44 protein-coding genes and 1 riboswitch are annotated in these 48,018 nt (G+C 73.9%); of the genes, 25 read left to right on the top strand and 19 right to left on the bottom strand.

Annotated elements, in window-relative coordinates; genetic code table 11:
• Positions 1-188: 188 nt before the first annotated feature.
• Entirely contained in the window at positions 189-1,136 is a 948-nt protein-coding gene (locus ABZ457_RS25755; RefSeq protein WP_359161655.1) for a DUF3027 domain-containing protein, read from the bottom strand.
• Positions 1,137-1,598: 462 nt separating this feature from the next.
• Between ABZ457_RS25755 and ABZ457_RS25760 the strand changes: the two genes are divergently transcribed.
• The 4 genes from ABZ457_RS25760 (at position 1,599) to ABZ457_RS25775 (ending at position 5,167) form a co-directional block, all read left to right on the top strand.
• Complete coding sequence (locus tag ABZ457_RS25760; RefSeq protein WP_359161658.1) at positions 1,599-2,954, top strand: MFS transporter; 1,356 nt, start codon at positions 1,599-1,601, stop codon at positions 2,952-2,954.
• 139 nt (positions 2,955-3,093) lie between these two features.
• On the top strand, positions 3,094-3,576 hold the full coding sequence (locus tag ABZ457_RS25765; protein ID WP_359161665.1) for a DUF2771 domain-containing protein: 483 nt from the start codon (positions 3,094-3,096) through the stop codon (positions 3,574-3,576).
• Positions 3,577-3,617: 41 nt separating this feature from the next.
• Positions 3,618-4,331, top strand: a complete 714-nt coding sequence (locus ABZ457_RS25770; protein WP_359161668.1) for a futalosine hydrolase — start codon at positions 3,618-3,620, stop codon at positions 4,329-4,331.
• The gene (locus tag ABZ457_RS25775) at positions 4,328-5,167 is read left to right on the top strand and encodes a 1,4-dihydroxy-6-naphthoate synthase (RefSeq protein WP_359161671.1); all 840 of its coding nucleotides are present in this window, start codon (positions 4,328-4,330) and stop codon (positions 5,165-5,167) included. The genes ABZ457_RS25770 and ABZ457_RS25775 overlap by 4 nt, the downstream gene beginning before the upstream one ends.
• 84 nt (positions 5,168-5,251) lie before the next feature.
• On the opposite strand, the gene ABZ457_RS25780 is transcribed toward ABZ457_RS25775, so the two are convergent.
• Positions 5,252-5,635: a cold-shock protein gene (locus ABZ457_RS25780; protein WP_018847073.1), complete on the bottom strand. Its 384-nt coding sequence runs from the start codon at positions 5,633-5,635 to the stop codon at positions 5,252-5,254.
• Positions 5,636-5,817: 182 nt separating this feature from the next.
• Here ABZ457_RS25780 and ABZ457_RS25785 point away from each other — a divergent pair, with 182 nt between their 5' ends.
• Positions 5,818-6,078: a hypothetical protein gene (locus ABZ457_RS25785; RefSeq protein WP_018847074.1), complete on the top strand. Its 261-nt coding sequence runs from the start codon at positions 5,818-5,820 to the stop codon at positions 6,076-6,078.
• A gap of 133 nt (positions 6,079-6,211) precedes the next feature.
• Here the strand turns inward: ABZ457_RS25785 and ABZ457_RS25790 are convergent, their stop codons facing one another.
• Entirely contained in the window at positions 6,212-6,859 is a 648-nt protein-coding gene (locus ABZ457_RS25790) for an HAD family hydrolase (protein WP_359161676.1), read from the bottom strand.
• Positions 6,860-6,960: 101 nt separating this feature from the next.
• Positions 6,961-8,217, bottom strand: a complete 1,257-nt coding sequence (locus ABZ457_RS25795; RefSeq protein WP_359161678.1) for a hypothetical protein — start codon at positions 8,215-8,217, stop codon at positions 6,961-6,963.
• 155 nt (positions 8,218-8,372) lie between these two features.
• On the opposite strand from ABZ457_RS25795, the gene ABZ457_RS25800 reads away from it, so the two are divergent.
• On the top strand, positions 8,373-10,955 hold the full coding sequence (locus ABZ457_RS25800) for a helicase-associated domain-containing protein (protein ID WP_359161768.1): 2,583 nt from the start codon (positions 8,373-8,375) through the stop codon (positions 10,953-10,955).
• A gap of 78 nt (positions 10,956-11,033) precedes the next feature.
• Here ABZ457_RS25800 and ABZ457_RS25805 read toward each other — a convergent pair whose 3' ends face one another.
• Positions 11,034-11,435: a helix-turn-helix domain-containing protein gene (locus ABZ457_RS25805; RefSeq protein WP_359161681.1), complete on the bottom strand. Its 402-nt coding sequence runs from the start codon at positions 11,433-11,435 to the stop codon at positions 11,034-11,036.
• Between the two features lie 163 nt (positions 11,436-11,598).
• On the opposite strand from ABZ457_RS25805, the gene ABZ457_RS25810 reads away from it, so the two are divergent.
• Positions 11,599-12,483, top strand: coding sequence for an NAD(P)-binding domain-containing protein (locus ABZ457_RS25810; protein WP_359161684.1), 885 nt, complete (start codon positions 11,599-11,601; stop codon positions 12,481-12,483).
• Between the two features lie 67 nt (positions 12,484-12,550).
• On the opposite strand, the gene ABZ457_RS25815 is transcribed toward ABZ457_RS25810, so the two are convergent.
• Complete coding sequence (locus ABZ457_RS25815) at positions 12,551-13,210, bottom strand: RloB family protein (RefSeq protein ID WP_359161687.1); 660 nt, start codon at positions 13,208-13,210, stop codon at positions 12,551-12,553.
• A complete protein-coding gene (locus tag ABZ457_RS25820; RefSeq protein WP_359161689.1) occupies positions 13,131-14,465 on the bottom strand; it encodes an ATP-binding protein in 1,335 nt (444 codons plus the stop codon). Before ABZ457_RS25820 ends, ABZ457_RS25815 begins: the two co-directional genes overlap by 80 nt.
• A gap of 282 nt (positions 14,466-14,747) precedes the next feature.
• On the opposite strand from ABZ457_RS25820, the gene ABZ457_RS25825 reads away from it, so the two are divergent.
• Complete coding sequence (locus ABZ457_RS25825; protein ID WP_359161692.1) at positions 14,748-16,415, top strand: DNA repair helicase XPB; 1,668 nt, start codon at positions 14,748-14,750, stop codon at positions 16,413-16,415.
• Positions 16,416-16,485: 70 nt separating this feature from the next.
• On the opposite strand, the gene ABZ457_RS25830 is transcribed toward ABZ457_RS25825, so the two are convergent.
• Together ABZ457_RS25830 and ABZ457_RS25835 are read right to left on the bottom strand one after the other, a co-directional pair.
• On the bottom strand, positions 16,486-16,809 hold the full coding sequence (locus ABZ457_RS25830) for a hypothetical protein (protein ID WP_359161695.1): 324 nt from the start codon (positions 16,807-16,809) through the stop codon (positions 16,486-16,488).
• 120 nt (positions 16,810-16,929) lie between these two features.
• Positions 16,930-17,133, bottom strand: a complete 204-nt coding sequence (locus tag ABZ457_RS25835) for a hypothetical protein (RefSeq protein WP_359161698.1) — start codon at positions 17,131-17,133, stop codon at positions 16,930-16,932.
• 363 nt (positions 17,134-17,496) lie between these two features.
• Here ABZ457_RS25835 and ABZ457_RS25840 point away from each other — a divergent pair, with 363 nt between their 5' ends.
• From ABZ457_RS25840 to ABZ457_RS25860, 5 genes are all read left to right on the top strand, one after another.
• A complete protein-coding gene (locus ABZ457_RS25840) occupies positions 17,497-19,659 on the top strand; it encodes a UvrD-helicase domain-containing protein (protein ID WP_359161701.1) in 2,163 nt (720 codons plus the stop codon).
• Positions 19,660-19,822: 163 nt separating this feature from the next.
• Positions 19,823-20,395, top strand: coding sequence for a SigE family RNA polymerase sigma factor (locus ABZ457_RS25845; protein WP_359161703.1), 573 nt, complete (start codon positions 19,823-19,825; stop codon positions 20,393-20,395).
• Positions 20,396-20,399: 4 nt separating this feature from the next.
• Entirely contained in the window at positions 20,400-20,906 is a 507-nt protein-coding gene (locus tag ABZ457_RS25850; RefSeq protein ID WP_359161706.1) for a hypothetical protein, read from the top strand.
• Between the two features lie 149 nt (positions 20,907-21,055).
• Entirely contained in the window at positions 21,056-21,451 is a 396-nt protein-coding gene (locus tag ABZ457_RS25855; RefSeq protein ID WP_359161708.1) for a hypothetical protein, read from the top strand.
• Between the two features lie 404 nt (positions 21,452-21,855).
• The gene (locus ABZ457_RS25860) at positions 21,856-22,935 is read left to right on the top strand and encodes a glycosyltransferase 87 family protein (RefSeq protein ID WP_359161711.1); all 1,080 of its coding nucleotides are present in this window, start codon (positions 21,856-21,858) and stop codon (positions 22,933-22,935) included.
• A 375-nt stretch (positions 22,936-23,310) separates the two neighbouring features.
• On the opposite strand, the gene ABZ457_RS25865 is transcribed toward ABZ457_RS25860, so the two are convergent.
• Positions 23,311-24,009, bottom strand: coding sequence for a copper homeostasis protein CutC (locus ABZ457_RS25865; protein ID WP_359161714.1), 699 nt, complete (start codon positions 24,007-24,009; stop codon positions 23,311-23,313).
• Positions 24,010-24,280: 271 nt separating this feature from the next.
• On the opposite strand from ABZ457_RS25865, the gene ABZ457_RS25870 reads away from it, so the two are divergent.
• From ABZ457_RS25870 to ABZ457_RS25885, 4 genes are all read left to right on the top strand, one after another.
• A complete protein-coding gene (locus ABZ457_RS25870) occupies positions 24,281-26,572 on the top strand; it encodes a heavy metal translocating P-type ATPase (RefSeq protein WP_359161717.1) in 2,292 nt (763 codons plus the stop codon).
• Positions 26,573-26,640: 68 nt separating this feature from the next.
• Positions 26,641-27,315, top strand: coding sequence for a hypothetical protein (locus tag ABZ457_RS25875; RefSeq protein WP_359161720.1), 675 nt, complete (start codon positions 26,641-26,643; stop codon positions 27,313-27,315).
• Between the two features lie 208 nt (positions 27,316-27,523).
• Positions 27,524-28,723 (top strand): Cmx/CmrA family chloramphenicol efflux MFS transporter, encoded by a 1,200-nt coding sequence (locus ABZ457_RS25880; RefSeq protein ID WP_359161771.1) that lies wholly within the window; start codon positions 27,524-27,526, stop codon positions 28,721-28,723.
• 74 nt (positions 28,724-28,797) lie between these two features.
• Positions 28,798-29,412: a Uma2 family endonuclease gene (locus ABZ457_RS25885; RefSeq protein ID WP_359161722.1), complete on the top strand. Its 615-nt coding sequence runs from the start codon at positions 28,798-28,800 to the stop codon at positions 29,410-29,412.
• A 39-nt stretch (positions 29,413-29,451) separates the two neighbouring features.
• Here the strand turns inward: ABZ457_RS25885 and ABZ457_RS25890 are convergent, their stop codons facing one another.
• Positions 29,452-29,721 (bottom strand): DUF4031 domain-containing protein, encoded by a 270-nt coding sequence (locus ABZ457_RS25890; RefSeq protein WP_359161724.1) that lies wholly within the window; start codon positions 29,719-29,721, stop codon positions 29,452-29,454.
• Positions 29,718-30,095, bottom strand: a complete 378-nt coding sequence (locus ABZ457_RS25895; protein ID WP_359161726.1) for a hypothetical protein — start codon at positions 30,093-30,095, stop codon at positions 29,718-29,720. Before ABZ457_RS25895 ends, ABZ457_RS25890 begins: the two co-directional genes overlap by 4 nt.
• A 66-nt stretch (positions 30,096-30,161) precedes the next feature.
• Between ABZ457_RS25895 and ABZ457_RS25900 the strand changes: the two genes are divergently transcribed.
• Entirely contained in the window at positions 30,162-31,082 is a 921-nt protein-coding gene (locus tag ABZ457_RS25900) for a MurR/RpiR family transcriptional regulator (RefSeq protein ID WP_026277538.1), read from the top strand.
• A 72-nt stretch (positions 31,083-31,154) separates the two neighbouring features.
• Complete coding sequence (gene murQ, locus ABZ457_RS25905) at positions 31,155-32,093, top strand: N-acetylmuramic acid 6-phosphate etherase (protein ID WP_359161730.1); 939 nt, start codon at positions 31,155-31,157, stop codon at positions 32,091-32,093.
• Positions 32,094-32,390: 297 nt separating this feature from the next.
• On the opposite strand, the gene ABZ457_RS25910 is transcribed toward murQ, so the two are convergent.
• Positions 32,391-33,071 (bottom strand): ABC transporter ATP-binding protein, encoded by a 681-nt coding sequence (locus ABZ457_RS25910; protein WP_359161733.1) that lies wholly within the window; start codon positions 33,069-33,071, stop codon positions 32,391-32,393.
• Positions 33,072-33,138: 67 nt separating this feature from the next.
• The gene (locus ABZ457_RS25915; protein WP_359161736.1) at positions 33,139-34,614 is read right to left on the bottom strand and encodes an ABC transporter permease; all 1,476 of its coding nucleotides are present in this window, start codon (positions 34,612-34,614) and stop codon (positions 33,139-33,141) included.
• 160 nt (positions 34,615-34,774) lie between these two features.
• Here ABZ457_RS25915 and ABZ457_RS25920 point away from each other — a divergent pair, with 160 nt between their 5' ends.
• Positions 34,775-35,452: a helix-turn-helix domain-containing protein gene (locus ABZ457_RS25920; RefSeq protein ID WP_359161739.1), complete on the top strand. Its 678-nt coding sequence runs from the start codon at positions 34,775-34,777 to the stop codon at positions 35,450-35,452.
• A complete protein-coding gene (locus tag ABZ457_RS25925; RefSeq protein ID WP_359161741.1) occupies positions 35,449-36,810 on the top strand; it encodes an MFS transporter in 1,362 nt (453 codons plus the stop codon). The genes ABZ457_RS25920 and ABZ457_RS25925 overlap by 4 nt, the downstream gene beginning before the upstream one ends.
• A gap of 321 nt (positions 36,811-37,131) precedes the next feature.
• Here ABZ457_RS25925 and ABZ457_RS25930 read toward each other — a convergent pair whose 3' ends face one another.
• Entirely contained in the window at positions 37,132-38,004 is an 873-nt protein-coding gene (locus ABZ457_RS25930) for a hypothetical protein (RefSeq protein ID WP_359161744.1), read from the bottom strand.
• 550 nt (positions 38,005-38,554) lie between these two features.
• Here ABZ457_RS25930 and ABZ457_RS25935 point away from each other — a divergent pair.
• The 3 genes from ABZ457_RS25935 to ABZ457_RS25945 all read left to right on the top strand — a co-directional run bounded on the left by ABZ457_RS25935 (position 38,555) and on the right by ABZ457_RS25945 (position 42,300).
• Positions 38,555-40,528, top strand: coding sequence for a protein kinase (locus ABZ457_RS25935; RefSeq protein WP_359161747.1), 1,974 nt, complete (start codon positions 38,555-38,557; stop codon positions 40,526-40,528).
• 270 nt (positions 40,529-40,798) lie between these two features.
• On the top strand, positions 40,799-41,665 hold the full coding sequence (locus ABZ457_RS25940; protein WP_359161750.1) for a hypothetical protein: 867 nt from the start codon (positions 40,799-40,801) through the stop codon (positions 41,663-41,665).
• Positions 41,666-41,721: 56 nt separating this feature from the next.
• Positions 41,722-42,300 carry a Uma2 family endonuclease gene (locus tag ABZ457_RS25945; RefSeq protein WP_359161753.1) on the top strand — a complete coding sequence of 193 codons (579 nt, stop codon included), beginning with the start codon at positions 41,722-41,724 and terminating at the stop codon, positions 42,298-42,300.
• A gap of 150 nt (positions 42,301-42,450) precedes the next feature.
• Here ABZ457_RS25945 and groL read toward each other — a convergent pair whose 3' ends face one another.
• The 4 genes from groL to thrC form a co-directional block, all read right to left on the bottom strand.
• Positions 42,451-44,073, bottom strand: coding sequence for a chaperonin GroEL (groL, locus tag ABZ457_RS25950; RefSeq protein ID WP_359161756.1), 1,623 nt, complete (start codon positions 44,071-44,073; stop codon positions 42,451-42,453).
• A 346-nt stretch (positions 44,074-44,419) separates the two neighbouring features.
• Positions 44,420-44,623 (bottom strand): cold-shock protein, encoded by a 204-nt coding sequence (locus tag ABZ457_RS25955; protein WP_005315736.1) that lies wholly within the window; start codon positions 44,621-44,623, stop codon positions 44,420-44,422.
• Between the two features lie 466 nt (positions 44,624-45,089).
• Positions 45,090-45,365 carry a MoaD/ThiS family protein gene (locus tag ABZ457_RS25960; RefSeq protein ID WP_018847107.1) on the bottom strand — a complete coding sequence of 92 codons (276 nt, stop codon included), beginning with the start codon at positions 45,363-45,365 and terminating at the stop codon, positions 45,090-45,092.
• Entirely contained in the window at positions 45,362-46,714 is a 1,353-nt protein-coding gene (thrC, locus tag ABZ457_RS25965) for a threonine synthase (protein WP_359161762.1), read from the bottom strand. The genes ABZ457_RS25960 and thrC overlap by 4 nt, the downstream gene beginning before the upstream one ends.
• Positions 46,708-46,852: riboswitch (SAM riboswitch) on the bottom strand. (Overlaps the previous gene by 7 nt.)
• A 119-nt stretch (positions 46,853-46,971) precedes the next feature.
• Here thrC and ABZ457_RS25970 point away from each other — a divergent pair.
• Positions 46,972-47,931, top strand: a complete 960-nt coding sequence (locus ABZ457_RS25970) for a glucosyl-3-phosphoglycerate synthase (protein WP_359161765.1) — start codon at positions 46,972-46,974, stop codon at positions 47,929-47,931.
• The last annotated feature ends 87 nt before the right edge of the window (positions 47,932-48,018 follow it).

Raw genomic sequence — 48,018 nt, forward strand, 5'->3', positions numbered from 1 at the left:
CCGCCCCCCTCCCGCCCCCCTTTTTTTTCCGCGGGCGCCCCCCCAGCCCTCCCCTCCCCGACCCACCCCCCTACCCACCCCGCCGCCCCCCCGCCCCCCCCCCCCCGGACCGGACAGGCTGAAAGCACGCGCCCGACCGCAGCCCGCAGGGAACCCGCGGCCCGGTCGGGAGGGGGCGCGCCCCCGGGCTAGGAGTGGCCCAGGTCTGCCGAGGCCTCGTCCGTGTCCGGGGACACGGAACCCCCGTCCCGCGCCGGCCGCAACGGAAACGCGTCCGCCGTCACCGAGTCCAGCACCGGCGCCGACGGCACCGGCGGCTTCGGCATGATCGCCGCCTCGGAGTGGCCGCCGCACCCGTACGCGAGGGAGACCACACGCCCGTCCGCCGGGGAGAACTCGTTCGCGCAGACACCGAACGCCTGTCCCAGCGAGCCCCCCACCGGCATCAGGAACGCGCAGGTCACACAGGACGCCGGGGCCGCCTGGGCCATCGGCGTCTTCGCGCCGAACGCCTCCTCCCAGCGGTCCGCCGCCGCGTGCAGGCCGTACCGGGACAGGACCCGGGGGCGGGCCATGCCCATTTCCTCCGCGAGCGCCGCGATCTGGCCGCGCCCGGTGCTGTCGGCCCCCGCCGACACCGCCTCCGCCCGGTCCGTCAGCTCCGCGTCCTCCGCGTCGACGCGCTCCGCCAGGTCGTGGGAGGGCGCCCCGGCCGCCAGGGCCGAGTTCGGCGGGACCTCGTCCTCGCCCGTGTAGCCCGGCTCCAGCCGCAGGTCGTCCGCCTCGGTGGGCAGCAGGTCCCCCGGGCCCATGTCCCCGGGCCGCAGCCGCTCGCTCCACGGCACCCACTCCGGCGCGAGGAGCGCGTCGGGGCCGGGCAGCAGGACGGTCTCGTCGAGGGTGACGATCTTGGCGCGGGAGGCGCGGGCGACCGTGACGGCCCAGCGCCAGCCCCGGTAGCCCGGTTCCTTGCACTCGAAGAGATGCGTGACGACCCGGTCCCCCTCGGAGACGAGGCCCACATGCTCGCCGACCACCCCGGGCGCCGCGGTCTCCTCCGCCGCCTCCCGGGCGAGGTCTACCGCCTCGGCGCACAGACGGTCGGGGGTACGGCTTCGCGTCGTCGCAGCACTCACAGGTCTCGCTTCTCTCCTACGCCGTCTCACGGGTGCGCGCGCCGGAACGGGAGGTACGGGGCGGTGGGCGGAGCGGACCTGGGGGCCGCATCGACGTCCACGCGCCCGGACCGATCAGTTTCCGGGCACACCTGACGTCATCCATTCTGCGGGATGCCGAAGAGGCGCGCGGCCGAGAACAACCGCCGGTGGCGCGCTGTGCACGCTACCCCCTTCACCGCTCCCCGCCCACATGCCCGTCCCAACACGAGCCGAACCGGTGCCCCGCGCACGGCTTCCCGCACCCGCCCCGGACCCGGAGGCGCACCGGGTCGCACCCCGGACGCACACCCGCCGGGCGGCGGACAGACGGCGAACACACGGCGGACCCGCGGCACACACGCCACGAACCCGTCGCGAACACGCCGGGCCAGGGAACACGATCACGGTTCGCGGCGGCGGTCGTTGGGGCACTATGACGAGGTGGCAGCCGCGAGGTCGTCCGACGACTCCCCCGGGCCGCTCCGCCGAGCGGGCCGGGCGGCCGGGCGTGCCCTGCACCGCCCGTTCACCGGCACCGCCCGCGGCATCCGCAAGGCGACGCACGCGCACGGCGCGGGCGAGTCGGGCCTCGGGAAACTGATCGAGCTGCACGCGGTGAACGGCGCGGGCGACGTCATGATCACGGTCGCCCTCGCCTCCACGGTCTTCTTCTCCGTCCCGACGGACGAGGCGCGCGGCCGGGTCGCGCTCTACCTCGCCGTGACCCTCGCGCCCTTCGCCCTGCTCGCCCCGGTGATCGGCCCGCTGCTGGACCGCATCCCGCACGGCCGGCGCGCGGCGATGGCCGGGGCGATGCTCGCCCGGGCCATGCTCGCCATCCTGATGTCGGGCGCGGTCGCCACCGGCGGCCTGGAGCTGTACCCGGCGGCGCTCGGGGTGCTGGTGTCCTCCAAGGCGTACGGAGTGGTGCGCAGCGCCGTGGTGCCACGGCTGCTGCCACCGAAGATCTCCCTGGTCAAGGCGAACTCCCGGGTCACCCTCGCGGGCCTGCTGGCGACCGGGATCGCCGCCCCGATCGGGGCGGGCCTCCAGATGGTCGGACCGCAGTGGCCGCTGTACGGCGCGTGCGCGCTCTTCGTGCTGGGCACCTTCTGGGCGTTCACCATGCCGCCGAAGGTCGACTCGGCGAAGGGCGAGAGCAAGGCGCACATGCTCACCCACGGCGAGAAGAAGCCGAGCCTGCGGACGGTCGGCCCCTCGGTGCTGCACGGCCTCCAGGCGAACGCGGCCCACCGCGGCCTCTCCGGCTTCCTGATCTTCTTCCTGGCGTTCCTGCTGCGCGAGCATCCGCTGGCGGGCCAGTCGGCGGCGGTGTCGCTGGGGATAGTGGGCGTGGCGGCCGGGGTGGGCAACGCGGTGGGCACGGCGGTGGGCGCCTGGCTCAGAGCCCGCGCCCCGGAGGTGATCATCGCGACGATGCTGTCCCTGGTACTGACGGCGGCGATCCTGACGGCGGTCTTCTTCGGCGCGGGCATGGTCGCGGTCCTCGGCGCGACGGCGGGCTTCTCGCAGGCGCTGTCCAAGCTGTCCCTGGACGCGCTGATCCAGCGGGACGTGCCGGAACAGGTCCGCACCTCGGCGTTCGCCCGCTCCGAGACGGTGCTCCAGATGTCCTGGGTGGTGGGCGGGGCGATCGGCATCGCGCTGCCGCTCAACGGCTCGCTGGGCATGTCGGTGGCGGCGGGCATCGTGGCCGCCGGAGCCCTGGCGGCGGGCCGCGGCCTGCTCTCGGCCTCCCGCCGCAGCACCCCGCCCGGCCGCGCCCGGGTCGCCTGAGGGGGCCGCGCGGGACCGGGTCCGCCGTGCGCCCGCCACAGCCGCCCGCCCCGGCCGCCCGTACGCCCCACGGGGCAAACCCGCCGCCGCGCCGTACCCCCGCGACACGGGGACCACCCGGCCCGATAGCCTTCGGACCATGACCGTTGCGTTCTTCTCCGGCAAGCGCCGCCGGGCCGTCGCCGCTCTCGGCGCCGTGTCCGCCGGGCTCCTCGTCCTCTCCGCCTGCGACAAGCCGACCCCGCTCGCCACCGTGACGGTCGGTTCGGACTCCGTCAACACCGAGGCCACCTGCTACAACGACGGCAAGGCCCTCAAGGAGTCCGAGGTGCAGGACTGCCTCACCAAGGGCACTCCCACCAAGATCTCCTTCAACATGGACGACAAGGTCCGCCTGGGCGTGGACCCGGAGATCGCCGACAACGGCTGGACGCTGCTCTTCGGCACGCAGCCGGTCGAGCAGGAGCCGTACAAGAAGACGTACCGGACGATCCCCGGCAACGCGTTCTTCTCCTCGCAGACCGGTGAGCCGACCGACAAGGCCGACGTCAACATCCTGGAGACGTCCGGCAAGAAGGTCATCGGCATCTACCGCTTCCAGTTCGAGAAGAAGGACGCCTGACCCCGCCGTCCCCGGACGGCACGGAGCGGAGGGTGCCCGGGATGCGCGTCCTCGTCGTGACCGCCGTCGAGGCGGAGGCGTCGGCCGTCGCCGGGCCGTCCTCCGGCGACGGCGGACCGGGCGCCCTGCCCGGCGGGTACGCGCTGCTGCGCTCCGGCCCGCTGGACGTCCTCGTCGCCGGGATCGGGCCCGCCGCCGCTGCGGCGGGCACCGCGACCGCGCTGGCCGCCGCCGGGCCCGGGGCCTACGGGCTCGTGGTGTCCGCCGGCATCGGCGGCGGTTTCGCCGGCCGGGCGCCCGTCGCCTCCCTCGTCGTCGCCGACGCGATCGTGGCCGCCGACCTCGGTGCCGAGACCCCCGACGGCTTCGCGCCCGTCGACGCCCTCGGCTTCGGCCGCAGCGTCCACCACCCGCCCGCCGGCCTGTCCGCGCTCCTCGCGCGGGAGGCGGGCGCCGTCCACGCCCCCGTACTGACCGTGTCGACCGTGACCGGCACCGCCGGGCGGGCCGCCGAGCTCACGGCGCGTCACCCCCGGGCCGCCGCCGAGGCCATGGAGGGCTTCGGCGTCGCGGAGGCGGCCGCCGCGCACGGTCTGCCGGTGTGCGAGATCCGCGCCGTGTCCAACCCCGTCGGCCCGCGCGACCGCGCCGCCTGGCGGATCGGCGACGCCCTCGCCGCGCTGGGCGGGGCCTTCGGCCGGCTCGTCCCCGTCCTGCGGGCGCACCCGTTCCCGTCCCGACCGGAGTCGTCATGAGCCTGAAGATCGCCTACTCGCCGTGCCCGAACGACACCTTCGTCTTCGACGCCTGGGCGCACGGCCGCGTCCCGGACGCCCCGGAGCTGGACGTCACCTTCGCGGACATCGACGTCACCAACGGCATGGCCGAGCGCGGGGAGCTGGACGTCCTCAAGGTCTCGTACGCGGTGCTGCCCTGGGTGCTGGACGACTACGCGCTGCTGCCCTGCGGCGGCGCGCTGGGCCGGGGCTGCGGACCGCTGGTGCTGACGCGCGAGCCGGGCGTCGACCTGACCGGCCGGACGGTCGCGGTGCCGAGCGAGCGCTCGACGGCGTATCTGCTCTTCCGGCTGTGGGCGGCGGACGCGGTCCCGGGCGGGATCGGCGAGGTCGTGGTGATGCCGTTCCACGAGATCATGCCCGCGGTACGGGACGGGAAGGTGGACGCCGGTCTGGTGATCCACGAGGCCCGCTTCACCTACGGGCAGTACGGGCTGCACTCCCTCGCGGACATGGGCGAGCACTGGGAGGCGACGACCGGCCTGCCGATCCCGCTGGGCGCGATCATCGCCAAGCGGTCCCTGGGCGCGGACACCCTGCGCCGGCTCGCGGACGCGGCGCGCGCCTCGGTGCGGATGGCCTGGGACGACCCGGCGGCCTCCCGCCCGTACGTCCTGGAGCACGCGCAGGAGATGGACCCGGCGGTGGCCGACCAGCACATCGGCCTGTACGTCAACGAGTTCACCCACGACCTGGGCGTCGACGGCTACGCGGCCGTGCGGGGCCTGCTCACGCGCGCGGCGGCCGAGGGGCTGGTGCCGCCCCTCAAGCCGGACGCGCTCGCGTTCGTGTGACGGTGGCCGTGTGGCCGTGTGACGGTGGCTTCGGTGGTCGTGGTGGCGAGTGGGGGGCCGAGGGCGTTCGGGGGCCTTCCGGGCTCAGACGTCGAGTTGGTCGGCGACCGCCCGCAGCAGGCCGGCGATCTTCTTGCCCTGGGTCTTCTCCGGGTAGCGGCCGCGCTCCAGCATCGGCGTGATGTTCTCCAGGAGCGTGGTCAGGTCCTGCACGATGGACGCCAGTTCGTCCGGCTTGCGGCGCTGGGCCGCGGCGACGGACGGGGTCGGGTCGAGCAGGGTCACGGACAGTGCCTGGTCCCCGCGCTGGCCGGCCACCACGCCGAACTCGACCCGCTGGCCGGGCTTGAGCACGTCGACCCCGGACGGGAGCACGGAGGAGTGGACGAAGACGTCGCCGCCGTCGTCGCGGGAGAGAAAGCCGAAGCCCTTCTCGCTGTTGAACCACTTGACCTTGCCGGTGGGCACGTCTGTCCTCGTCCTCGTACTCGTGGGGCGCCGGTGGCACCGCATGCGGGGCGCCGGAAATCGGCTCTGGATAGCACTACAGCGGGTCGCCCTGACCCGCCAACCCCAAGGCTAATGGTCCAGAGGCTGGTGACAAGACGTCCCCGATCGGTTCCTGCGCGCTGGGGAACTACCCTGGCCGAATGACTGCTACTCCTCCGGCCGCCTCCGCCGACTCCGCCGCACCGGGCGACGGTCTGGTTCGCGTCGGCGCGATCGTGTTCATCGTGGGCGCGGTGGCCACTTTGGTCACTGTTGCCCCGCTGTTCCTGGGCACCGAGCCGTTCCCGACAGTGGCGTACGCCGTGTCGATGCTGATGGGAGTGGGTTTTCTGATCGCCGGGGCCGGGGTGCTGCGGTCCATCGCGGCGCAGCGGCGTCAGGCCGGATCCGCTCGGTCCTGACCGCGCTCCGGCCGGATTCCGCCGGTCCGTTCGGGCGGTGGGCGACCGGATCCGGCCGCGGGAGGCCGGGACGGGCGGGGGCAGGGGGGCCGGCCGGGGGCCGTCCGCTTCCGTGCCGGGGACCCGTCCCGGATCAGACGGCCACCGGGCGGCCGTCGAGATGGGCCTCCAGCCAGGCCGGGAACGCGGTGAGGTCGGCCAGGACCACGTCCGCGCCCGCCGCGCGCAGCGCCGCCTCGTCGCAGGGCCCGGTGGGCACCGCGACCGACAGGGCGCCGGCGGCCCGGGCGCCGCGCACATCGCCGATGTGGTCGCCGACGTACACGCTCGCGCCGTGCTCGCGCAGCGCCTCCGCCTTGGCCTCCGCCCACAGCCAGCCGATGGTCTCGTCCGGCTCGATGCCCAGGTGGGCGAGGTGCAGCTCGGCGTTCGGCTCGTGCTTGGCGGTGACGACGACCGCCCGCCCGCCGAGCACGCGCACCGCCGTGATCGCCTCCCGGGCGCCGGGCATCGCGGGCGTCGGCTCGACCGCGTACGCGGGGTAGATCTCGCGGTAGCGGTCGCCCATCTCCCGCACCCGCTCGTCGGGGAACCAGTGCGCCAGCTCCTGTTCGAGCGGCGGGCCGAGCCGGGTGACCGCCAGGTCGGCGTCGATCCACACCCCGGTCTCGGCCGCCAGGGCCGTGTACGCGGCGTGGATGCCGGGCCGCGAGTCGATCAGCGTCATATCGAGGTCGAAGCCGACGGTGAACGGCGGCCGGGCGGCGGGCTGCGAGGTCATGGGCCCATTGTGCCGAGAGGGCGGGACGGGCCCGGGGGCGGGCCGGGCGCGACCCGCGGGGGCTCGGCCCGGGGCTCCGGGCCCGGGGCTTTCGCATCGGGTCAGCGCACCCGGGTCGCCGGGCGGGCCCGCCACAGCAGGTACAGGGCCGTGGCGACGGCCGCGCCCTTGAGGACCCACGGCCAGGTGCCGGTCAGCACCTCGCGCATGCCGTCCTGCGGAATCGGTTCGCCCCAGCGGCCGTTGACGCGCCCCCAGAGCCAGACCAGCCCGCCCGCCACCGCCGCGCCGGGCAGATAGAGGACGGCGGTCTTCGACTGTCCCGCCGTCAGCCGCCGTGAGCCGTACGCGATGAGCCAGCCGCCCGCGAGCGGCAGCAGGGAGCCGAGCGCCGCGCCGGTCAGCAGCAGCGCGGCGGCGAGGAGGAGCAGCGGGTTGGCGAGCCGGACCCGGGCCGGGGGCGCCGCCACGACGGGTTCGGCCACCACCGCCTCGGGCGGGTCGGCCCGGCGCAGCACCCGGGGCAGCCGGGCGCGCAGGCCCCGGCGGGCGGGGGCCGCGTCGGTCCCGGTCTCGTCCTCGGCGTCCGCGTCCTCGTCTCCGGTGCCGGGGGCCGGGTCGTCCTCCTCCGGGGGCGGGCGCAGTATCTCCGGCACCTCGATGCCGCCGACGAACCCGCCGACCCGTTCCCCGGCGCCGAACGGCCCGGTCTCGATCCGCCACCAGTCGGGGCGGGCGGCGGCGGGGCCGAGTTCGTCCATGCCCGCGAGGTGGGGCGGCGAGGCGCCGGCCGGGGCGGCGGGCGCGTCCTGCGCGGGCGCCTGCTTGTCCCGGGGGCGGGGCCGCGGGATACGGAGGCGGCCGCGGGGGCGGGCGGGCGGGGCGGGGTCGCCCGCCGGGCTGGGGCCGTCTGCCGGGGCGGGCGTGGCCGGGTCCGGGCGGCGGGCCCCGGCTTCCGGGCCGGGCCCGGACCGGTCCGGACCCGGGGCCCCCGGGTCCGGCAGCGGAACGCCGGGCGCGGGGCCCGTACCGCCCGCGTCCCGGTCCCCCGGTGCCACGCCCGCGCCCGTGCCCGTGGACCAGCCCACCGGCGTGGCCGTGGCCGTGCCCCGGTCCGCGCCGCCCCGGGTGTCCTCCGCCGCCGAGGCCACCACCTCCGCCGGTGTGCCGAGCCGGCCCAGGATGCGCCGGACCCCGGCCGGGCTGCCGCCGCCGGTCCGGGACCGCTGCTTCTCGATCTCGCCGCGCAGCGAGGTCACCAGCCGCATCCGGTCCCCGGACGGCAACTGGGCCTGCTGGGCCAGGTCGCCGACCCGGCTCAGATAGTCGTAGACGAGCTGATCGCTCTCGATCCCCACGGCCGTCCCCTGCGCTCCCCTGCGTCGCTCGCGTCGCTCATACCGTCCGCGCCCCTGCCCCGGCCGCACGCGACGGCCCGGCGCGGTCCGCCGGAGCGGGCCGCCCTGCCCCCGACGGTAGCGCTCCAGCGGCTACCGTGGGGCGGATGGGGACGATGCCCGAGGGAAGCGGTGGCAGCGGCAGCGCCACCGGACCGCGCACGCTCGCCGAGGCGCTGCGCGCCCGCGCCGACGAGGAACTGGCGGCGCTGCTGCGCGCCCGGCCCGATCTGCTGAGCCCGGTGCCGAACGACGTCACCCAGCTCGCCACCCGCGCCGGCACCCGGGCCTCCGTGGTCCGCGCCCTGGAGCGCCTGGACCGCTTCACCCTCCAGACCGCCGAGGCGCTCGCGGTCGCCCCCGACCCGGCGCCGTACGAGACGCTGAGCGCCCTGCTCACGGGCGACGAAGCGGACCAGGCGATCGAGGCCGCGCTGCCGGGCGCCCTCGCCGAACTGCGCCGCCAGGCCCTGGTCTGGGGCGGGGACGACCGGCTGCGGCTGGTGCGCACCGCCCGTGAACTGCTGGCGCCGTCCCCGACCCGGCCCTCCCCGACCGGTCTCGGGCCGACGGTCTCGGAGGCGACGGCCGGGATGTCCCCGGGCCGCCTCCAGGAGATCGTCGCGGCGGCCGGGCTGCCGCCGACACACGATCCGGTGTCGGCGGTCGCCGCGTTGACGGCCCTCTTCACGGACCGGGAGCGGATGGGACACCTGCTGGACACCGCCCCGCCGGAGGCCCTGACGGTCCTGGACCGGCTGGTGTGGGGCCCGCCGTACGGGGAGGTCACGGCCACGCCCGCGCCGCCGGTGCGCTGGCTGCGGGACCGGGGTCTGCTGCTGCCCGCGTCGGCGCGCACGGTGGTGCTGCCCCGGGAGGCGGCGCTGCATCTGCGCGCGGGGCGGGCGCACCGCGCGCCGGAGCCGGTGCCACCGGAGCCCGTGGTGACCGCCGAGCGCCGTCCACAGGTTGTGGACAGCGCGGCGGCCGGGCAGGCGTACACGGCCCTCGCCACCGTCGAGGACCTGCTGAAGGACTGGCACGAGGGCGGCCCGGCGGTGCTGCGTTCCGGCGGGCTCTCCGTCCGCGACCTCAAGCGCACGGCGGTGGCCCTGGACACGAGCGAGCCGCTGGCCGCGTTCTGGCTGGAACTCGCCTACGCGGCCGGGCTGCTGGCCTCGGACGGCGAGGCGGACGAGCGGTACGCGCCGACCCCGGCGTACGACGAGTGGCTGGAGCGCCCGGCGGCGGACCGCTGGGCGGACCTGGCCTCGGCGTGGCTGGCGGGGACCCGCGCCCCGGGGCTGGTCGGCGGGCAGGACGGCAGGGGCCGGGCGCTCTCCGCGCTCGGCCCGGACCTGGACCGTTCGGCGGTCCTGGAGGTCCGGCTGCGGGTCCTCGGGCTGCTCGCCGCCCTCACGGAGGGGTCCGTTCCGGACGCGGGTTCGGTGCGGGAGCGGCTGCGCTGGGAGCGCCCGCTGCGGGGGGACGCCTCGGCCCGGGCGTCGGCGGCTGCGGTGGCTCCGGGGTCGGGGGGCGCGCGTGATCTGCGGGACCGGGCGGTGGACTGGACCCTCTCCGAGGCCGAACTGCTGGGCGTGACGGGGCGGGGCGCGCTCTCCGCCCACGCGCGGGCGCTGCTGCCCCCGGAGGCGACCGGCCCAGGGGCGGGCGGGGACCCGGACGCGGGCGGGGTCCCGGAAGCGGACCGGGCTCCCGGCACCGACCGCACCCCGGAGGCCGCCGAGGCCCGCCGGGCCCGGGCCGCCACCCTCCTCGCACCGCTCCTCCCCGAGCCGCTGGACCACGTCCTGCTCCAGGCCGACCTCACCGCCGTCGCCCCCGGCCCGCTGGAACGCCCCCTCGCCGAGACCCTGTCCGTCCTCGCGGACGTGGAGTCCAAGGGCGGCGCCACCGTCTACCGCTTCACCCCCGGCTCCGTGCGCCGCGCCCTGGACGCCGGCCGCACCGCGTCCGACCTGCACACCTTCCTCGCGGCCCACTCCCGTACGCCGGTGCCGCAGCCGCTCAGCTATCTGATCGACGACGTGGCCCGGCGCCACGGCCATCTGCGCATCGGCGCGGCGGGCGCCTATGTCCGCTGCGACGACGACACCCTGCTCGGCGAGATCCTGGCGGACCGGCGCGCCCAGCCCCTGGGCCTGCGCCGGCTCGCGCCCACCGTGCTCGCCGCCCAGGCGGACCCCGGCACGCTGCTGGAGGGCCTGCGCGCCATGGGGTACGCGCCGGCCGCCGAGTCCGCGGAGGGCGACGTCCTGATCACCCGCGCGCACGCCCGGCGCACCCCGCCGCGCACGCCCCCGGCACCCGTCCCGGACGGCCCGCCGGTCCCGGACCGCACCCTGCTCGGCGCGGCCGTCCGCGCGATCCGGGCGGGCGACCGGGCGGCGACGGTGGAACGCAAGCCCCTCCCGTCCGCCGCCGCGCGCCCCCTCGCCAACGGTGAACTCCCGCGCACCACCGCCGCCGAGACCCTGGCCACGGTCCAGGCGGCGGCCCTCACCGGCTCCGCCCTGTGGATCGGCTACGTCAACGCGGACGGCGCCGCCAGCCAGCGCGTGATCGCCCCGGTGCGGGTGGAGGGCGGCTTTGTGACGGGCTACGACCACACGGCGGACGAGGTCCGCACCTATCCGCTGCACCGCATCACGGGCGTCGCGGAACTCGCCGACGACTGAAACCTCGCGGACGAGCCGGCAACCGGCCCGCCGACGACTGAGGGACGGGACGCCCCGGCCCGGGAGCCGGACGCGCCCTCAGGGCCCGGACGCCGGCGCCACCTTCTCCGCGCCGATCCGGCGCGCCCGCTGCGTGCCCCACGCGCCGAGCGGGGCCAGCGCCGCGTTGAGCGAGACGCCGTCCTCGGTCAGCGAGTACTCGACCTTCGGCGGCACCTGCCGGTACACCTCGCGGTGGACGAGCCCGTCCTCCTCCATCTCCCGCAGATGCTGGATCAGCATCTTCTCGCTGACACCGGGCAGCCCCCGGCGCAGTTCGGCGAAGCGCCGCGTCCCGAAGGTGTCCAGCTCCCACAGGATCAGCGGCTTCCACTTGCCCGTGACCACGTCCATCGCCGCGTCGATCCCGCAGAAGTACGGGCCGGACCGGGGCCGGCCGCCCGGCTTGCCCTGCCCGCCACTCGCCGTTCGCTCCGCCATCCCGGCCCGCCTCCCCGCACTCGTACTCCCCGTACTCACCAGAAGGTAAGTACCCCACTAATTAGTCCGTACTGGTCAACGGTAGCCGCTGCGACCACGATCGAGACAACGGCGGAACAACGCCGCCGCAACCCCACCGCAGCCCCACCGAGGAGCCGAGACCATGACCGGAACAGCGCCCGCCACCACACCCGTGACCGTGCTCGGGCTCGGCGCGATGGGTGCCGCCCTCGCCCGCGCCCTGGTCGCGGCCGGGCACCCGGCCACCGTGTGGAACCGCTCGCCGGGGAAGGCGGAGGAGCTGGTGGCACTGGGCGCCGAGGCCGCCGCCACCCCCGGGGAGGCGGTCCGGGCGAGCCGGCTGGTGATCGTCTGCCTGCTGGACCACGCCTCCGTCCGCGAGGTGCTCGACCCGCTCACCGGCGACCTCGCGGGCCGCACCCTGGTCAACGTCACCACCACCTCCCCGGACCAGGCCCGCGCCTCGGCCGCCTGGGCCGCCGACGCCGGTATCGACTACCTGGACGGCGGGATCATGGCCGTGCCCGAGATGATCGGCGCCCCCGGCTCCTCGGTCCTCTACAGCGGCTCGGCCACCGCCTTCACCGAGCACCGGAAGCTGCTGGACCTCTGGGGCGAGAGCGAGTTCTTCGGCGAGGACGCGGGCCTCGCCTCCCTCTACGACCTCGCGCTGCTCGCCGGGATGTACGTGATGTTCGCCGGCTTCCTCCAGGGCGCGGCCATGGTCGCCCCGGCAGGGGTCACCGCCCGCGAGTTCGCCGCCCGGTCCGCGCCGTGGCTGTCCGCGATGACCGGCGGCCTCGCCGAGTACGCGGAGGTGGTCGACGGCGGCGACTACACCGTCCCCGGCCAGCAGAGCCTGCGCTTCTCCGACCTGGGCGACATCCTCGCCGCCGCCGCGGAGCAGGGCGTCGGCGACGAGCCGGTCGCCATGGTCCAGCGCCTCATCCGCCGCCAGATCGACGCGGGCCACGGCGACGAGGGCTTCGCCCGCGTCTACGAGAGCATCCGCCGCGGCCCACGCTGAGAGCCCCGGGGCCGCCCGCCGACGTTCCGCCAGGTCCCGCGACCGGCGTACGGGATACGGACGCAAGTCAGCGCATCGCTGCGGCCTTCTGGTCCAGCAACCCACCGACGAGCACATCCACATCGGTCCACGGGTTGCTGAGGTGGCCCTTCTCTGCTCTGGCTCGCAACGTTCCTGCCCGCGCGCAGGCCCGACCGTGCAACGTGCGCAGCGACTCATAGTCCACATGCTTCCGGTCGGATCGATAGCCACTGACGTCGAGTTGTTCCAGCGCCCGCTGAGCGGCCACCGAAGTGCGATAGCCGTGGAGATCCTGAAAGTGGAGCAGCAACCAGAGCTCGAAGCAGGGGTTCGACAGGGCCACCTTGATGCCGTGATCCCGTGCCGTGCGCAACGCCGACGCAAGGTCGGGGTGGGGCACGGGTGCCTCCACGTCCATGACACACCACACATCGTCGTAGGCCGCCGAGCGGTCGGCTCGGCTCGTGGGAGCTCGCTTCTTGTGTTTCACCGCGGCCCGGACCAACTCCGTGGGGACCCCGTGCGCCGGGCCGAGTTCAATCTGCACGGGGATTCCCCGGAGGTCGGTCTTCAGACCTCGGAAGTACTGGTCCTCCGTGCACTCCCCCTCGCAATAGATGAGGACCCTACGCAGCTCCGGGCGCCGACTTCTCCCCCGGGTCAGCGACTTTCCCCGCCCCATGGGCCCCTCCGCTCGACAGGTCATTCACCAGACGCTTCAGGAGCGCGTCGTCGAGATACGGCAACGCCCCATAACGACCGGACAAGTACCGTTTCTCGATGTTGTCCTTCGCCGCCCTCGAATCCCTTACGTGGAAGTCTGTGACGGGGAAAAGCCGGGTAGCACAGGTATCGGCGTCCTTCTCGGTGAACCAGATCTGGTCACGGAAGAGTTCGATCCTGGCATTGCCCCCTAGGAGGGACGCTTCGTGTGTCGTGAACACCAGCTGTGCACCGTTGCGATTGGTCTCGGGATTCTGGAAGAGACCGACAAGCGCATCCGTGAGATACGGATGCAGGCGAGCATCGAGTTCATCGACGCACAGGACACCGCCGTCGCGCAGGGAGACGACAACCGGGCCGAGCATTCCGATCCACGTCCGGGTCCCGCTCGACTCCTCCTGGATATCCAACCCGAACACCCCTTCGTGGGTGCGGTGATCCACCTGGACACGGTGACGGGGAAACCCTTCCACTCTCCTCAGACGCTTCCCCAGGGCCTTCTCCAGCGCCTCGGTGACCCGCCCCTGCTCCGCCTTCATGTGCTCGTCCTGGTCTCGGACACGCAACCCTTCGACCCCAAGGTCCGCGAAGCGCAGCAGCTCTGCCAATGAGGCGGGCATCTGACGTGCTCCCCCATCCGCGGGCCGGCGAAAGAGCTCCACTGTGAAGTCGAGCCGTTCGGCGAAATCGTTGTCCGTGGCAACCCTGATCCCGTTGCGGAACCACCGGTACAGCGCACCGAGACGTTCATGGCCCTGGGCGGCCGCAACAGACAAGTACAGGCTGTTGGGACGCAGGAGTTCAGAGATCGTCTTCCGACGCCCGGTGAGCCAGCGGCCGAATTTCACCGATTCAGGACCATCCCCGGTGCGCTCGTAGAGCCGTCGGCGGTTTCCTTCCGGAAAGTAGAAGAGCCACTCCTCAAGCACCTTCTCGTCATCCACCGTGAAGCCGTACTCGTACCGCGTCCCGTCCACGACGAGATCCATCTCGTAGGTGCTCGGGAAGGCTCCCGGGTCGCTGCGCAGCTGAAACGGTCGGCGAGGCACGCCGCCGCCCGGGTCCCAGCTGCGGAACGATGACAGGACAGCCCACCGCATCCACATCACCGCGCCCAGAGCGTTGGACTTGCCGGATGCGTTGGGGCCGTAGACAGCGGCGACCGGCACTGCGTGGTGCGAGCTTCCGGGCACTGACCGTTCCGCCCGGTCGGGCCGCCGCACACCGTCAGCGATCATGGACAGAGCCTGCTCGTCCCTCAGTGACGCATGGTTGGTGACACGGAAACGGAGCAGCATCCCGACCCCTCTCTGCGCACTCGGCCATGCTGTTTGTGTGGCGTTATCGTCGGGACCCGACGATAACGCCACACAAACAGCAAACACCACCCCCTTCACCCGTCCGGGAAGCCTCCCGTGCTCCCATTCGCTTCCCAGTTCCTCTCCCAGAAGCGGAGCCCCCACCGGGAGACCGGGTGCGGCACACTGGAGGTTTGGCCCGCGCCGAAGGGATGCACGTACGTGAACGGACCTCTCATCGTCCAGAGCGACAAGACCCTCCTCCTGGAGGTCGACCACGAGCTGGCCGACGCCTGTCGTCGCGCCATCGCGCCCTTCGCCGAGCTGGAGCGCGCGCCGGAGCACATCCACACCTACCGGGTGACCCCGCTGGGGCTGTGGAACGCGCGGGCCGCCGGGCACGACGCCGAGCAGGTGGTGGACGCGCTCGTCGAGTACTCGCGCTATCCCGTGCCGCACGCGCTCCTCGTGGATGTCGCCGAGACGATGGCCCGGTACGGGCGGCTCACCCTCTCCAAGCACCCCGTGCACGGGCTGGTCCTCACCACGACCGACCGGCCGGTGCTGGAGGAGATCCTGCGGTCCAGGAAGATCCAGCCGCTGGTCGGCAACCGGATCGACCCGGACACCGTGGCCGTGCACCCCTCCGAGCGCGGGCAGATCAAGCAGACGCTGCTGAAGCTGGGCTGGCCCGCCGAGGACCTGGCCGGGTACGTCGACGGCGAGGCCCACCCCATCGAGCTGGCCGAGGACGGCTGGGCGCTGCGCCCGTACCAGACGCAGGCCGTGGAGGGCTTCTGGCACGGCGGCTCGGGCGTCGTGGTGCTGCCCTGCGGCGCGGGGAAGACCCTGGTGGGCGCGGGGGCGATGGCGCAGGCGAAGGCGACCACGCTGATCCTCGTCACCAACACCGTCTCGGCCCGCCAGTGGAAGCACGAGCTGGTGCGGCGGACCTCGCTGACCGAGGACGAGATCGGCGAGTACAGCGGCACCAAGAAGGAGATCCGCCCGGTCACCATCGCCACCTACCAGGTGCTGACGACCAAGCGGAAGGGCGTCTACCCGCACTTGGAGCTGTTCGACTCCCGTGACTGGGGCCTGATCGTCTACGACGAGGTGCATCTGCTGCCCGCGCCCGTCTTCAAGTTCACCGCCGACCTCCAGGCCCGCCGCCGGCTCGGGCTGACCGCGACCCTGGTGCGCGAGGACGGCCGCGAGTCGGACGTGTTCTCGCTGATCGGGCCGAAGCGCTTCGACGCCCCCTGGAAGGAGATCGAGGCGCAGGGCTACATCGCCCCGGCCGACTGCGTGGAGGTCCGGGTCAACCTCACGGAGTCGGAGCGGCTCGCCTACGCGACGGCCGAGACCGAGGAGAAGTACCGCTTCTGCGCGACGACCGCGAGCAAGCGGAAGGTCACCGAGCGGCTGGTCCGCAAGCACCGGGGGCAGCAGATCCTGGTCATCGGCCAGTACATCGACCAGCTCGACGAACTCGGCGAGCATCTGGACGCCCCCGTGATCAAGGGGGAGACGCCGAACTCCCAGCGCGAGAAGCTGTTCGACGCCTTCCGCAACGGCGAGATCAGCGTGCTGGTGGTCTCCAAGGTCGCGAACTTCTCGATCGACCTGCCGGAGGCGACCATCGCCATCCAGGTCTCGGGCACCTTCGGCTCCCGCCAGGAGGAGGCCCAGCGCCTCGGCCGGGTGCTGCGCCCGAAGGCGGACGGCCACAAGGCGCACTTCTACTCGGTCGTCGCCCGCGACACCATCGACCAGGACTTCGCGGCCCACCGCCAGCGCTTCCTGGCGGAGCAGGGCTACGCCTACCGGATCGTGGACGCGGACGACCTGCTGTCCGGGGCAGCGGAACCGGAGGGCGAACAGGCGTAGCGGCGCAGCGGCCTCGTGGCGTCGCGGCCTCGCGGGGTCACGGCCTCGCGGGGTCACGGCCTCGCGGGGCTCAGTCGGCGAGGGCGAGCAGCGGGCCCGTGACCAGCAGGCCGTACTGGAGCCACAGCAGCGTCGCCCGGGTGGTGCGGCTCAGGGCGTCACGGGAGGCGGCGGCCGCCACGGAGCCGGGGAGCAGGGAGAGCCCCAGCGCCCACAGGGCGGCCAGGGCGAAGCCGCCCGCCGCGCCGTCGCCCGGCTCGTAGGCGTCGATCAGCATCAGCAGGAAGGTGCCCAGCAGCGCGGGCACGAAGAGGGCGAGCCCGATCAGGGCGGCGACGCGGGTACCGCCGGTGGAGACCTCTTCGGGGTCGCGGAGCAGGTTCGACGTGGTCATGGGTCCAGCACACCGGACGGCGGGAGCGGGGCCCATCCGCGCGGGTACTCAGGCACGTACTCATCGGGTCCGCCGTGTACTCACGCGGCGGGCCGGCCGGGCGGCGGGGGCGCTGGCGGTTCAGCGGCGGCGGACGCCCGCCTCCTCGCCGTACTCGCCCAGGACCGTCACCGAGAACAGGGTCTCGGCGAAGACCTTGACCGCGCGCAGGGCGTTGCCGAGGCGGTGCGGGGCGTGGTGGACGGAACCGGTGGCGGTGGCACCGCGGCGCGGGGCGGCGCCCGGACCGGCCGGGTTGCCTGGGGTGAAGGTCGCTGTGCTCATGTATCCAGAGTGGACCCGTTCACCCGCTCGGAGCATCGGCCGCGGGGACCGATCACGGTCCCCGGCGCGTACGACTCGCGGCAGACGCCGTCCCCTTCAAGGAGGACGGACGCCCCTGAGAGCCCCTGACCCGGGAGCCCACGGGGAGGTCCCGGACGGGCGGGCGGCGCGGAAAAGCGTTCGCGGCCGGGCGGGCGGCTGGCTAGAATCGCCGGCTTGCCCCGGGTCGTGCCCGGGACCTCCCCGCCTCCCTCGCCGGAGTGCCGCCGCCCGGTTGGAAACCGGCCGGTCCGCCATGTCGTGATCACGCAGCAGCGCCCTTCCGCGGCGGTCCGCTGCGTCCTGTCGAGCCGGAGGCAACCCGTGCCCGCGCACGTTCCCCACCCCGCGTCCCCGACCACCGACCCCGGGTCGGGCCCCGGTCCCGGCGCCCGTGACCCCCTCGGGCGGGAGCAGGCGCACCTCGCCGCCTCCCGGGCCGCGCTGCGCGCGATGCGCGAGGAGGTCGAAGGGCTCGACATCCGGGACGTCACCGCGAACTGGGTCAACGCGGCCGTGCTGGAGTCCCAGATCGAACAGCGCGTCAAGGCGCTGGCCGACCTCGCGCACACCCCGCTGTTCTTCGGCCGCCTCGACTACCTGCCCACCGTCCAGGAGGGCCAGAGCTTCTACATCGGCCGCCGCCATGTCCACGACGCCGACGGCACGCCCATGGTGATCGACTGGCGCGCCCCCGTCTCCCAGCCCTTCTACCGCGCCTCCCGCAAGGACCCGCACGAGGTCGCCCTGCGCCGCCGCTTCGGCTACACCGGCGGCGAGCTGACCGCGTACGAGGACGAGCACCTGACGGACCCGGACGAGGCCGACCGCACCTCCGCCCTCCTCCGGGCGGAGATCGAGCGCCCCCGCGTCGGCCCGATGCGGGACATCGTGGCGACGATCCAGCCCGAGCAGGACGAGATCGTCCGCAGCGGCCTCGCCGGCACGGTGTGCGTGCAGGGCGGGCCCGGCACCGGGAAGACGGCCGTGGGCCTGCACCGGGTCGCGTACCTCCTCTACGCGCACCGGGAGCGGCTGGCGCGCACCGGCACCCTGGTCATCGGGCCGAACCGTTCCTTCCTGCACTACATCGAGCAGGTGCTGCCCGCGCTGGGCGAGCTGGAGGTGAAGCAGTCCACGGTGGACGACCTGGTCGCCCATGTCGAGGTGCGGGGCACGGACACCGCCGGGGCCGCCGTGGTGAAGGGCGACGCCCGGATGGCGACGGTCCTGCGCCGGGCGCTGCGCTCGCACGTCGTGCCGCCCGCCGAGCCGGTCGTGGTGGTCCGCGGCTCCCGGCGCTGGCGCATCCCGGCATACGAACTGGCCGAGATCGTCGAGGAGTTGCTGGCCCGCGACATCCGGTACGGGGCCGCCCGCGAGGCACTGCCGCAGCGGATCGCGCACGCGGTGCTGGTGCGCATGGAGGAGTCCGGGGAGGCGCCGGACGACCGGGTGCAGGACGCGGTCGCCCGCAACGCGGCGGTGAAGGCGGCGGTCAAGGAGATCTGGCCGCCCGTCGACCCGGCGAAGCTGGTGCTGCGGCTGCTGTCGGACGCGGAGTTCCTGGCCGCCCACGGGGAGGGCGTCCTCACGCCGGACGAGCAGTCGGCGATCCTGCTGGAGCGGCCGCCGCGCAGCCCTCGGACCGCGAAGTGGTCGGCGGCGGACGCGGTGCTGATCGACGAGGCGACGGACCTGGTGCGGCGCACCCAGTCGCTCGGCCATGTCGTCCTCGACGAGGCGCAGGACCTCTCCCCGATGCAGTACCGGGCGGTGGGCCGCCGGTGCACGACCGGGTCCGCGACGGTCCTGGGCGACCTGGCGCAGGGCACCACCCCGTGGGCGACGGACTCCTGGACGCAGGCGCTGGCGCACCTCGGCAAGCCGGAGGCGGCGGTCGAGGAGCTGACGGCGGGCTTCCGTGTGCCGCGCGAGGTGATCGCGTACGCCTCGCGCCTGCTGCCGCACATGTCGCCGGGGCTCGCGCCGGTCTCCTCGGTCCGGGAGAACCCCGGTTCCTTCACGGTCCGGGCGGTCGGCGCGACGGCCGGGGCGGAGCGGGACGCGGCCGGGGCCGGGGCGGAGCCGGCCGGGGCCGGGGCGGAGCGGGACGCGGCCGTCGTCGCCGCCTGCGCCGAGTCCCTGGAACGGGAGGGGTCGATCGGTCTGATCGCGGCGGACGCCCGGATTCCGGCCCTCGCGGCGGCGCTGACCGCCGCGGGTATGCCCTATCTCGCCCCCGGCGAGGAGACGACGGCCCGCTCCCGGCTGACTCTGGTCCCGGCCTCCCTCGCCAAGGGCCTGGAGTACGACTACGTGGTCCTGGACGAGCCCGCCGCCGTGGTCGCCGGCGAACCGGACCGGCGCACCGGGCTGCGCCGGCTGTATGTGGCCCTGACCCGGGCGGTCTCGGGCCTGGTCGTGGTGCACGCGGAGCCGCTGCCGGACGAGCTGGCCGGCCCTGTGGCGTCCGCCGCCCTGTGAGCTGCGTCTCACCGCGTCAACCGGTCGGGGCGCGGGGTGCGTAGTTGCGCATGAGTACGACCTGCATGTGAGTACGACCTGCGCGTGAGTACGACCTGACCAGCGAGGAGACCGCCGTGACCGGACAGCCCGTGGCCGCAGAGCCCCCGGCCGGAGTGCCGCGTTGACCGAGGAGGAGTTCGCCGCCTTCTACGCGCACTCCGCCGGGCGCATCACCGGCCAGGTGTACGTCATGACGGGGGACTTCCATGAGGCGCAGGACGTCGTGCAGGAGGCGTTCGTCCGGGCCTGGGACCGCCGCCGGGTCCTGGACCGGGGGCTGGGGCCGGAGGCGTGGGTGCGCACCGTCGCATGGCGGCTGGCCGTCAGCCGCTGGCGGCGGGCGCGCCGGGGCAGGCTGGCCTGGCTGCGCAGCGGCGCCGGGGGCGCGGTGCCGGAGGGCGTCCCGGACCCGGGGGCGGTGGACGTGGCGGCGGCGCTGCGGCGGCTGCCGCCCCGGCAGCGGCAGTGCGCGGCGCTGTACTACGTCTGCGATCTGCCGGTGGAGGCGGTCGCGGCGGAGACCGGCCTCTCGGCGGGCACGGTCAAGACCCATCTCGCCCGGGCCCGCGCGGCCCTCGCCACCAGCCTGGACGACCCGTCCCGTTCCGGTGACCCGTCCCGCCGTACCGGTGACCCGTCCCGTACGTCCGAATCCGCCCGCCCCGCCCACGCCGTGGAGGACCGTGATGCCTGAAGGGATGACCGAAGGGACGCCCGGGGGGACCCCGGAGCGCGAGGACGACCGGGTGGCCGCGCTGCTGCGGGGCGCCGCCGGGGCGGCGTCCTCGCACGCCCGCCCGGCGGGGCTCGGCGCCATCGCGGCGGGGGGCCGGCGGCGCCGGCGCCGCCGGCTGGCGGTGGCGGCGGGCGCGGGAACGGCCTGCGCGGCGGCGGTCGTCGCGTTCACGGTGGCCGCGCTGTCGGGGCCGCCGCGGGGCGCCGAACTGCCCGCCTCACCGGACGTGGTGCCCACCGCCCCGCCGTCCGGCACGGAACCGACGGGCGGACCGAGCGGGCTGCCGACCACCCCGCCGACGGGCGACGCCTCGGTGTCGGTCCCGCCGGAGTCCCCCGAGGGCTCGGAGTTCCCGGCGGGCACGGCCACGACCGGCTCCCCGGGCGCGGACCCCACCGGCAGCCCGCCCCCGTACACCGGCGGCCCGGGCACCACTCCCCCGGCGACGACCACGATGCCGGGCGGGTGACCCGGAGCCGGGGCCGCGTCCGACACGGCGCTCCCGGTCATGGAGTCGGCGCGGAGGATCAACGCGCCGCACTCCATGTTCCGCGAGGATCTCAGGTGCCCGTGGGCCGAATACGTCGACCGGGCCCCGGGCCGAGTGAAGGGGAACACATGAGAAAGCACCTGAGGGCGGGACCCGTCGCGGGACTGTCGGTCGCCGTGTTCGGCACGATGCTGGCCGTACCGACGCAGGCGGTCGCCGTGGGCAAGGGCACTCCCAAGGGCGTCGTGGTGAAGTTCGACTGCAAGAACCGCACGGTGTCGGACAGGTACGGCACGACGACGTACCGCGGCTGCACCCGCAAGACCCCCTCGGGGAAGGGCACGCAGTACAAGGTGTACATCAAGACCAAGGACACCAAGAGGGACGGCGTGGGCTCGCACGCCGCCGTCTGGGCCGACAAGCAGGTGGTCCTCAACGTCTCCGCCGAGGGCAAGGGCAAGGAGTCCGCCTGGAAGAGCACGTACTGGATGGGGGGCAAGGGCCCGTACCGCGTCACCGCGTGACCGGGTGACGCGTCGTCGAGGGGGCCGGGTGCGCGAGCGCGCCCGGCCCCCTCGGCTGTGACTCCGGTCTCAGGCGTCAACCCCGCGTGGGGCGCCGGGCGTAGGACCGGCGACACACCACCCACACGAGGAGCCCGCCGATGACGCCACCGACCGCGACGGCCACGGGACGACGGCGTCGCCCGGGTGAGGGTGGAGCGCCCGCGGGGGCGTCCGCCGGACGCGTGCGCTCCGGTCGACCGGCCACCGCCACCCGTCCGTCGCGTAGGGGCGGGCGGTGCGGTGGGGGCGCCGAGTCGGCTCCGGACGCAGGGGAGTCGGGGCCGGGCACTGTCCCGCGGGCCCTGGACCGGGTCCGCGTCCGGGCGGGTGTCGTGGCGCGGGCGGCGTGGCCGGTTCTCGCCGTGCAGGCCGCCGCGGGGACGCTGCACCTGCTGATGCTCGCGCTGCTGCACCGCCCCGAACGCGGCACGCTGCGGGACCACGTGCTCGCGTGGGACGCCCGGCACTTCCTCACGATCGCGACGGACGGCTACCCGGACGGCTTCACGTACACGCCCGAGGGCGAACTCACCGGCAACGAGCTGGCGTTCTTCCCTCTCTATCCGCTGACGGTCCGGGCGGTGGGCGCGGCCACGGGCACCGAGCCGGAGACGGCGGCCCTGATCGCGACGCAACTCGCCTTCTGTGCGGCGCTGTTCGCGGTGCACCGGCTGGTGCTCTCGCTGCACGGTCCCCGGACGGCCCTGATCGCGATCGTGCTGCTGGCCGTCGCGCAGCCGATGGGCGTGGTCTTCCTGATGGGTTACAGCGAGGCGCTGCTGCTGGCGCTGGCCGCCGGGGCGTTGCTCGCCTGCCGGCGGGAGGCGTGGCTGACGGCGGGCGCGGCGGCCTGCCTGGCCGGGCTGACCCGGCCGACCGCGGCGGCGGTGACGCTGGCGGTCGCGGTGGCGGCGGTGCAGGCCGTGGTGCGGGAGCGGCGCGTCGGGTGGCGTCCGGTGGCCGGGGTCGCGCTGGCGGGGGTGGGGATACCGGCGTATGTGCTGTGGGTCGGCGACCGGCTGGGCCGCTGGGACGGCTGGTTCCGGGTGCAGGAGGCGGGCTGGGGGACGCACTGGGACACGGGCGCGGAGTTCGCCGGCTTCCTGCCGGGGGCGCTGGCGCGGGAGACGGACTGGGTGCCGGTGAGCACGGCGGTGCTCGTCCTGGTGCTGATCCTGCTCACGGTGGCGGCGTGGCGGACGCCGGGGTGGTTGCCGCTGCTGGTGTACGGGACGGGGGTGGTGGTGATCGCGCTCGGGCAGAGCAACTACTACCACTGCAAGCTGCGGATGCTGGTGCCCGCGGTGATCTTCCTGCTGCCCCCGGCCAGGGCGCTGGCGGCGGCGCATCCGCGGACGGCGGGGGTGTGCCTGGCGGGGGCGGGGGTGTTCGGGGCGTGGTACGGGGCGTCGATGCTGACGGTGTGGCCGTACGCCATCTGACCGGGCCCGGCCGTTCAGCCCGTCCGGCGTTCCGGACCGGGCCCGCCCCGTGGGCCCCGGCCGCGCGTCCGACCGGGCCCACCTCCTCGACCCGTCCGGCGTCTGGGACCGGGCCAACCTCTCCAGCCCGTCCGGCGATTGAGACCGGGCCAACCTCTCCAGCCCGTCCGGCGATTGAGGACACGGCCGCAGGCCGTGCTGCGACCACCGGGGGTCGGCGAATCCCGAAGCCGAGCCGGGTCCACGCCTCAATCGCCGGCGGGGCTGGGTGGTCGGGGCCGGCCAACCCCGCAGACTCGGCCCACCCCACGCCTCAAACGCCGGCGAGGCTGGATGGGCCCGGGCCGCGACACCGGCCCGGTCCGCGACGCGGGCCTACGTGTCGAGCGCGACGCGCCACTCCCGCACCGCGCCCGGCGAGACCGGCGCGTCCCACCCCGCCGGCCTCGCCGCCCCGCCGATGTGGAAGCCCTCCACACCCGCCGCCCGCAGCGCCGGCAGGTGGTCGAGGCGCAGGCCCCCGCCCACCAGCAGCATCGGCTCGTAACCCGGCTCGCTGCGGTGCGCCGCCTCGGAGAGCAGCGTCGGCAGGCCGTCGTCGACGCCCGCCGCCGAGCCCGCCGTCAGATACGTGTCCAGGCCCGGAACGTCCGCGAGCTGCTTCCGCAGCGCGCCCCGGTCCGCCGCGTGGTCGATCGCGCGGTGGAAGGTCCAGCGGCAGCCCTCCACCGCCGCCGCCAGGCGCTCGACCGCCGCCAGGTCCGGCAGCCCCTGCTCGTCGAGGAACCCGAGGACGAACTCGTCCGCGCCCGCCTCCCGCAGTTCCCCCGCCGTGCGGACCAGGGCGTCGACGGCGGCCTGCCCGCCCGCCGCGAAGCCGTCGGTCCGGCGCAGCATCACCCGCAGGGGGATGTCCACGGCCGCGCGGATGCGCGCGAAGGTCTCCGCGGAGGGGGTGAGTCCGTCCGCCGCCATGTCGGTGACCAGCTCCAGCCGGTCGGCGCCCCCGGCCTGCGCCGCGACCGCGTCCTCCGCGTCGAGAGCGATCACCTCAAGGAGTGCACGGTTGCTCATGGGCCCATTCCTCCGGGACATACGGGGCGGCGTCGCTTCGACCCGAGCGGCCGAAGAGGTCTGGAAGAGACCAGAAGAGGTCTAGTCCAATGTCCAGCCTAATACCCATCCGGCCCCGGAGCAGCCGCTCGAACCGCACCTGGTCCGTTCCCGCCCCTGCGGCCAATCCGGCACCCCTTGCATATAGATACCCCCTGGGGGTATACAGTGGATATCAGATACCCCCTAGGGGTACTCTGGCATCAGCGGACACCGACGAAGGAGCGCGGACATGCCGACCGCAGCCGTTCATCCGGCCCCCGGGGAAGCCCACGAGGTCGAACTCGCCATCGGCGGGATGACCTGCGCCTCCTGCGCGGCCCGGATCGAGAAGAAGCTCAACCGCATGGACGGCGTCGAGGCGACGGTCAACTACGCGACGGAGAAGGCCAGGGTCAGCTTCGCCGGCGAGGTCGCCGTGACGGACCTGATCGCGACGGTCGAGGCCACCGGCTACACCGCCCACGAGCCCGCCCCCGCCCGCCCGGCCGCCCCCGAGCACCACCAAGGCGGAGAAGGCCGCCACGACCACGGCACCCCCGCGGCCGGTGACGAGCTGCGCCCCCTGCGCCAGCGCCTGATCACCGCCGTGGTCCTGTCCGTCCCGGTGATCGCGATGGCCATGGTCCCCGCGTTCCAGATCGAGTACTGGCAGTGGCTCAGCCTCACCCTGGCCGCCCCCGTGGTCACCTACGCGGCCTGGCCCTTCCACCGCGCCGCCTTCGTCAACGCCCGGCACGGCGCGGCCACCATGGACACCCTCGTCTCGGTGGGCACCTCCGCCGCGTTCCTGTGGTCGCTGTGGGCGCTGTTCTTCGGCACCGCGGGCGAGCCGGGCATGACCCACCCCTTCGAGTTCACCATCGCCCGCGGCGACGGCGCGGGGAACATCTACCTGGAGGCCGCCGCCGGCGTCACCGCGTTCATCCTGGCCGGCCGGTACTTCGAGGCCCGGTCCAAGCGCACCGCCGGGGCGGCCCTGCGGGCCCTGCTGGAGCTGGGCGCCAAGGACGTGACCGTGCTGCGCGACGGCCGCCAGGAGACCGTCCCGGTCGGTGAGCTGGCGGTCGGGACCCGGTTCCTGGTGCGCCCCGGGGAGAAGATCGCCACCGACGGCACCGTGGTCGAGGGCTCCTCGGCGGTCGACGCGTCCATGCTGACCGGCGAGTCCGTCCCCGTGGAGGTCGCGGTCGGCGACGCCGTCACCGGCGCGACCCTGAACGCGGGCGGCCGGCTGGTCGTCGAGGCGACCCGGGTCGGCGGGGACACCCAACTCGCCCGGATGGCCCGCATGGTCGAGGACGCGCAGAACGGCAAGGCGGCCGCCCAGCGCCTCGCGGACCGGATCTCGGGCGTCTTCGTGCCGATCGTGATCGCCCTGGCGCTGGCCACCCTCGGCTTCTGGCTGGGCAACGGGGCCGGGCTGACCGCCGCGTTCACCGCCGCCGTCGCCGTGCTGATCATCGCCTGCCCCTGCGCCCTGGGCCTGGCCACCCCGACCGCGCTGATGGTCGGCACCGGGCGCGGCGCGCAGCTCGGCATCCTGATCAAGGGGCCCGAGGTGCTGGAGACCACCCGGTCCGTGGACACCGTCGTCCTCGACAAGACCGGCACCGTCACCACCGGCCGGATGACCCTGCTCGCCGTCCGCACCGCCGAGGGCACGGACGAGGCCGAGGTGCTGCGGCTCGCGGGCGCGCTGGAGCACGCCTCCGAGCACCCCGTCGCCCGGGCCGTCGCCACCGCGGCGGCCGAGCGCACCGGGCCGCTGCCCGACCCCGAGGACTTCGCCAACGTCCCCGGCCTGGGCGTGCAGGGCGTCGTCGAGGGCCGGGCCGTCCTCGTCGGACGCGAGCGGCTCCTCCACGAGTGGGCCATGGAACTCCCCGACGACCTGGCCGCCGCCCGGGACGCGGCCGAGGCCGCCGGCCGGACCGCGATCGTGGTGGCCTGGGACGGGGAGGCCCGCGCGGTCCTGGAGGTCGCCGACGCGGTGAAGGAGACCAGCGCCGAGGCCGTCCGCCGGCTGCGCGCCCTGGGGCTCGCGCCCGTGCTGCTGACCGGCGACAACCGGGCCGTGGCCGAGAGCGTGGCGGCCGAGGTCGGGATCACCGAGGTGATCGCCGAGGTCATGCCGGAGGACAAGGTGGAGGTGGTCCGGCGGCTCCAGGCCGAGGGCCGCAGCGTCGCGATGGTCGGCGACGGGGTGAACGACGCCGCCGCCCTCGCCCAGGCGGACCTCGGGCTCGCGATGGGCACGGGCACGGACGCGGCCATCGAGGCGGGCGACCTGACCCTCGTCCGGGGCGACCTGAACGCGGCACCCGACGCGATCGGCCTCGCCCGGCGCACGCTCTCCACGATCCGGACCAACCTGTTCTGGGCCTTCGCCTACAACGTGGCCGCCCTGCCGCTGGCCGCCGCGGGCCTGCTGAACCCGATGATCGCCGGGGCCGCGATGGCGTTCTCCTCGGTCTTCGTCGTCGGCAACTCGCTGCGGCTGCGGACCTTCAAGGCGGTCTGAGGCCCCCGCCCAGGGCCCCGGGGCCCTGGGCGGGGCGGGCGGGGCGGCCCCGGCGGCACAATGAGCCCATGCCCGCCGCCCCGCCGCCCCCGCACCCCGCCCACGACGACCTCCGCCGCCGCTGGCGCGAGGCCCTGCCCGACCTCCGGGCGCGACCGGAGGACGCCCCGGACCCCGACCGCTACGCCGAGGACCTGCTGCGCCGCTGGGCCGAACCCCAGCGGCGCTACCACACCACCGACCACCTGGTGGCCGTCCTGGACCGGATCGACGAGCTGGCCGCGCACGCACACGACCCGGCCGTGGTCCGCCTCGCGGCCTGGTTCCACGACGCCGTCTATCTGCCCGACCGCTCCGAGAACGAGGAACGCTCGGCCCGCCTCGCCGAGCGCGCCCTGCCCGAGCTGGGCCTCGACGCGCACCGCACCGCCGAGGTCGCCCGCCTGGTCCGGCTGACCGTCACCCACGACCCGGCCCCGGGCGACGCCGACGGCGAGGTGCTCTGCGACGCGGACCTCGCCGTCCTCGCCGCCGCCCCGCGGGCGTACGCGGCCTACGCGGCGGCCGTCCGCGAGGAGTACGCCTTCGTCCCCGAGGAGGCGTTCCGCGACGGCCGGGCGGCGGTCCTGCGGCAGCTCCTGGCCCTGCCCCGGCTCTTCCGTACGCCCTACGGGCAGGAGCGGTGGGAGGGCCCGGCGCGGCACAACCTGACCGTGGAGCTGGAGCTGCCGGCCGCATCGTGAGACGGTCCCGGACCACGGAATGACAGGGACGAACGCCGTGTTGGCACCTGTCATGCCCGAGTCCTCGGAACGCCTCGACACCGCCCCCCGCCTCACGAAGACGCACCCCGGCCCCGGCCCGGACCTCACCAAGGCGTCCCCCGGGCCGGGAGCGGCCACCGCCTCCCCCGCCGCCACCCCGCGCACCGCCGCCGCCACCCCGCGCCGGATGCCCCTCGCCGTCTATGTCCTCGGGCTCTCCGTCTTCGCGCTCGGGACCAGCGAGTTCATGCTCTCCGGTCTGCTGCCGCCGATCGCGGCGGACCTGGGCGTCTCCATCCCGCAGGCCGGGCTGCTGATATCCGCCTTCGCGATCGGCATGGTCGTCGGCGCGCCGCTGCTCGCGGTGGCGACCCTGCGGCTGCCCCGCCGCACGACCCTGATCACCCTCATCACCGTCTTCGGCCTGGGCCAGGTCGCGGGCGCGGTGGCCCCGACCTACGAGGTCCTGTTCGCCTCCCGGGTGATCAGCGCGCTCGCCTGCGCCGGGTTCTGGGCGGTCGGCGCGGCGGTCGCCGTGGCGATGGTGCCGGTGACCTCGCGGGCCCGCGCGATGGCCGTGATGATCGGCGGCCTGTCGATCGCCAATGTGCTGGGCGTCCCGGCGGGCGCGTTCCTCGGCGAGCACCTCGGCTGGCGCTCGGCGTTCTGGGCGGTGGGCGCGGCCTCGGCCGTCGCGCTCGTCGGCGTCGCCACCCTGATCCCGCGCATCCCGCTTCCCGCCGAGCGGCCCCGGCTCACGCGGGAGCTGGCGATCTACCGGGACCGGCAGGTGTGGCTGGCGATCGCCGTCACCGCGCTCGCCGCGGGCGGCGTCTTCTGCGCGTTCTCCTACCTGGCCCCGCTGCTCACCGATGTCGCCGGGCTGGCGGACGGCTGGGTCCCCACGGTGCTGGGCCTCTTCGGCCTGGGCGCGCTGGTCGGCACCACCATCGGCGGCCGGGTGGCCGACGCGCACCTCTTCGGCGTGATGCTGTGGGGCGTCACCGCCTCCACCGTCCTGCTCGCGGCCCTGGCCCTCCTCGCCTCCCTCCCCGTCGCGGCGGTCGCGCTCTCCTTCCTGCTGGGCGTCTCCTCCTTCTTCACCGCCCCGGCCCTCAACGCCCGCATGTTCAACGTCGCCGGCGCGGCCCCCACCCTGGCGGGCGCGACGACCACCGCCGCGTTCAACCTCGGCAACACCGGCGGCCCCTGGCTCGGCGGCACGGTCATCGACGCGGGCCTCGGCTTCGCCGCCACGGCCTGGGCGGGCGCCGCCATGACGATCGCCGCCCTCGCCCTCGTCGCCGCCTCCCTCCGCCTCCACCGGCGGGCGGGGGGCGGTTCCGTGCGTGTCCCGGTTCTTGATCACCCGATCGTGGGACGCTGAGGCGAACGCGTTCGCGGAGCGATCCCCGGCCCCTACGTTGCGGAGCGTCAGGGCCACCGAGAGAGGACTCCGCGATGACCGCGCTACTGGTCGAGCCCGAGCTGTGGGAAGCGGAGGATGACATGCCGTCGTGGGACTACCTGCTGAGCACCTGGCAGGAACTGGACGTGCCGGAGGGCTGGCGCGCCGAGATCGACGAAGGGCAGATCACCTTGGTACCGCCGCCGGACGACGGACACAACCTCATCGCGGCGCGGGTCCACAGGGCGCTGATCAGAACACTGCCCAGCAGCTGGGACGTGTTCCAGACCCTCCGGCTGTTCCTCTACCGCGACGAGCGCCTGTACATCCCGGATCTCGTCGTCGTGCCCACCGATGTGCTCGTGGAGCGCGCGAAGAAGAAGGAGAAGGCTCCGCTGTCGGCTGCCGAGGCCGCGCTCGCCGTCGAGATCGCCTCACGGGGCAACGCCTCGCACGACCGGCGGGCGAAGCTGCACGCGTATGCGAACGGCGGTGTGCCGCTGTACCTGCTGATCGACCGCTTCGACGACGGCGGGCCGGCCGTCACCCTGTTCTCGGAGCCGCACGAGGGCCGGTACCGGACCGGGCTGCGCAAGCCGTTCGGTGAGACCTTCGCGCTCCCGGAGCCGTTCGACGGCGAGCTGGACACCACCGGCTTCGTCTTCTGACCGCACCGGGCTCCGCGTCGTCGCGCGGGCCCGGGCCGCTCAGGCGTGGGGGCGGCCCTTGGGGCGGCGGAGGCCGGCGGCCGTGATGCGGCGGACGAGTTCCTTGGAGCCGATCTCGACCGCGCCCGCGGCGACCGCGTCGGCGTAGCGGTGGGAGGGCACGTCGTAGTGGTCGCGTTCGAAGGCGCGCCGGGGGCAGCCGATCGACGCGGCGAAGGTGTGCAGCTCCTCGAAGGAGGCGTCGCTCACCAGGTGGGACCAGAGGCGCCCGTGGCCCGGCCACTCGGGCGGGTCGATGTAGAGCGTCACCGCAGGCCGCCGACCGGGGCGACCACCACGCCCGCCTTCTCGCACACCCAGCGCGGGTCGGCCCCCAGCTCGGGGTCGACCGCCAGCGCGTGCGGATCGCCCGCGTCGCACACCGGACAGAGCGGCCAGCGGCCGTAGCGTTCCAGCAGGGCGTCCTGGACGTCCTGGGCGACGAGCCCGGCCACGTACTCCGCACCCTCGGGCCACTGCTCGACCCACCAGCGGCGGTGCGTCACCGCGTCCTCGACCAGGGAGACGACCTCCGCCTCGGCCACGTCCCGCGCGGCGAGGTCCGCGAGGACCAGGGCACGGGCCGCGTGCAGAGCCTGCTCCAGCGTGTCGGGGCCGTTCGCGTCGGGGTCGGGGGTGTTCATCCACCCATTGTCACCCGGTGCCCGGGGGGCTTGACGCGACCCGAAATGTGAAAATACCTTTCATAGGTGACCTATCCAGTGAAGGAAATTTTCAACGGTGAGGCACCGCCCGCGCCCGCGGCCCTGGCGGCGAAGGTGCGCACACTCTCCCCGTCCATGACCCGTTCCATGCAGCGCGTCGCCGAAGCCGTCGCCGACGACCCGGCGGGCTGCGCCGCGCTCACGGTCACCGGACTCGCCGAGCTGACGGGCACCAGCGAGGCGACCGTCGTCCGCACCGCCCGCCTCCTCGGCTACCCGGGCTACCGGGACCTGCGCCTGGCCCTCGCCGGCCTCGCGGCCCACCAGGAGTCCGGCCGCGCCCCCGCCCTCACCACCGACATCGCCGTCGACGACCCGATCGGGGACGTCGTCGCCAAGCTCGCCTACGACGAGCAGCAGACCCTCGCCGACACCGCCGCCGGGCTGGACACCGTGCAGCTCGGCGCGGCGGTCGCGGCCGCGTCCACGGCCCGGCGCATCGACATCTACGGCGTGGGCGCCTCCTCTCTCGTCGGCATGGACCTGGCGCAGAAGCTGCTGCGCATCGGCCTGATCGCGCACGCGCACGCCGATCCGCACCTCGCCGTCACCAACGCGGTGCAGCTCCGCTCCGGGGACGTGGCCATCGCGATCACCCACTCCGGCTCGACGGGGGACGTCATCGAGCCGCTGCGGGTGGCGTTCGACCACGGGGCGACGACCATCGCGATCACCGGTCGTCCGGACGGCCCGGTCTCGCAGTACGCCGACCATGTCCTGACCACGTCCACGGCCCGCGAGAGCGAGCTGCGGCCGGCCGCGATGTCCTCGCGGACCAGCCAACTCCTCGTCGTGGACTGCCTGTTCATCGGCGTGGCGCAGCGGACGTACGAGTCGGCGGCACCCGCGCTGGCCGCGTCGTACGAGGCGCTGGCGCACCGGCACAGCCCGCGCACCACGCGCTGAGCGGCGCCCCCGGCCCCCCTTCCGACTCCACACCCGCACGCCGTACGTCCCGAGAAAGCAGAGCCGCTCTCCATGACCTCCACCTACGGTGAACTCCGCGCCCAGCTCGCCACGCTCGCCACCGAGGCGTTCCGCCCCGAGCTGGCCGACATCGACCGGCTCCCGACGGCGGAGATCGCCCGGATCATGAACGGCGAGGACGCGGGCGTCCCGGCGGCCGTCGCCGACCGGCTGCCCGTGATCGCGGCGGCGATCGACGCCACGGCGGAGCGCATGGCGCGCGGCGGCCGCCTGGTCTACGCGGGCGCGGGCACGGCGGGCCGGCTCGGCATCCTGGACGCGAGCGAGTGCCCGCCGACGTTCAACACGGACCCGTCGGTGGTGGTGGGCCTGATCGCGGGCGGCCCGGCGGCCATGGTCACGGCGGTGGAGGGCGCGGAGGACAGCAAGGAGCTGGCCGCGTCCGACCTGGACGGCCTGAAGCTCACGGCGGACGACACGGTCGTCGGCGTCTCCGCGTCCGGCCGCACCCCGTACGCGATCGGCGCGGTCGAGCACGCGCGGGAGCTGGGCGCGCTGACGATCGGCCTGTCCTGCAACGCGGGCAGCGCGCTGGGCACGGCGGCCGAGCACGCGATCGAGGTGGTGACCGGCCCCGAACTCCTCACCGGCTCCACGCGGTTGAAGGCGGGGACGGCGCAGAAGCTGGTCCTCAACATGATCTCGACGATCACGATGATCCGGCTGGGCAAGACGTACGGGAACCTGATGGTCGACGTCCGCGCCTCGAACGACAAGCTCCGCGCCCGCTCCCGCCGGATCGTCGCCCTGGCGACGGGCGCGCCGGACGCGGAGATCGAGGCGGCGCTGGAGGCGACGGACGGCGAGGTGAAGAACGCGATTCTGGTGCTGCTGGCGGGGGTGGACGCGGGGGTGGCGGCGGGGTTGCTGGCGGGGACGGGGGGGCATCTGCGGGCGGCGCTGCCGCCGGGGGCGTCCGCGGGGGCGTGAGGCCCGGCGGCCTCGGGCCCGGTGGAGTTTGACCCCGACCACTCCAGTCCCGGCGGGGTTTGACCCCGACCAGTCCAGCCTCGCCGGCGTTCGACCCCGACCACTCCAGCCTCGCCGGCGTTCGACCCCGACCACTCCAGCCTCGCCGGCGTTTGAGGCGCGGGGTCCGGGGCGGAGCCCCGGCGGACCGGACCGGACCGGGCCGGGCCGAGGTCCCGGGCCCGCTCGCCCCGGTGGTCGCCGCACGGCCTACGGCCGCGTCCTCAAACGCCGGACGGGCTGAAGACGCACGCCCCGTCACGACACCCGGTCCCGCACCACCACCCGCCCCTTCCGAATCGTCGCCACCCTCGACGCCCTCCTCGCCAGCGCCGAATCATGCGTCACCATCACAAAGGTGAACGCGTGCTCCTCCCAGAGCCCCTCCAGCACGTCCATCACCTCGTCCCGCATCGACTCGTCGAGGTTCCCCGTGGGCTCGTCCGCCAGCAGCACCCCGGGCCGCTTCACCAGCGCCCGCGCGATCGCCACCCGCTGCTGCTGCCCGCCGGACAACTCCCCCGGCAGATGCCGCAGCCGCTCCCCCAGCCCCACCGACGCCAGCGCCTCCCCCGCCCGCTCCCGGCGTTCGCGCGCACCCAGCCGCAGCGGCACCAGCGCGGTCTCGACGTTCTCCTGCGCGGTCAGCGTCGGGATCAGGTTGAAGCCCTGGAACACAAAGCCGATCTTCTCCGCGCGCACCCGCGTCAACCGCGCCTCCGGCAGGGTCGCCAGGTCGGTCTCGTCGAGCAGCACGCTCCCCTCGCTCGGCCGGTCCAGGCCGCCGAGCATCTGGAGGAGCGTGGACTTGCCCCCGCCCGTGGGCCCCTGGATCACCAGCCGCCCGCCGTCCGGGATGGTCAGGTCGACGCCGTCCAGCGCGTTCACCGTGTCCCTGCCGCGCCGGTAGCGCTTGACCACTCCACTGAGCTGGTACATCTTCAACTCCTGTCTTGCCAAAGGAAATACGTGCACACGCGGCGACCGAACGCCCCACCGGCGCCGCTCACCCGAGCCGCCGCAACGCGTCCGCCGGCCGCAGCCGAGAGGCCCGCCACCCGCCGAACGCGCCCGCGACGAGTCCTCCGGTGACCGCCAGCGCGACGGCGAGGCCGACCGTGGTGAGCGAGACGGGCGCGGTGAGCGCGATGTCCAGGGCCCGCGACGCACCCCCGGGGCCGTCACCACCGGGCCCGGTCATACGCACCCCGCCGCCGCGCCCGAAGGCCCCCGCCCCGCCGCCGAGTTCGGCGGTGAGCGTCGGCCCGAACGCGGTGATCAGCCATGCGCCCGCGAGCCCGACGGCGATTCCGAGCGCCCCGCCGATCAGGCCGTTGACCAGCGCTTCTCCGGCGACCTGCCGGGTCACCCGCCCGCTGCGCCAACCGAGTGCCTTGAGCGTGCCGAACTCGCGGACGCGTCGGCTCACCGCCGAGGAGGTGAGCAGTCCGGCGACCAGGAACGCCGCTCCGAGGACCAGGTACGACAGCCACTTCCCGACGCCCGAGGCGAGACCGGCGGCCGTGGACAGGGAGCCCGATACCGTGTCCGCGAGGTCGGCGGAGGTGGTCACCGTCGTCCCGGGGACGTTCTTCTGCACGGCCTCCTTGACGCCCTCGATGCGTTGCGAGTCCTCGGCGCGGACGTAGACGGTGGTCACCTTGTCCTTGGCGTCGGCCAGGGTCTGCGCCTGCTTCAGGGGGAGGTAGACCTGGGCGGCGGCGTCCCCGCTGTCGGCGGTCGCGATGCCGATGACCTCGAACTTCTCACCGGACACGGTGAGTTCGCCGCCCACCTCGATGCCCTTCTCCTTCGCCCACGCGCTGTCGAGGACGACGACCCGCGCGTCCTTCTCGTCCGCGCGGAAGGTCCGGCCGGAGGTGATCTTCGAGGTGGTGAGCGGGCCGAGGTCCTGACGGGTGACGTCGGTGCCGTAGGCGGTGTACGCGTCCACGTCGAAGGCCGCGCCCCCGCCGCGCACGGTCCCGCCGGCAGGCCCGCCGCCGGCGCCCGGCCCGTCCTGCTCACCCTGCCCGTCCCGTGGCACGGTCTCCACCGCGCCGCGCGTGAACTCGCCGTCCACCTTCATGACCCGGATGCTGAGCCCGCCGACCGCGTCCGCGACCCCGTCCTGCCGGGCGACCTGGGAGACGGTGGACGAGGCGAGCGACTGGAAGCCCTGCACCATGACGATGTCCTGGCTCTGCTGCGCGCCTTCCTCACCCTCCTCCCCCGCGTCGAACTCGAAGCGCGGCGCCCGCACGGCCCCGCCCTCGCCGGGCGGCTCGGCGGCCTTGGTGACGGTCATATCGGTGCCGAGCCCGTACAGCGACTCCAGCACCCGCTCCTGGGCCCGGTTCATGCCGGTGGAGACCGAGTTGACGACGATGACCAGCGCGATCCCGACCGACAGCCCCGAGGCGACGACGAGCGCCGCCTTCCTTCGACGGCGCAGCTCGCGCCGGAGGTAGGTGAAGAACATGGCGCGAAGGTAGGAGCGGGGTGTGATGAACGGTTAAGGCCCGGATGAGAGCCGGATGAGTCTTCTCACCTCCCGTCACCCTCCCCGCCCACCCGAAACCACAAAACAAATTCTGCAAAACTTCTTTTGCAGAACCCGTCATCCGCTCTACGCTCACCCCATGCCCACCGAACCCCGCCGTCGCGTCCTCGACCCCACCCGGGACACCGCCGCGCTCAAGGCGCTCACGCATCCACTGCGCATCCGGCTGCTCGGGCTGCTGCGGCAGCACGGACCGGCGACCGCGAGCGAACTGGCCGTGCGCACGGGCGAGTCGTCCGCGTCGGCCAGCTACCACCTGCGGGTGCTGGCCCGCCACGGCTTCATCACGGAGGCCGAGCACCGGGACGGGCGCGAGCGCCGCTGGCAGGCCGCACACGAGCTGACGAGCTGGTCCAACGCGGCGATGACCGGCTCCGCCGAGGCCCGCGCCTTCGTGGACGCGGCACGCGGGGCCCAACTCACCCACCTGGAACGGTCGCTGGCGGCCCACGCCGAGGACGTGGCGACGGGCCGGGCCGGGCCCGCGTGGGTGGAGGCGGCGGGGATCACGGACCTGGTGCTGCGTCTCACGCCCGAGTCGCTCACCGAACTGTCGGAGACGTTCACGCGCACCGCGCTGGCACTGGCCGCGCGGGACGAGGGCGCCCCCGGCGCGGAACAGGTCGTCCTCGTCACGGCCGGCGTCCCCGTCCTCCCCTCCCGCTCCCGCTCCCCCTCCCCCGAGCCCGAGCCCGAGCCCGAGCCCGAATCCGAATCCGGACCCGGATCCACTGCCTCCGCGGAGACGGACGAATGAACCCCACCACCGCCCGCCGCCGCTTCGCCGCCGTCACCTTCTTCTTCTGGCTGCCCGTCGGCCTCTACATCCCGTCCCAGGTCCTGCTGCTCACCGAGCGCGGCATGGGACTCGCCGCCGTCGCCGGGCTGTTCGCCGTCCACTCGCTGACGGTGTCCGCGCTGGAGCTGCCCACCGGCGGCCTCTCCGACGTCCTCGGCCGCCGGCCCGTGCTCGCGGTGTCCGGGCTGCTCAACCTCGGCGCGCTGCTGCTGCTCGCGCTCGGCGGCTCCCTGTGGGTGCTCGCCGGCGCGATGCTCCTGCTCGGCTCGGGCCGCGCGCTCTCCAGCGGCCCGGCGGAGGCGTGGTACGTGGACACCGTGCAGGCGTCCGCCGGGCCCGGGGCCGAGCTGCGCACCGGGCTGGCGCGCGGCGGCGCGGCCGCCGCGGCCGCCCTCGCCGCCGGGACCCTCGCGGGCGGTGCGCTGCCGCTGCTGGCCGGGCTGCTCCCGGGCCCCGGGGTGCGGGCGGCGACCTCCGGTCTCGTCCTGCCGCTGTCGGTCCCGGCGCTGCTGGGCGCCCTGGTGTGCGTCGGCTACATCGCGTACGTCCTCACCGCCCTGCCCGAGCCGCCGCGCCCGCCCGCGACCGCGCGGTCCGTGCTGCGCGGCGTCCCGTCCACCGTCCTCGCGGGGCTGCGGCTCGGGACGGGGGACGCCCTCGTCCGCAGGCTGCTGCTGACGGCGGGCGCGACCGGCGCGGCCCTCGCCCCGCTCGAACTCCTCGCCCCGGCCCGCGCGGCGGGCCTGACCGGCGGGGCGGAGTCGGGCGCGGTGCTGTTCGCGGTGATGGCCTGCACGGGCTTCGCCTGCACGGGCCTCGGCAGCCACCTCGCACCGCGCACGGCCCGCTGGGCGGGCGGCAGCGGCGAACGGGCGGTGCTGCTGAGCCTCGCCGTGAGCGCGTCCGGGCTGCTGCTCCTGGGCGTGACGGCCCACGCGCCCGTCGCCACGCACCCGTTCGCCCTGACCGGCGCGGCGACGGGCTACGCCCTGGTCTATCTCGGCCTCGGCTCGGCGAGCCCGAACGCCAACGAGCTCCTCCACCGGCGTGTGGACGGCTCGGTACGGGCGACGGCCCTGTCCGTCCAGTCCCTCGCCCTCCAACTCACCGGCGCCCTCGCGGGCCTGGCCGCAGGCACCCTCCCCACGGGCCCCCTCCCCTGGCTCCTGGCCGGCGGGGCCCTCCTGACGGCGGCCCTGCTGTGGCTCCGCGCCGCGAACACGCCGCCGGGGGCGGGGGATTCGGTCCGTCTGCAGGTGGTGTCAGCGGCCCCCGCACACCGTGCCGCACCGGCCTGTGACACCGGACAGAGCTGACGTGCGAGAGCGCGCTCCCGGGCGGCTACGGTGGGCCGACCTGGCCGCGCTCCAGGCGGTCGACTGGGCCTCCGTGTGGGCCGGCACTCCCCAGGGCGGATCCCCCGGAGTTCGACACCTGGTGCGGCCGCCCCGGCCCCGCACGTCGTGATCGAGCAGGTGGTCTCCTTCAACGCCTGGACCTCCGACGTGCCCGGAGGCGCCCGCGTCCTGGTCGCACTGCACGCTCCCGGCCGGTACGCCTCGTGAGGCCGGGCCCTGGGTGAGGAGGCGCCCCCGCCCCCGGCGTCCCTCGGCCCTGGCCTGCCCCCGGAGGTCTCCTCACCCCCGCAGCCGCACCCCGTGCCGGACGCGGAGGCGGTCGATCTCCCAGTAGGCGACCGCGGTGACGGACAGCGGGCCGCAGAAGACCGCGAGGATCTGGATCAGGGGCGGGCCCGGGGGCATGCCCGCCGTGACGAGGTTGATCACGGCGAGCTCCCACACCAGGACGCCGGTCAGCAGCGCGGGCAGTGCCGCGTGGACCTCGGAGGTGCCGAAGGCGGTGCGGACCATCGTCGGGGAGCCGAAGCCGACGAAGCAGAGCATCCACAGCACCGGGTAGAGCAGCGCCAGGGACAGGAACGGCGACCAGGGCTTCCCCTGGAAGTAGTCACCGACCGCCATGACCAGCGCGAACATCACCGGCACCAGGGTGAAGGCCCCGAAGTACCAGAGCACCATCCGTACGGGCCGCCGCAGCCGGGACCGCATCCCGGGGCGGGCGGCCGACGGGGCGAGGCGGAAGAGGAGGACGATGACCAGGGGCGCGGTGAGCAGCAGCAGCCAGGGCGTGATCGCCAGGCGCAGCAGGTACTGGTCCTGGACCTCGGCCCAGTCCTGGTCCGTGCCGTAGGCGGTCAGGATCAGCAGGGAGGCGGCCAGCGCGATCCACGCCCTGGTCCGCTGCACCTTCCACACCTGTGGATCGTGGATGCGGCGGTGCAGTTCGGAGGGGAACTTCCGCCGCGACTGCGTGCGCGCCGACCGCGCCACCGGGTACGCGAACAGCAGCAGCAGACCCGGTACGCAGCAGATGAGCAGCGGCAGCAGATAGCAGCCGCTGACCCGGGTTCCCGACAGCAGCTCCCGCAGCGTCGGCCACTCGTCCTCACGGAACCGGGCCCACAGCGACGTCGACCCGGGCGGGGGCACGTATGGCGGGGGCACATGTGGCCCGGGGCCATGTGGGGGTGGAACGTGTGGCGGCGGCCCATAGGGCCCGGGCCCATAGGGAGGCGGCACAGGTGGGGGCGGCCCATAGGGGCCGCCCCCATAGGGATTCCCGCCCCCATAGGGATTCCCCCCCCGTAGGGGTTGTTGGGCCCCGGCCCGCCGCCGTCCGGCCCGTACGGATGGTGTCCCCCGACTGTCACTGCGCTGCGCTCCCTTTCACGGCCGTGCCCGCCACCGCGCGGGCGGCGCCGATCATCCCAGAGCATTGAACCGCCTCGCCTCGTGCCGAGGAGACCGATTACCGGGACCACCGTCGCGATCCGGCCACCCCGAGCCGAAAGAGGCCCGTACAAAGCCCAGTTGGCGAAGGTCGGCGACCGGCGGGCGATGGATGCCAAGCCGGATGATGTCCGCTAGCCTGACGGCCATGGACGGGGGACTGGAAAAAAATTCTGGTTTGCGGGGGAGCGGAGCCAAGGCTCCGGAAGCGGGGGATCCCAGCAGGATCGGACCCTTCAGGCTACTCGGGGTGCTCGGTTCCGGCGGGATGGGCCGGGTGTACCTCGGCGCCTCGGAGGGGCGGTACGCCGCCGTCAAGCAGGTGCTCCCCGCGCTCGCCGAGGACGAGGACTTCCTGCGGCACTTCGGCCATGAGCTGGACAACCTGGCCCGGCTGCCCGACGGCGTCAGCGCCCGGCTGCTGGCGAGCGACCGGGCCGGACGCCCTCCGTGGTTCGCCACCGAGTACATCCCCGGCATCACCCTCAGCGAGGCGGTCCGGCTGCACGGCGGCGCCCTGCCGGGACCGGGCCTGTGGCGGCTGCTGCGGGACGCGGCGGACGGGCTGCGCGCGGTCCACGACCTGGACATGGTCCACCGCGACCTCAAGCCCTCCAACGTCATGCTCACCGGCGAGGGCGTGACCCTGATCGACTTCGGCGTGGCCCGGGCCGCCGACCAGAGCCGGCTGACGCGCACCGGCATGGTCATCGGCACCCCGGCGTACATGGCCCCCGAACAGGCCGTCGCCGGCCGGACGCTGACCGGCGCGGCGGATGTGTTCGCCCTCGGCAGCCTGCTGCTGTTCGCGGCGAACGGGCGCCCGCCCTTCGGGGACGGGTCCGGCCTCGAACTGCTCTACCGGATCGTCCACTCCGACCCCGACCTCGGCGACCTGGCCACCACCCACCCGGCCCTGGCCGAGGTGATCACGTCCTGCCTCGCCAAGGACCCGGAGGAGCGCCCGACGGCGGAGGAGCTGTACGCCCTGGCCGGCGACCACACGCTCCCCCTCCCGGCCGCCGCCGCGTCCTCGCCCTGGCCGGGCGCGGTCGCGGAACGGATAGCCGAGCGGGCGGCGTTCGCGGCGACCGACCCCGGCCCGGACCCGGACCCGGTCCCCGACCCCGACCCGGACCCCGAACCGGCCGCCGCCACCACACCCCCGGGAACCCCCGGCACACCGGCCCCCGCCGCCCCTGCCCCCGCTCCCGCTCCCGCTCCCGCTCCCGCCACACCCAACACCCCCGAACCCGTCGTGTCCGGGCCCCACCCGCCCGAGCCCCGGAAGCGCGGCGGACGGCTGCGCCGCCCGCTGCTCCTCGTCGTGCCGGTGATCGTGGGTACGGGGACGACGCTCACCATCGCGCTCGCCCCGCACGACGGTTCCACTCCGGAGGCCGCGCCCTCCGTCTCCGCCCCGCCGTCCACCGGCGGCGACCAGTCCGCACCGCCCGCGTCCCCGTCACCCGGGGCCGACGCCTCCAAGGGCCCCTCCCCGGCGGGCGACGAGCGCCCCGACGGCAAGGACCCGAAGGACCCCAAGAACCCGAAAGACCCGGGCAACCCCAAGGAGCCGGGCGCCCCCGGCCCCGGTGGCGGGGCCGCCGCCGGCGGCGCGGGCAGTGACGGCAGCGGCGGTGACGGCGGCGGCTCCACCGGCTCCGGCACCAAGCCCGGCGGCTCCACGAACAGCGGCGCCGGCTCCGGAAGCGGCGGCTCGGGCGACTCCGGCGGCAGCGCGAGCGGCGGCGGCAGCGGCTCGGGAGGCGGCGGTGACGGCGGTGGCGGCGGAAGCACCCCCGCCCCCGGCGCCCCCTCCGGCAGCCCCTACCTCAAGAACGCCTCCCTCGGCCGCTGTCTGGCCGAGTCCGTCAACCCGTTCAGCGGCTCGTCCACCGTCACCAACTCCGTGTGCGGGGAGCCGTCGAGCAACGGCACCACCATGAACTACCGCTGGATCTACCGCGCGACCTCCGGCGGCTACCGGATCGTCAGCAAGAACACCGGCAAGTGCCTGAAGTCCAACGGACCGGCCGGACTCGCCGTCGACGCGTGCAGCGGCTCCGAGTACCAGACCTGGCGCATCGGCGCGAAGACCTCCGGCGGCCACACCCTGGTGAACGTGGCCGAGGGGCGCTGCCTCCAGATCGCCGGCCAGTTCGGCTTCCAGACCCAGCCGTGCAAGCCCTCGGACCCGGCCCAGCTCTGGCGCAGCTCCTGACCGGAGCAGGGCCCGCGTCCACCCGAGCACGACCGAGACCCGGGATCCGGGACCCGAGCGCCTTTACTGAGGAACGGGTGGAGGGCCCCAACCCGCCCACCCACCCTGCTCGTTGACATGCACGCTGACGTGCGGCGACGGATTTGCCACACAGCGTCACCGCGCTCTACCGTTCCGTCCTGACAACCGAATCCGATAAACGAACGACCCCCGCTGGTGCACCAACACCGAACGGGGGTCTGACCAACAAGATCGAGAGAGAGTCGATCCATGGCTGACGCCGAGTATAGTGACGCCCCGTACCCCGTAGCCAATCCCGGCTACGGCAAGCGCTCCGTCCCCGGACAACTCCCGCCCACAGGTGACGACTTCGGTCACCTCCGGCCACGGGACGCGGCCATCGCCTCCTTCATCGACCGGCGGCGCGACAACGATGACATCTCCCTGAAGACGCTGGCCAAGTACACCGTGTACGGGCAGACGGCGGTCGGCAGCGCGCTGCGGGCCCTGGTCGCGGCAGGGCATCTGCGACGCGGGCTGGAAGCGGTGACGTCGGAGTCGGGTTCCACCCTGTGGGTGACCCGCACATGGTGGTCACGCACACCACGAAACGACGCCTGGTGGGACGCGTACGCCAAGGGCGAGCTTCCGGCCGGGACGGCCGAGTCGCGTCCGCCCCGGCCCACCCGCTCCCGGGCGTACATCCTGCTCGCCGCGCTCGGGCGGGAGAACCCGGTGCTGTCCCTCTCGCACCTGGACTGCACCCTCCTCGCGCCGCTGGTGGAGGAGTGGTTCTCGCGGGACGCGACCGAGCGTCAGGTGCTGCACGCGCTGACGGTCGGGCTGCCCGTACCCGTCCACCACCCGGCCGCGCTCGTCCGCCGCCGCCTGCGCGACAAACTCCCGCCCGCACCCCCGCCACCCCCGCCCCGGCCGGACCGGCCCCGCATCCTGGAGTGCTCCGAGTGCGGCCGCCCGCCGGGCGCGGGGGTGACGTTGCGGCGGGGACTGTGCGACCGCTGCCGTGGCGTACCGCGCATGGACCCACCGCCCGCCCTTCCGCCCGCCCGCGTCCACGCCCTCGCCGCCGAGGCCCGCGCGGCGGCCGGCCGCCCACCGGAGAGGACACCCGTGTGACCGTTCAGCTCCAACACCCCTTGCGCAGGGCACGATGGAGGCGAGGAGGCGAAGCCATGACCCCGATTTCCGCCGACAAGCCCCAGATGTCCACAGAGGACTTCGAAGAGATCGAACGCCATGCCCCGGAGACGGTGCGGCTCGAGTTCATCAACGGAAAACTGGAGGTCAAGCCGGTGCCCGACGGCGACCACGGAGAAATCCTCATGTGGCTGCTGAGGCAGTGCATGCAGCACCGCCCCGACCTCGCGCTCTATCCCGAGCGCGGTCTGGTCGTCGGCGCCTACCGCAAGGGCCGAGCCCGACCGGACGGTGCTCTGGCCCAGACGGGGCACTTCGCCGGGCACGGCGAGTGGTCCAGCCCGGAGGGCGTGCTGATGACCGTGGAAGTCACCTCGCACGACTACGACACCGACCGCCGCGACCGCACCGAGAAGCGCGACGGCTACGCCGGGGCCGGCATCCCCGTCTACCTCCTGATCGACCGGGACAAGGGCACCGTCGTCGTCCACAGCGAACCCGAGGACGGCACCTACCGACTCGTGCGCATCCACCCCTATGGCAAACCCGCCGAACTCCCCGACCCCGTCGGCATCACCCTCGACACCGAGAAGCTCAAGGACTACTCGGGCTGACCGGCCGCCCGCACGCCCCCTGCGGAAACGGAATCGGGAACGCACGCGCACAGAGCCCGCCGCACCCGGGCCGCGGGAACGCCCGAGGGCGGCACCCCCTGTGGGGTGCCGCCCTCGGTCCGTGCGGACGGGTCCGATCCGGAAGCCGGATCAGAAGTCCATGTCACCGCCCGGCATGCCGCCGCCGGCCGGGGCCGCGGCCTTCTCCGGCTTGTCGGCGATGACGGCCTCGGTGGTGAGGAACAGCGCGGCGATGGAGGCCGCGTTCTGCAGGGCGGAACGCGTCACCTTCGCCGGGTCGATGATGCCCTCGGCGATCATGTCGACGTACTCGCCGGTCGCGGCGTTCAGACCGTGGCCGACGGCCAGGTTGCGCACCTTCTCCACGACGACGCCGCCCTCGAGACCACCGTTGACGGCGATCTGCTTCAGCGGGGCCTCCAGCGCGAGCTTCACGGCGTTGGCGCCGGTCGCCTCGTCGCCGTCCAGCTCCAGCTTCTCGAAGACCGCGGAGGCCTGGAGCAGGGCCACGCCACCACCGGCGACGATGCCCTCCTCGACGGCCGCCTTGGCGTTGCGCACGGCGTCCTCGATGCGGTGCTTGCGCTCCTTGAGCTCGACCTCGGTCGCGGCGCCGGCCTTGATGACGGCCACGCCGCCGGCCAGCTTCGCGAGGCGCTCCTGGAGCTTCTCGCGGTCGTAGTCCGAGTCGCTGTTCTCGATCTCGGCGCGGATCTGGTTGACCCGACCGGCGACCTGGTCGCTGTCACCGGCACCGTCGACGATGGTGGTCTCGTCCTTGGTGATGACGACCTTGCGGGCGCGGCCCAGCAGGTCCAGGCCGGCGTTCTCCAGCTTGAGGCCGACCTCCTCGGAGATGACCGTACCGCCGGTGAGGATGGCGATGTCGTTCAGCATGGCCTTGCGGCGGTCGCCGAAGCCCGGGGCCTTGACGGCGACGGACTTGAAGGTGCCGCGGATCTTGTTGACGACCAGGGTCGACAGGGCCTCGCCCTCGACGTCCTCGGCGATGATCAGCAGCGGCTTGCCGGACTGCATGACCTTCTCCAGCAGCGGAAGGAGGTCCTTCACGTTGCTGACCTTGGAGTTGACGATCAGGATGTACGGGTCGTCGAGGGACGCCTCCATACGCTCCATGTCGGTGGCGAAGTACGCCGAGATGTAGCCCTTGTCGAAGCGCATACCCTCGGTGAGCTCCAGCTCCAGACCGAAGGTCTGGGACTCCTCGACGGTGATGACGCCTTCCTTGCCGACCTTGTCCATGGCCTCGGCGATCAGCTCGCCGATCTGGGTGTCGGCGGCGGAGATGGAGGCCGTGGAAGCGATCTGCTCCTTGGTCTCGACATCCTTCGCCTGCTCCAGCAGCGCACCGGAGACGGCCTCGACGGCCTTCTCGATGCCGCGCTTCAGGGCCATCGGGTTGGCGCCGGCGGCGACGTTGCGCAGACCCTCGCGGACGAGCGCCTGGGCGAGGACGGTCGCGGTGGTCGTACCGTCACCGGCGACGTCGTCCGTCTTCTTGGCGACTTCCTTGACCAGCTCGGCGCCGATCTTCTCGTACGGGTCCTCGAGCTCGATCTCCTTGGCGATGGAGACACCATCGTTGGTGATCGTGGGGGCGCCCCACTTCTTCTCAAGGACGACGTTGCGACCCTTGGGACCAAGGGTGACCTTGACGGCGTCGGCGAGCTGGTTCATCCCGCGCTCGAGACCGCGCCGTGCCTCCTCGTCGAACGCGATGATCTTGGCCATGTGAAGTGTCCTCCCGGACCTGTGGGTCCCCCCGCGCCGAAGGCAACGGGGGAGGATTGCATCGGATCGCGTCCGGCGCCCGCGACGGCCGGCCTGCGCGCCCTGCGGTTCCTTGCCCCGCACGGCCCGCGGGCCACACCGACCCGATCCAAGTTCTGTCACTCTCACTCGGAGAGTGCTAACGCCAATGATTAGCACTCGACCCCGGTGAGTGCAAGCGCCTTCGAAGACCATGGAGGGCGGCGGGTGGGCGCGGGCATGCGCGAGGGGCCCGCATCCCGGTGGTCGGGATGCGGGCCCCTCGGCGTGAGTGCGTCGGTGGCCGAACGCGCCTGGATCAGTCGGATCAGACGGCGAGCTTGACCATGTCCGCCTGCGGACCCTTCTGGCCCTGCGAGATCTCGAACTCGACCCGCTGACCCTCTTCAAGGGTGCGGTATCCGTCCATCTGAATCGCGCTGTAGTGGACGAAAACATCCGCACCACCGTCGACCGCGATGAAGCCGTACCCCTTCTCCGCGTTGAACCACTTGACGGTGCCCTGAGCCATGCCTAACTCCCCTATTACTGGCCCTTGCGCAGGACCGCACTTCGCGGACCCGGGTCAGACCTCACCCCGACAGGAGGGGTGTGCGCCGGAACGCGTCGACCGCGGCTGAATGTATCTGCACAACTGCCCTCTGCAACAGGTCAATCGGACGAGAAATCCAGGCAGGACCGATCGTTCGATCCGTACCAATCCGCTGAATTCCGGGGCAAGTCGGGCCCGACAAAGCGGCACTATTGAGGCAATTCGATCGCAGAGTTTGGCCGCTTTCTTGCGGTGCGGCTCAAATGCTCTCCCGCTGCGCGGCCGGGGTTTCCCAGACTCTACCGCGCCTAACCATGCAGAATCGCCCCCTCCGCTTAGCTCGCGGAAAGGGCGATCCAGGTAACTCCGGGTAACTCACGGGCGTTGCGCACGAAACGCCCGGGCCGGCCCCGAGGCCGGACGGCCCCGTGCCGGCCCCGTCGGCTCAGCCGCCGGCCACCGCCGGGATGATGGAGACGCCCGCGCCGTCCGGCGTCGCCGTCTCCAGGCCCTGCTCGAAGCGCACGTCGTCGTCGTTCACGTACACGTTCACGAAGCGGCGCAGCTTGCCCTGGTCGTCCAGGACGCGCGCGGCGATACCCGTGTGGTTCTTCTCCAGGTCGGCGATGACCTCGGCGAGGGTCGCGCCCTCGGCCGGGACCTCGGCCTGCCCGCCCGTGTAGGTGCGCAGGATGGTGGGGATGCGGACGTTGACGCTCATGCGAGGCCAGCCTCTCGGAAAGAGTCCAGGTTGGGTCGGATGACAGCGGTCATACCCGTCGTGGGGGCGACCGCGTCGAGGGTCTTGAGGCCGTCACCCGTGTTGACGACGACCGTCGTCAGGGACGGGTCGATGAGACCGGCCTCGATCAGCTTCTTGGCCACGCCGAGGGTCACCCCGCCCGCGGTCTCCGTGAACACGCCCTCCGTGCGGGCGAGCAGCTTGATCGCGTCGACGATCTCCTCGTCCGTGACGTCCTCGACCGCGCCGCCGGTGCGTCGGCAGATGTCCAGCACATACGGTCCGTCGGCCGGGTTGCCGATCGCCAGGGACTTGGCGATGGTGTCCGGCTTCTGCGGCCGGACCACGTCGTGGCCCGCCTTGAAGGCGACGGAGACCGGGGAGCAGCCCTCGGCCTGGGCGCCGAAGACCTTGTACGGCTTGTCCTCGACGAGCCCCAGCCCGATCAGCTCCTGGATCCCCTTGTCGATCTTGGTGAGCTGGGAGCCGGACGCGATCGGGATGACGATCTGGTCCGGGATCTCCCACCCGAGCTGCTCGCAGATCTCGTACGCGAGGGTCTTGGAGCCCTCCGCGTAGTACGGGCGCAGGTTGACGTTGACGAAGCCCCAGCCCTCGCCGGCCGGGTCGCCGATGAGCTCGGAGCAGAAGCGGTTGACGTCGTCGTAGTTGCCCTCGATGCCGACGAGTTCACCGCCGTAGACGGCGGCCATGACGACCTTGCCCTGCTCCAGGTCGTGCGGGATGAACACGCAGGAGCGGAAGCCGGCCCGGGCCGCCGCGGCGCCGACCGCGCCCGCGAGGTTGCCGGTGGAGGAGCAGGAGAGGGTGGTGTAGCCGAAGGCGCGGGCGGCCTCCAGGGCCTGGGCGACGACCCGGTCCTTGAAGGAGTGCGTCGGGTTGCCGGAGTCGTCCTTGACGTGCAGCCTGCCGGGCTCGACGCCCAGCTCGCGGGCGAGGTTGTCGGCCCGCACGAGCTTGGTCCAGCCCGGGTTCAGGTTCGGCTTGCCGGCCACGTCGGCGGGGACGGGCAGCAGGGGCGCGTAGCGCCAGATGTTCTCGGGGCCGTTCTCGATCTGCTTGCGCAGCGCTTCCGGGTCGCCGCTCGGGATGTCGTACGCGACTTCGAGCGGCCCGAAACAGGCTTCGCAGGCGAAGATCGGGCCGAGGTCGAAGCGCTCGCCGCACTCGCGGCAGGAGAGCCCGGCGGCGGGTCCGAGGTCGACGGCGCCGGCCCGGGAAGCGGTGGCGGAGGTGGCGTCGGAAGCGGCGTCCGTGGAGGTCGCGACGGTCTGTGCAGCCATGGAGGCGAGGCCCTTTCTCCTCATCTTCCTCATGGCGCATCTCGCCATGAGACGGATTTGGCACCTTCCCTAGCCGGGAGCCTCGCTTCGTGGTGAACGAGACCGGCTGGAGGGTTGCCGGGGCTTCAACGGGCCGTTTCCCTCTGCCCCTCTGGATGAGCGGTATTCGATTGTCCGAACGGAACGACCCCGACATGCGACGGTCATCCGCGTTGTTCAAGACTGTAACCGAACCCCCGGACGGTCCGAGACGGTCGTCCGATCCGCGAGATGGAGATCACGTGCTGGAAGAGGTGGAGCGCTGGCTGGCCCGGCGGTCCTGGACGGTGGCCGACCGCCCGCTGGACCGGCTGATCGCCGCCAAGCAGGGCACGTCCGGCCGGCGGGGCACCACGGTCAGCGTCGTCCTCCCCGCGCTGAACGAGGAGGAGACGGTCGGCGAGATCGTCACCGTCATCCGCGAGGAGCTGATGACGGACGCGGTGCCGCTCGTGGATGAGCTGGTGGTCGTGGACTCCGGCTCGGCCGACCGCACCGCCGAGGTCGCGGCGGCGGCGGGCGCGCGGGTGGTCCACCGGGACGCGATCCTGCCCCGGCTGCCGGCCGTGCCCGGCAAGGGCGAGGTGCTGTGGCGGTCCCTGCTGGTCACCGGCGGGGACGTGGTCTGCTTCGTCGACGCCGATCTGCGCGACTTCTCCGCGGACTTCGTCACCGGGACCGTCGGCCCCCTGCTCACCGAGCCGGACGTGCACTTCGTCAAGGCGATGCACGACCGGCCGCTCGGCGCCGAGCCGGGCCAGGGCGGGCGGGTGACCGAGCTGGTGGCCCGGCCGCTGCTCAATCTGCACTGGCCGCAGCTGGCCGGCTTCGTCCAGCCCCTCGGCGGTGAGTACGCGGCCCGCCGCTCGCTGCTGGAGCAGCTGCCGTTCCCGGTGGGCTACGGGGTGGAGCTGGGGCTGCTGGTGGACGCGCTCGGCACGGTCGGCCTGGACGCCCTGGCCCAGGTGGACGTCGGCACCCGCAAGCACCGCCACCAGGACGGCCGGGCGCTGGGCCGGATGGCGGCGACGATCTACCGGACCGCCCAACTGCGCCTGGCCCGGGGCCACTTGGTGCGCCCCTCGATCACCCAGTTCGAGCGTGCGGAGGACGGGTTCGTGCCGCGGACGTACGCGGTGGACACGGAGGAGCGGCCGCCGATGCGCGAGATCGGAGAGTACGCGGCCCGCCGCGCGGCCTGAGAAAGTGTTGGGTAAGCCGTTGATCACTCGTGGTTGAGGTCTTCGGTGAGGCGTCGGGCTGCTTCGGTCTCGATGGGGCCGTGCGGC

Source organism: Streptomyces sp. NPDC005805 (assembly GCF_040630445.1).
Taxonomy (GTDB): domain Bacteria; phylum Actinomycetota; class Actinomycetes; order Streptomycetales; family Streptomycetaceae; genus Streptomyces.

Bases quoted from the DNA above. Each gene is read 5' to 3' on its own strand.
- ABZ457_RS25765 (WP_359161665.1), top strand. From the start codon at position 3,094: ATGACCGTTGCGTTCTTCTCCGGCAAGCGCCGCCGGGCCGTCGCCGCT.
- ABZ457_RS25770 (WP_359161668.1), top strand. From the start codon at position 3,618: ATGCGCGTCCTCGTCGTGACCGCCGTCGAGGCGGAGGCGTCGGCCGTC.
- ABZ457_RS25775 (WP_359161671.1), top strand. From the start codon at position 4,328: ATGAGCCTGAAGATCGCCTACTCGCCGTGCCCGAACGACACCTTCGTC.
- ABZ457_RS25785 (WP_018847074.1), top strand. From the start codon at position 5,818: ATGACTGCTACTCCTCCGGCCGCCTCCGCCGACTCCGCCGCACCGGGC.
- ABZ457_RS25790 (WP_359161676.1), bottom strand. From the start codon at position 6,859: ATGACCTCGCAGCCCGCCGCCCGGCCGCCGTTCACCGTCGGCTTCGAC.
- ABZ457_RS25800 (WP_359161768.1), top strand. From the start codon at position 8,373: ATGCCCGAGGGAAGCGGTGGCAGCGGCAGCGCCACCGGACCGCGCACG.
- ABZ457_RS25805 (WP_359161681.1), bottom strand. From the start codon at position 11,435: ATGGCGGAGCGAACGGCGAGTGGCGGGCAGGGCAAGCCGGGCGGCCGG.
- ABZ457_RS25810 (WP_359161684.1), top strand. From the start codon at position 11,599: ATGACCGGAACAGCGCCCGCCACCACACCCGTGACCGTGCTCGGGCTC.
- ABZ457_RS25815 (WP_359161687.1), bottom strand. From the start codon at position 13,210: ATGACCTGTCGAGCGGAGGGGCCCATGGGGCGGGGAAAGTCGCTGACC.
- ABZ457_RS25820 (WP_359161689.1), bottom strand. From the start codon at position 14,465: ATGATCGCTGACGGTGTGCGGCGGCCCGACCGGGCGGAACGGTCAGTG.
- ABZ457_RS25830 (WP_359161695.1), bottom strand. From the start codon at position 16,809: ATGACCACGTCGAACCTGCTCCGCGACCCCGAAGAGGTCTCCACCGGC.
- ABZ457_RS25835 (WP_359161698.1), bottom strand. From the start codon at position 17,133: ATGAGCACAGCGACCTTCACCCCAGGCAACCCGGCCGGTCCGGGCGCC.
- ABZ457_RS25850 (WP_359161706.1), top strand. From the start codon at position 20,400: ATGACCGAAGGGACGCCCGGGGGGACCCCGGAGCGCGAGGACGACCGG.
- ABZ457_RS25855 (WP_359161708.1), top strand. From the start codon at position 21,056: ATGAGAAAGCACCTGAGGGCGGGACCCGTCGCGGGACTGTCGGTCGCC.
- ABZ457_RS25865 (WP_359161714.1), bottom strand. From the start codon at position 24,009: ATGAGCAACCGTGCACTCCTTGAGGTGATCGCTCTCGACGCGGAGGAC.
- ABZ457_RS25870 (WP_359161717.1), top strand. From the start codon at position 24,281: ATGCCGACCGCAGCCGTTCATCCGGCCCCCGGGGAAGCCCACGAGGTC.
- ABZ457_RS25875 (WP_359161720.1), top strand. From the start codon at position 26,641: ATGCCCGCCGCCCCGCCGCCCCCGCACCCCGCCCACGACGACCTCCGC.
- ABZ457_RS25880 (WP_359161771.1), top strand. From the start codon at position 27,524: ATGCCCCTCGCCGTCTATGTCCTCGGGCTCTCCGTCTTCGCGCTCGGG.
- ABZ457_RS25885 (WP_359161722.1), top strand. From the start codon at position 28,798: ATGACCGCGCTACTGGTCGAGCCCGAGCTGTGGGAAGCGGAGGATGAC.
- ABZ457_RS25895 (WP_359161726.1), bottom strand. From the start codon at position 30,095: ATGAACACCCCCGACCCCGACGCGAACGGCCCCGACACGCTGGAGCAG.
- murQ (WP_359161730.1), top strand. From the start codon at position 31,155: ATGACCTCCACCTACGGTGAACTCCGCGCCCAGCTCGCCACGCTCGCC.
- ABZ457_RS25910 (WP_359161733.1), bottom strand. From the start codon at position 33,071: ATGTACCAGCTCAGTGGAGTGGTCAAGCGCTACCGGCGCGGCAGGGAC.
- ABZ457_RS25915 (WP_359161736.1), bottom strand. From the start codon at position 34,614: ATGTTCTTCACCTACCTCCGGCGCGAGCTGCGCCGTCGAAGGAAGGCG.
- ABZ457_RS25920 (WP_359161739.1), top strand. From the start codon at position 34,775: ATGCCCACCGAACCCCGCCGTCGCGTCCTCGACCCCACCCGGGACACC.
- ABZ457_RS25925 (WP_359161741.1), top strand. From the start codon at position 35,449: ATGAACCCCACCACCGCCCGCCGCCGCTTCGCCGCCGTCACCTTCTTC.
- ABZ457_RS25940 (WP_359161750.1), top strand. From the start codon at position 40,799: ATGGCTGACGCCGAGTATAGTGACGCCCCGTACCCCGTAGCCAATCCC.
- ABZ457_RS25945 (WP_359161753.1), top strand. From the start codon at position 41,722: ATGACCCCGATTTCCGCCGACAAGCCCCAGATGTCCACAGAGGACTTC.
- groL (WP_359161756.1), bottom strand. From the start codon at position 44,073: ATGGCCAAGATCATCGCGTTCGACGAGGAGGCACGGCGCGGTCTCGAG.
- ABZ457_RS25955 (WP_005315736.1), bottom strand. From the start codon at position 44,623: ATGGCTCAGGGCACCGTCAAGTGGTTCAACGCGGAGAAGGGGTACGGC.
- ABZ457_RS25960 (WP_018847107.1), bottom strand. From the start codon at position 45,365: ATGAGCGTCAACGTCCGCATCCCCACCATCCTGCGCACCTACACGGGC.
- thrC (WP_359161762.1), bottom strand. From the start codon at position 46,714: ATGAGGAGAAAGGGCCTCGCCTCCATGGCTGCACAGACCGTCGCGACC.